At 62.6% G+C, this 57,671-nt stretch carries 52 protein-coding genes and 3 tRNA genes (1 of these 55 only partly in view); 32 read left to right on the top strand and 23 right to left on the bottom strand.

Translation table 11 applies throughout. The features are described from left to right. Window positions 1-99 carry the 3' portion of a hypothetical protein gene (locus B0G80_RS01715; protein WP_116116755.1) on the top strand. Its footprint begins 93 nt before the window's first position, so the window shows 99 of its 192 coding nt (coding positions 94-192); its start codon lies beyond the left edge, outside the window; its stop codon occupies window positions 97-99. A 74-nt stretch (window positions 100-173) separates the two neighbouring features. Further along, window positions 174-566 (top strand): hypothetical protein, encoded by a 393-nt coding sequence (locus B0G80_RS01710; RefSeq protein WP_116116754.1) that lies wholly within the window; start codon window positions 174-176, stop codon window positions 564-566. Between the two features lie 31 nt (window positions 567-597). On the opposite strand, the gene B0G80_RS01705 is transcribed toward B0G80_RS01710, so the two are convergent. Together B0G80_RS01705 and B0G80_RS01700 are read right to left on the bottom strand one after the other, a co-directional pair. Further along, window positions 598-930 carry an SMR family transporter gene (locus B0G80_RS01705; RefSeq protein WP_408967952.1) on the bottom strand — a complete coding sequence of 111 codons (333 nt, stop codon included), beginning with the start codon at window positions 928-930 and terminating at the stop codon, window positions 598-600. A 10-nt stretch (window positions 931-940) separates the two neighbouring features. Then, on the bottom strand, window positions 941-1,438 hold the full coding sequence (locus B0G80_RS01700; protein ID WP_116116752.1) for a heme-degrading domain-containing protein: 498 nt from the start codon (window positions 1,436-1,438) through the stop codon (window positions 941-943). Between the two features lie 235 nt (window positions 1,439-1,673). Here B0G80_RS01700 and B0G80_RS01695 point away from each other — a divergent pair. Then, window positions 1,674-1,750, top strand: a tRNA-Met gene (locus B0G80_RS01695). Here B0G80_RS01695 and B0G80_RS45630 read toward each other — a convergent pair. Further along, the gene (locus tag B0G80_RS45630) at window positions 1,729-1,893 is read right to left on the bottom strand and encodes a hypothetical protein (protein WP_181919890.1); all 165 of its coding nucleotides are present in this window, start codon (window positions 1,891-1,893) and stop codon (window positions 1,729-1,731) included. The two genes, B0G80_RS01695 and B0G80_RS45630, sit on opposite strands and share 22 nt — an antisense overlap. A gap of 243 nt (window positions 1,894-2,136) precedes the next feature. On the opposite strand from B0G80_RS45630, the gene B0G80_RS01690 reads away from it, so the two are divergent. From B0G80_RS01690 to B0G80_RS01665, 6 genes are all read left to right on the top strand, one after another. After that, entirely contained in the window at window positions 2,137-2,682 is a 546-nt protein-coding gene (locus tag B0G80_RS01690) for an NUDIX hydrolase (RefSeq protein ID WP_116116751.1), read from the top strand. A gap of 9 nt (window positions 2,683-2,691) precedes the next feature. Further along, the gene (gene aat, locus B0G80_RS01685; protein WP_116116750.1) at window positions 2,692-3,429 is read left to right on the top strand and encodes a leucyl/phenylalanyl-tRNA--protein transferase; all 738 of its coding nucleotides are present in this window, start codon (window positions 2,692-2,694) and stop codon (window positions 3,427-3,429) included. 116 nt (window positions 3,430-3,545) lie between these two features. After that, window positions 3,546-4,367 carry an arginyltransferase gene (locus B0G80_RS01680; RefSeq protein ID WP_116116749.1) on the top strand — a complete coding sequence of 274 codons (822 nt, stop codon included), beginning with the start codon at window positions 3,546-3,548 and terminating at the stop codon, window positions 4,365-4,367. 83 nt (window positions 4,368-4,450) lie between these two features. Then, window positions 4,451-5,512, top strand: coding sequence for a quinone-dependent dihydroorotate dehydrogenase (locus tag B0G80_RS01675; protein WP_181196626.1), 1,062 nt, complete (start codon window positions 4,451-4,453; stop codon window positions 5,510-5,512). Between the two features lie 225 nt (window positions 5,513-5,737). Continuing rightward, window positions 5,738-6,532 carry a cystine ABC transporter substrate-binding protein gene (locus B0G80_RS01670; RefSeq protein WP_116116748.1) on the top strand — a complete coding sequence of 265 codons (795 nt, stop codon included), beginning with the start codon at window positions 5,738-5,740 and terminating at the stop codon, window positions 6,530-6,532. Window positions 6,533-6,646: 114 nt separating this feature from the next. Then, entirely contained in the window at window positions 6,647-7,306 is a 660-nt protein-coding gene (locus B0G80_RS01665; RefSeq protein ID WP_116116747.1) for an amino acid ABC transporter permease, read from the top strand. An 18-nt stretch (window positions 7,307-7,324) separates the two neighbouring features. Here the strand turns inward: B0G80_RS01665 and lepB are convergent, their stop codons facing one another. From lepB to B0G80_RS01630, 7 genes are all read right to left on the bottom strand, one after another. Continuing rightward, on the bottom strand, window positions 7,325-8,023 hold the full coding sequence (gene lepB / locus B0G80_RS01660; protein WP_116116746.1) for a signal peptidase I: 699 nt from the start codon (window positions 8,021-8,023) through the stop codon (window positions 7,325-7,327). 120 nt (window positions 8,024-8,143) lie between these two features. After that, window positions 8,144-9,142 (bottom strand): Gfo/Idh/MocA family protein, encoded by a 999-nt coding sequence (locus B0G80_RS01655; protein ID WP_116119470.1) that lies wholly within the window; start codon window positions 9,140-9,142, stop codon window positions 8,144-8,146. Between the two features lie 146 nt (window positions 9,143-9,288). Then, window positions 9,289-10,014, bottom strand: a complete 726-nt coding sequence (locus B0G80_RS01650) for a FadR/GntR family transcriptional regulator (RefSeq protein WP_116116745.1) — start codon at window positions 10,012-10,014, stop codon at window positions 9,289-9,291. A 334-nt stretch (window positions 10,015-10,348) separates the two neighbouring features. Beyond that, on the bottom strand, window positions 10,349-10,939 hold the full coding sequence (locus B0G80_RS01645) for a flavin reductase family protein (RefSeq protein WP_116116744.1): 591 nt from the start codon (window positions 10,937-10,939) through the stop codon (window positions 10,349-10,351). After that, complete coding sequence (locus B0G80_RS01640; RefSeq protein ID WP_116116743.1) at window positions 10,914-12,119, bottom strand: sugar phosphate nucleotidyltransferase; 1,206 nt, start codon at window positions 12,117-12,119, stop codon at window positions 10,914-10,916. The genes B0G80_RS01645 and B0G80_RS01640 overlap by 26 nt, the downstream gene beginning before the upstream one ends. 104 nt (window positions 12,120-12,223) lie before the next feature. Continuing rightward, entirely contained in the window at window positions 12,224-13,057 is an 834-nt protein-coding gene (locus B0G80_RS01635) for a class I SAM-dependent methyltransferase (protein WP_116116742.1), read from the bottom strand. 216 nt (window positions 13,058-13,273) lie between these two features. Next, window positions 13,274-13,807, bottom strand: coding sequence for a GNAT family N-acetyltransferase (locus tag B0G80_RS01630; RefSeq protein WP_116116741.1), 534 nt, complete (start codon window positions 13,805-13,807; stop codon window positions 13,274-13,276). A 344-nt stretch (window positions 13,808-14,151) separates the two neighbouring features. Between B0G80_RS01630 and B0G80_RS01625 the strand changes: the two genes are divergently transcribed. From B0G80_RS01625 to B0G80_RS01595, 7 genes are all read left to right on the top strand, one after another. Then, a complete protein-coding gene (locus B0G80_RS01625; RefSeq protein ID WP_106283631.1) occupies window positions 14,152-14,403 on the top strand; it encodes an acyl carrier protein in 252 nt (83 codons plus the stop codon). Beyond that, on the top strand, window positions 14,400-15,686 hold the full coding sequence (locus tag B0G80_RS01620; protein ID WP_116116740.1) for an acyl-CoA dehydrogenase family protein: 1,287 nt from the start codon (window positions 14,400-14,402) through the stop codon (window positions 15,684-15,686). Before B0G80_RS01625 ends, B0G80_RS01620 begins: the two co-directional genes overlap by 4 nt. Before the next feature lies 1 nt (window position 15,687). Beyond that, window positions 15,688-16,752, top strand: a complete 1,065-nt coding sequence (locus tag B0G80_RS01615; RefSeq protein ID WP_116116739.1) for an amino acid--[acyl-carrier-protein] ligase — start codon at window positions 15,688-15,690, stop codon at window positions 16,750-16,752. Then, window positions 16,749-17,813 carry a DUF1839 family protein gene (locus B0G80_RS01610; RefSeq protein ID WP_116116738.1) on the top strand — a complete coding sequence of 355 codons (1,065 nt, stop codon included), beginning with the start codon at window positions 16,749-16,751 and terminating at the stop codon, window positions 17,811-17,813. Before B0G80_RS01615 ends, B0G80_RS01610 begins: the two co-directional genes overlap by 4 nt. Window positions 17,814-17,853: 40 nt before the next feature. Next, window positions 17,854-20,502, top strand: coding sequence for a glycoside hydrolase family 2 protein (locus B0G80_RS01605; protein WP_181919889.1), 2,649 nt, complete (start codon window positions 17,854-17,856; stop codon window positions 20,500-20,502). Between the two features lie 631 nt (window positions 20,503-21,133). Then, complete coding sequence (locus tag B0G80_RS01600) at window positions 21,134-21,868, top strand: Crp/Fnr family transcriptional regulator (RefSeq protein WP_006048767.1); 735 nt, start codon at window positions 21,134-21,136, stop codon at window positions 21,866-21,868. 36 nt (window positions 21,869-21,904) lie between these two features. Continuing rightward, entirely contained in the window at window positions 21,905-23,302 is a 1,398-nt protein-coding gene (locus B0G80_RS01595) for an undecaprenyl-phosphate glucose phosphotransferase (RefSeq protein ID WP_116116736.1), read from the top strand. A 203-nt stretch (window positions 23,303-23,505) separates the two neighbouring features. On the opposite strand, the gene B0G80_RS01590 is transcribed toward B0G80_RS01595, so the two are convergent. From B0G80_RS01590 to rnr, 6 genes are all read right to left on the bottom strand, one after another. After that, window positions 23,506-23,928, bottom strand: coding sequence for a type II toxin-antitoxin system HigA family antitoxin (locus B0G80_RS01590; protein ID WP_106283637.1), 423 nt, complete (start codon window positions 23,926-23,928; stop codon window positions 23,506-23,508). Beyond that, complete coding sequence (locus B0G80_RS01585) at window positions 23,925-24,365, bottom strand: type II toxin-antitoxin system HigB family toxin (protein ID WP_258878791.1); 441 nt, start codon at window positions 24,363-24,365, stop codon at window positions 23,925-23,927. The genes B0G80_RS01590 and B0G80_RS01585 overlap by 4 nt, the downstream gene beginning before the upstream one ends. Before the next feature lie 57 nt (window positions 24,366-24,422). Beyond that, window positions 24,423-25,619: a glycosyltransferase gene (locus tag B0G80_RS01580; RefSeq protein ID WP_116116734.1), complete on the bottom strand. Its 1,197-nt coding sequence runs from the start codon at window positions 25,617-25,619 to the stop codon at window positions 24,423-24,425. Between the two features lie 419 nt (window positions 25,620-26,038). Beyond that, window positions 26,039-26,734: a ribose-5-phosphate isomerase RpiA gene (rpiA, locus tag B0G80_RS01575; RefSeq protein WP_106283640.1), complete on the bottom strand. Its 696-nt coding sequence runs from the start codon at window positions 26,732-26,734 to the stop codon at window positions 26,039-26,041. A 70-nt stretch (window positions 26,735-26,804) separates the two neighbouring features. Continuing rightward, on the bottom strand, window positions 26,805-27,548 hold the full coding sequence (gene rlmB / locus B0G80_RS01570) for a 23S rRNA (guanosine(2251)-2'-O)-methyltransferase RlmB (protein WP_106283641.1): 744 nt from the start codon (window positions 27,546-27,548) through the stop codon (window positions 26,805-26,807). Window positions 27,549-27,734: 186 nt separating this feature from the next. Beyond that, on the bottom strand, window positions 27,735-30,236 hold the full coding sequence (gene rnr / locus B0G80_RS01565; RefSeq protein WP_116116733.1) for a ribonuclease R: 2,502 nt from the start codon (window positions 30,234-30,236) through the stop codon (window positions 27,735-27,737). A 338-nt stretch (window positions 30,237-30,574) separates the two neighbouring features. Between rnr and B0G80_RS01560 the strand changes: the two genes are divergently transcribed. From B0G80_RS01560 to B0G80_RS01535, 6 genes are all read left to right on the top strand, one after another. After that, window positions 30,575-30,661 (top strand) — tRNA-Leu (locus tag B0G80_RS01560). Between the two features lie 241 nt (window positions 30,662-30,902). Then, a tRNA-Leu gene (locus B0G80_RS01555) sits at window positions 30,903-30,989 on the top strand. 883 nt (window positions 30,990-31,872) lie between these two features. Continuing rightward, complete coding sequence (locus B0G80_RS01550) at window positions 31,873-32,145, top strand: hypothetical protein (RefSeq protein WP_243856677.1); 273 nt, start codon at window positions 31,873-31,875, stop codon at window positions 32,143-32,145. A 709-nt stretch (window positions 32,146-32,854) separates the two neighbouring features. Beyond that, on the top strand, window positions 32,855-34,177 hold the full coding sequence (locus B0G80_RS01545) for a DUF3300 domain-containing protein (protein ID WP_116116732.1): 1,323 nt from the start codon (window positions 32,855-32,857) through the stop codon (window positions 34,175-34,177). Window positions 34,178-34,200: 23 nt separating this feature from the next. Then, window positions 34,201-35,148, top strand: coding sequence for a DUF2950 domain-containing protein (locus B0G80_RS01540; RefSeq protein WP_116116731.1), 948 nt, complete (start codon window positions 34,201-34,203; stop codon window positions 35,146-35,148). A gap of 156 nt (window positions 35,149-35,304) precedes the next feature. Beyond that, window positions 35,305-36,924 carry an intermembrane transport protein PqiB gene (locus B0G80_RS01535; protein WP_116116730.1) on the top strand — a complete coding sequence of 540 codons (1,620 nt, stop codon included), beginning with the start codon at window positions 35,305-35,307 and terminating at the stop codon, window positions 36,922-36,924. Window positions 36,925-36,984: 60 nt separating this feature from the next. On the opposite strand, the gene ilvB is transcribed toward B0G80_RS01535, so the two are convergent. Beyond that, a complete protein-coding gene (gene ilvB, locus B0G80_RS01530; RefSeq protein WP_181919888.1) occupies window positions 36,985-38,850 on the bottom strand; it encodes a biosynthetic-type acetolactate synthase large subunit in 1,866 nt (621 codons plus the stop codon). Window positions 38,851-39,161: 311 nt separating this feature from the next. Beyond that, a complete protein-coding gene (locus B0G80_RS01525) occupies window positions 39,162-41,993 on the bottom strand; it encodes a 2-oxoglutarate dehydrogenase E1 component (protein ID WP_116119469.1) in 2,832 nt (943 codons plus the stop codon). A 497-nt stretch (window positions 41,994-42,490) separates the two neighbouring features. On the opposite strand from B0G80_RS01525, the gene B0G80_RS01520 reads away from it, so the two are divergent. Both B0G80_RS01520 and mug read left to right on the top strand, forming a co-directional pair. Continuing rightward, window positions 42,491-43,519 carry a GlxA family transcriptional regulator gene (locus B0G80_RS01520; RefSeq protein WP_116116728.1) on the top strand — a complete coding sequence of 343 codons (1,029 nt, stop codon included), beginning with the start codon at window positions 42,491-42,493 and terminating at the stop codon, window positions 43,517-43,519. 55 nt (window positions 43,520-43,574) lie between these two features. After that, window positions 43,575-44,141, top strand: a complete 567-nt coding sequence (mug, locus tag B0G80_RS01515; RefSeq protein ID WP_116116727.1) for a G/U mismatch-specific DNA glycosylase — start codon at window positions 43,575-43,577, stop codon at window positions 44,139-44,141. Between the two features lie 58 nt (window positions 44,142-44,199). On the opposite strand, the gene B0G80_RS01510 is transcribed toward mug, so the two are convergent. Further along, window positions 44,200-44,970: a LysR substrate-binding domain-containing protein gene (locus B0G80_RS01510; protein ID WP_258878943.1), complete on the bottom strand. Its 771-nt coding sequence runs from the start codon at window positions 44,968-44,970 to the stop codon at window positions 44,200-44,202. A 666-nt stretch (window positions 44,971-45,636) separates the two neighbouring features. Here B0G80_RS01510 and B0G80_RS01505 point away from each other — a divergent pair. From B0G80_RS01505 to B0G80_RS01490, 4 genes are all read left to right on the top strand, one after another. Continuing rightward, window positions 45,637-46,311, top strand: a complete 675-nt coding sequence (locus B0G80_RS01505) for an antibiotic biosynthesis monooxygenase (protein WP_116116726.1) — start codon at window positions 45,637-45,639, stop codon at window positions 46,309-46,311. A gap of 318 nt (window positions 46,312-46,629) precedes the next feature. Beyond that, a complete protein-coding gene (locus B0G80_RS01500; RefSeq protein WP_220377437.1) occupies window positions 46,630-48,243 on the top strand; it encodes an MFS transporter in 1,614 nt (537 codons plus the stop codon). 12 nt (window positions 48,244-48,255) lie between these two features. Next, entirely contained in the window at window positions 48,256-49,341 is a 1,086-nt protein-coding gene (locus tag B0G80_RS01495; RefSeq protein WP_116116725.1) for an HlyD family secretion protein, read from the top strand. Continuing rightward, window positions 49,338-50,876, top strand: a complete 1,539-nt coding sequence (locus B0G80_RS01490; protein WP_116116724.1) for an efflux transporter outer membrane subunit — start codon at window positions 49,338-49,340, stop codon at window positions 50,874-50,876. Before B0G80_RS01495 ends, B0G80_RS01490 begins: the two co-directional genes overlap by 4 nt. A 138-nt stretch (window positions 50,877-51,014) precedes the next feature. On the opposite strand, the gene B0G80_RS01485 is transcribed toward B0G80_RS01490, so the two are convergent. Then, on the bottom strand, window positions 51,015-52,340 hold the full coding sequence (locus B0G80_RS01485; RefSeq protein ID WP_116116723.1) for an epoxide hydrolase family protein: 1,326 nt from the start codon (window positions 52,338-52,340) through the stop codon (window positions 51,015-51,017). 416 nt (window positions 52,341-52,756) lie between these two features. On the opposite strand from B0G80_RS01485, the gene B0G80_RS01480 reads away from it, so the two are divergent. Continuing rightward, window positions 52,757-53,671 (top strand): enoyl-CoA hydratase/isomerase family protein, encoded by a 915-nt coding sequence (locus B0G80_RS01480; protein WP_116116722.1) that lies wholly within the window; start codon window positions 52,757-52,759, stop codon window positions 53,669-53,671. 114 nt (window positions 53,672-53,785) lie between these two features. On the opposite strand, the gene B0G80_RS01475 is transcribed toward B0G80_RS01480, so the two are convergent. From B0G80_RS01475 to B0G80_RS45140, 3 genes are all read right to left on the bottom strand, one after another. Next, complete coding sequence (locus tag B0G80_RS01475) at window positions 53,786-54,808, bottom strand: LysR family transcriptional regulator (RefSeq protein ID WP_116116721.1); 1,023 nt, start codon at window positions 54,806-54,808, stop codon at window positions 53,786-53,788. A 332-nt stretch (window positions 54,809-55,140) separates the two neighbouring features. Next, window positions 55,141-55,563 carry a DUF3331 domain-containing protein gene (locus tag B0G80_RS01470; protein ID WP_116116720.1) on the bottom strand — a complete coding sequence of 141 codons (423 nt, stop codon included), beginning with the start codon at window positions 55,561-55,563 and terminating at the stop codon, window positions 55,141-55,143. A 138-nt stretch (window positions 55,564-55,701) separates the two neighbouring features. After that, window positions 55,702-55,908 carry a hypothetical protein gene (locus tag B0G80_RS45140; protein WP_147309820.1) on the bottom strand — a complete coding sequence of 69 codons (207 nt, stop codon included), beginning with the start codon at window positions 55,906-55,908 and terminating at the stop codon, window positions 55,702-55,704. Between the two features lie 143 nt (window positions 55,909-56,051). On the opposite strand from B0G80_RS45140, the gene B0G80_RS01465 reads away from it, so the two are divergent. From B0G80_RS01465 to B0G80_RS01460, 3 genes are all read left to right on the top strand, one after another. Continuing rightward, window positions 56,052-56,510 (top strand): hypothetical protein, encoded by a 459-nt coding sequence (locus B0G80_RS01465; RefSeq protein ID WP_116116719.1) that lies wholly within the window; start codon window positions 56,052-56,054, stop codon window positions 56,508-56,510. 54 nt (window positions 56,511-56,564) lie between these two features. Continuing rightward, window positions 56,565-56,693 carry a hypothetical protein gene (locus tag B0G80_RS46595; protein ID WP_258193729.1) on the top strand — a complete coding sequence of 43 codons (129 nt, stop codon included), beginning with the start codon at window positions 56,565-56,567 and terminating at the stop codon, window positions 56,691-56,693. A gap of 226 nt (window positions 56,694-56,919) precedes the next feature. Beyond that, on the top strand, window positions 56,920-57,567 hold the full coding sequence (locus B0G80_RS01460) for a response regulator transcription factor (protein WP_116116718.1): 648 nt from the start codon (window positions 56,920-56,922) through the stop codon (window positions 57,565-57,567). The last annotated feature ends 104 nt before the right edge of the window (window positions 57,568-57,671 follow it).

Here is a 57,671-nt window from a genome sequence, read left to right as displayed (position 1 = left end):
CCAAAAGCCATCAGCATCTGGGAAGACGCGGCCACCAAAGAAGGCGAGCAAAGCCGCCGGATGGTCAGCGCGGCGGGCATTACGATCGAAACACCCTGAGCTTATCTCGAGCGTCGACAGGCGTTCCCGATCCACGTGGCGACCCGAATATCAATCTGAAAGGAAACATCACGATGCATTTCATGACGCAACTGCGCCGCGCCGGCCGCTTCAGCCGCTTTCGAACCGGCGCAGCGCCGGCTTTCGTTCGCCGCAGCCCGCTCGCGGCCGCCCTTCCCGCCGCCGTGCTGCTCGGCGCGGCGAGCCTTGCCGGCTGCGCATCGTCGAACACCACGTCGCTGATCAACCTGCCGAACGGCCAGACCGGCTTCGCTGTGAATTGCAGCGGCGCCGACGCCTCTTCCAGCTGGGCTTCGTGCTACGTGCAGGCCGGCAAGGCCTGCGGCGCGACGGGCTACGACATCGTCTCCAAAGACAATGACGAAGGCGGCACGGCGGGCGGCAGCGTCACGAACGTTGTCTCGGCCAACGTGAAAAACCGCTCGATGATCGTGCGCTGCAAATAAGCGCCTGCGGCGCCGGTGCCGATGCAGCGGCTCAGTGCGCCTGCATCTTCGAAAACATGTTCAGCACCGCAACGCCGGCAATGATCAGTCCGAGTCCGATGACGGCCGGCACGTCGGGCACCTGCCGGTACAGCAGCACCGCGACCAGCGTGATCAGCACGATGCCGGCGCCGGACCACACCGCGTAGACGATGCCGACTGGAATGCTCTTCAGCGTGAGCGACAGACAATAGAACGCCACGCCATAGCCGACTACGACCACTGCTGAAGGCAGGAACCGCGAGAAGCCCTCCGACGCCCGCATCGCGGAGGTCGCGATCACTTCGGCCACGATGGCAATGCCGAGCAAAGCATAAGGAGGCAGCCGCATCGGCTCAGGCCTTTGCTAGCGCGAGCTTGCTGTAGTCGTAGCCGAGATGCGCGCACAGCGCTTCCACCACCAGCTCGTGATCGGCGCGCTGCGGCAGACCCGACACTGTGATCGAACCGATCACGCCCGCGTGCGCCACCGTCAACGGAAACGCGCCGCCATGCGACGCATATTCCGCGGCAGCCAAAGCGTGCTTGTCCGCGAGCGTGCCGCCGGCCTGCTGCAACTTCAGGCCGATCGCGTACGAACTGCGGCGAAAATGCGCGACCGTGTTGCTCTTGCGGCGCACCCAATCGATATTGTCCGGCGTCGCGCCGTCGAGCAAGCTGAAGAACAGCGGCTGACCGAAGGTGCGCACGTCGATCGCGACGGGAATACCGCGCGCCTTGGCGACCTCGTGCAGATAGGCACCGACTTGCCACGCGCGGTCGGCGTCGAATTGTGGGAACACCAGCGTGTGTTCCTGAGCGGCAATCACCTGCAGGTCGTGAGCGATATCCATGGAGTTCAGAGCGTGGTAAGAGGTGGAGCGCGCCGCCGTGCGGGCAGGGCGGCGTCGCGAGAGGAATCTGAATTCTAGCGCAGCGCCTTACGGGCGCCTTCCGGCATGCGACGCAAGCCATGCGCGCAGCGACTTAGGCCCTCACGCGCCGACGCATGTCTCGCGGATTGAAGCCGGTTCTTAAATAGGTATTGCAACCCTACTGGCTTTGTTCTATAATCTTTTCTTCGACGGACGCGGGGTGGAGCAGTCTGGCAGCTCGTCGGGCTCATAACCCGAAGGTCGTAGGTTCAAATCCTACCCCCGCAACCAAGTTCATCAAGTTGGTTGGAGACGTCGAAAACAACATTCAAGGCTTGCCAAACCGGCAGGCCTTTTTTGTTTTCCCCAAACGGTTTGACAAGTTTTACACCGCGTAGCGCACCACCCGCGTTGTATTGCTGTTCTTTCAGCATCCATCCCAGCATCGGCTTGCAACACGGATCATTCGTCCGCGACACCATGCGCGCCCACGGATCGGCCCTCACGCGCAAGATGCTCGGGATTCCGAACCAAACGGTCGGGTCGTGCGCGATTTGCGCGCTCGTTCCTCCGCACCGGCCTCGTCGCCCACCTAACCCCGCTCGCCGCGATTTTGCGACCTGAGAAAAACTTCGCCCCGGTGATAAACTCCTGTCACCCTTTCTCGTCCCCTTCCTATGAAATTCTGTTCTGTCTGCGGCCAGGGTGTCAGCCTGAGCATTCCGCCGGGCGACAACCGCGAGCGCTTCGTATGCGGCAGTTGCGGCACGGTGCATTATCAGAATCCGCGCAACGTGGTCGGCACCGTTCCGGTGTGGGACGACAAGGTGCTGCTGTGCCGTCGCGCGATCGAGCCGCGCTACGGCTACTGGACGCTGCCCGCGGGCTTCATGGAAATGGGTGAAACGACCGCCGAAGCGGCATCGCGCGAAACGCTGGAAGAAGCCGGCGCGCGCGTCGAAGTGCAAAACCTCTTCTCGCTGCTGAACGTGCCCCACGTGCATCAGGTTCATCTGTTCTACATGGCGCGTCTGCTCGATCTCGACATTGCCGCCGGTGAAGAAAGCCTCGAAGTGAAACTCTTCGAAGAACAGGAAATTCCTTGGGACGAGATTGCCTTTCCCACCGTCGGCCAGACCCTGCGTTTCTTTTTCGCCGACCGCGCCGCCGGCAGCTTCGGCCTGCACACGGGCGACATCTTCCGCTCGCTGCGCGAAGGTTGAGCGGCGCGCATGGTTCCCTGGCTCGGCCCTGACGACCCGTTTCCGCCCGTCGAACGCGCCCTCGGCGCGACCAGCGGCGCGCCGGGCCTGCTCGCCGCCAGCGGCGACCTGCTGCCGTCACGGCTGATCGACGCCTATCGGCGCGGAATCTTTCCCTGGTATTCGGACGGCCAGCCGGTGTTGTGGTGGAGTCCCGACCCGCGCATGATCCTGCGCCCCGCCGAATTCAAGGTCGCGCCGTCCTTGCGCAAAACGCTCCGGCGCGTGCTGCTCGAAGACGCGTGGGAAATCCGCGTCGACCATGATTTCGCCGCCGTGATGCGCGCCTGCGCGCAGGCGCCGCGACGCGGACAGCGCGGCACCTGGATCACCGCGGATGTGGTCGAAGCGTACTCGTCGCTGCATCGTGTGGGCGATGCGCACAGCATCGAGACCTGGTTCGAAGGCAAGCGCGTGGGAGGTTTGTACGGCGTGTCGTTCGGCAAAATGTTCTTCGGCGAATCCATGTTCGCGGAGGTCACGGATGCGTCGAAAATGGCGCTGGCCGCGCTTGTCGGACACTTGCGCCGTCACGAAATAGAAATGATAGACTGCCAGCAGAACACGTCGCATCTGGCGTCGCTAGGCGGTCGCGAGATAGCGCGCAAGGCGTTCATCGCGCATGTTCGCGCGTCGGTCGCGGCGCCGCCGATTCCCTGGCGCTTCGACAAGACCGCGCTGCTCGAGGTCGTCGCGCCAGCGTCGTAGGAAGAATCAGGCCGAATCCGGATCCCTCGCCCACCGAGCCGCGGGTCGTGAGCCGCGGGTCGTCGACCGCAGGGCGCCGGGTTTGCATTACCAGAGACGCTTCGAGAGCTGCCAACGTGACTCATCCCAACGAGCTGCCTCTTTCCCCGCTTTCGGCGCTGCAATTTTATGCAACAGCGCCCTATCCCTGCAGTTACCTGGACGGCCGCATCGCGCGCTCGCAAGTCGCCACTCCCAGTCACCTGATCAACTCCGACGTCTACACCGACCTCGTCAAGGCGGGCTTCCGGCGCTCCGGCGTGTTCACGTACCGGCCGTATTGCGACGGCTGCCGCGCCTGCGTGCCGGTGCGCGTGCCGGTCGACCAGTTCGAGCCGAACCGCACGCAGCGCCGCGTCTGGAAGAAGCACGGCGAACTGGTCGCCACCGTCGCGCCGCTCCATTACGATGAAGAGCACTACGCGCTCTACATGCGCTATCAGTCGGCGCGGCATGCGGGCGGCGGCATGGATCGCGACAGCCGCGACCAATATGAACAGTTCCTGTTGCAGAGCCGGATCAACTCGCGGCTGGTCGAATTCCGCGAGCCGCTGCCGGACCGGCCGGATGCGCCGGGCATTCTGCGCATGATCAGCATGATCGATATCCTCGGTGACGGACTCTCTTCGGTCTACACGTTTTTTGAACCGGGGCTGCCAAACACGAGTTTCGGCACCTACAACATCTATTGGCAGATCGAGCAGGCGCGCAGTCTCAAGCTGCCCTACGTGTATCTCGGCTACTGGATTCGCGAGAGTCCGAAGATGGCGTACAAGGCGAATTTCCGTCCGCTCGAAGGTTTGATCGACGGCGCCTGGCGCGTGCTCGATCCCACCGGCATGGATCTGCCGCCGGTCGATCTCGCGATACACGGCAAGCGCCCGCCGCTCAAGCCGTAGCCTGGGCACGGCAAGCGGGCGATCCGCTCGGGCCGCCGCCCAATCCCGCCAGTCGGTCTCATCAAAAGCGCAAAGCCGGTAAAATGGCGGGTTCCCATTTTCCGGCCGCCCGGCTTCGTCCCGTGTTCAGTTCCCTCTACCCGCTTGTACGCGCCCAACTCTTTCGCATGGACGCGGAAGACGCTCACCATCTCACCTTGCGCATGCTCGGCGCGGCCGGCCGCACCGGTCTCGCCGGCGCCCTCGCGCCGCGCGTGCCGGATGCGCCGCGCACCGTGATGGGCCTGACGTTCCGCAACCCGGTGGGACTCGCCGCGGGCCTCGACAAGGACGGCGCCTGCATCGACGGCCTCGCCGCGCTCGGCTTCGGCTTTATCGAAGTGGGTACGGTGACGCCGCGCGCGCAACCGGGCAATCCGCGCCCGCGCATGTTCCGTCTGCCGCAGGCGAATGCCGTGATCAACCGGATGGGCTTCAATAACGCGGGCGTCGACCAGTTCGTGAAGAACGTGCAGGCGGCGCGCTATCGCGGCATTCTCGGCCTGAACATCGGCAAGAACGCCGACACGCCGATCGAACGCGCCGCCGAAGACTACCTGTACTGTCTTGAACGCGTCTATCCGTTCGCCAGCTATGTGACGGTGAACATCTCATCGCCGAACACGAAGAATCTGCGCCAGCTGCAAGGCGCGGGCGAACTCGACGCGCTGCTCGCGGCGCTCAAGGAGAAGCAGCAGCGTCTCGCCGACATGCACGGCAAGCTCGTGCCGCTCGCGCTGAAAATCGCGCCGGACCTCGACGACGAACAGATCAAGTCGATCGCCGACACGCTGTTGCGCCACCAGTTCGAAGGCGTGATCGCCACCAACACCACGCTCTCGCGCACGGCCGTCGCCGGCATGCAATACGGCGACGAAGCCGGTGGCCTGTCGGGCAAGCCGGTGTTCGACGCGTCGAATGAAGTGATCCGCAAGCTGCGCGCGGAAGTCGGCGAAGCGGTGCCGATCATCGGCGTCGGCGGGATTTTTTCCGGTGACGACGCGCGTGCAAAGCTCGCGGCCGGCGCGTCGCTGGTGCAGCTCTATACCGGGTTTATCTACCGCGGACCGGCGCTCGTCGCGGAATGCGCGCAAGCGCTGCGTTGAACCCGGTTGCGCTGAACGCCGCGCCGGTGCCCGCCGTACGGCGCCGCGCGGTGCCGCGCCCTCGGCGTGCTCCGTGCAACGTGCGGGCCGCGCCCGCGCCCCGCACCCCGCGCCCCGCGCCCCGCGCCCGGAATATAGACATAAACAAACGATATTTAGATTTCGATAGTCTGCTTTGCTATGCTTTCGTCTGCTAAAAGGCCGGACGAACAAAAAAGGAACTCGATGAAATTTGGCTTGTTTAAAAAGATTCTCGTCGCCGGTGTGATCGGCGCGTCGTTCACCGCGGTCGCCGCCCATGCCGACGACCTCCTCGATCAGGTCAAGCAGCGCGGCACACTGCGCATCGGTCTGGAAGGCACCTTCCCGCCGTTCAATTCGAAAGCGCCGTCGGGCGAGCTGGTCGGCTACGACGTCGACATCGCGAAGGCTGTCGCCGCCAAGCTCGGCGTGAAGCCGGAATTTGTGACCACGGAGTGGAGCGGCATCATCGCCGGTCTGCAGGCGAACAAGTTCGACGTGATCGTCAACCAGGTCGGCATCACCGACGCACGCAAGCAGGCGCTCGACTTCTCGCCGGCCTACACGTATTCGGCCGCGCAACTGATCCAGCGCAAGGACGACACGCGCCAGTTCAAGTCGCTTGACGACCTGAAGGGCAAGAAGCTCGGCGTCGGTCTGGGCACGAACTACATGGATATGGCGAAGTCGGTGCCGGGCATCGACGTGAAGACGTATCCGGGCGCGCCCGAGTACCTGCGTGATCTGGCCGCCGGCCGCCTCGACGCGGCGCTCAACGACCGCCTGATGCTCGCTTACCTGATGAAGAACTCGCAACTGCCGCTGCGCACGGGCGCGAATGTCGGCGCGGGCAATCCTTCCGGCATTCCGTTCAAAAAGGGCAACCCGAAGTTCGCCAAGGCGATCGACGACGCAATGACCCAGCTCGAAGCTGACGGCACGTTTGCGAAGATCTCGGACAAGTGGTTCGGCATCGACGTCAGCAAGCCAATCAAGTAATGCGCGCTGACTGAAAGGAAGGGCGGCATCGTCGACGATGCCGCCCTTCGCGCTTCTACAGCAACGTTTATGATGTGCGCTTTTTGCGCGCCTAACCCGTCCACCGCTCAGCTCATGTCCACCACTTCCCTGCTCGTTGAATCGCTGCCTGTGCTCGCGCAGGGCGCCGTCCTGACGGTCAAGTTCGCGGTTCTGTCGATGATCTTCGGCCTGATCGCCGGCGCCGTGCTGGCGTTGATGGGCGTCAGCCACAACCGCGTGCTGAACTGGATCGCGCGTATTTACGTGAGTGTGATGCGCGGCACGCCGCTGCTGGTGCAGATCTTCGTGATCTATTACGGCTTGCCGAGTTTCGGCATATCGCTCGATCCGACGCCGGCCGGCGTGATCGCGTTGTCCGCCAACGTGGCGGCGTATCTGTCGGAGAGCATGCGCGGCGCGATCCTGGGGATTCAGAACGGTCAATGGCTCGCTGCCTACAGTCTCGGACTCTCGCGACGCCAGACATTGCGCTACGTGATCGCGCCGCAAGCGTTGCGCATTGCCGTGCCGAGTCTGTCGAACAGTCTCATCAGCCTGATCAAGGACACCTCGCTGGTGTCGGTGATTACCGTCACGGAACTGCTGCGCAGCGCGCAGGAGATCATCGCGTCGACCTATCAGCCGCTGCCGTTGTATCTGGCCGCGGCCGCCGTTTATTGGGTGTTGTGTCAGGTGCTCCAGAGCGTGCAACGCTGGTACGAACGGCGCCTTGCGCTGCCGTCGCGCCACTGAGCACCCGGCGCTTCTGATTTAGCGGCGGGCGACAGAAGACGCCGGATCCAGCGGCGCGCCAAAGCGTTCGAAGCGCGGCGTGTAGTAGTGGTCCGGGTCGAGCGAAAACGCGACGCGGCGCGTACGGCCCATCAATTCCTTGCGCGGAAAGAAGCCGAAGTAACGCGAATCGGCGCTGTCGTCGCGATTGTCGCCGAGCATCAGATACTCGCCGGGCGGCACGACCACGGGCCCGAACGAATCACGCGGGCTCGGCGCCTGCGGCGCGAGCCGCACGGTATGCGTGACGCCGTCGAAGCGTTCGGTTAGATAATCGCCGGGCGACGCCGCGTCGCCGGGCAGCGGCTTGAGCTTGAGCGGCTGGTAATCGGCGCGCACGCCGTTCACGTACAGCACGTTCTCGCGCATCGCCACGCTGTCGCCGGGCAAGCCGATCAGACGCTTGACGATCAACTCACGCGCCGCCGATGAATCGATCGTCACAATATCGCCACGCTGCGGATCGTGCAGATGCGCGATCGCGATATGCGTGAGCGGCACGCGCAAATCGTAGGCCATCTTGTCGACGAAGATCCGGTCGCCCTCGCGGATCGTCGGCAGCATCGAGCCACTCGGCACGACGTTCCAGTCGGCAACGGCGCTGCGAAACAACACCATCAGGAAGAGAAACGCAACGACGCTCTTGTTGTCGCGCCACAGTTTTCCGAGCATGCGCATGGCAGGCGGCTCCATTGGAAGGAATTCGAAAGCGGCGGACACGTGGAGCGTTTTTTCTCTCCGCATGCCCGCGCGAATCCTACCACCGCTGCTGAGCGCAATGCGGCAACGCCGGCGACGCTACTCTCCGGCGAACTTCAAGCCGAGCGCCGCGCGCGCCGCGTCGGCCATCGCGATCATCTGCAGCGACTTGTCGTGCGGCATCACTGGACTTTCCATTTGCCCCGCCCGGATCAACTCGCAGAAGTGCGCGGTTTCGTAGTTCAGGCCGCCGCCTTCGAACGGCTCGTCGAGTTCGACCACGCGTCCGTCGGTATAACGGATCGTCGCGCGCGACGGATTCCACCACGGTTCGTGAATCGTGACGTGGCCCCCTTTGGCCATCAGCAGCGCGTCGCCCTTGCCATGCAGATCGAGCCCGCAAAACAACTGGGCGATGCCGCCCTCGTGCTGACTGTTCAGGCTCGCGAACGTATCGACGCCGGTTGCGCCGAGCCGCCCCAGCGTCTGCACCTCAAGCGGCGCGCCCAGCCAGTCGACGGCGAGAAACATCTCGTAGATGCCGATGTCGAGCAGCGCGCCGCCCGCGTGCTCGAACGACAGCGACGGGTGATCGTCCGGCACGCCCGGCACCGAACAGTCGGCCCGCACCAGACCGACCGCACCGATCGGATCGGCATCTAGATGCGCGCGCAACTTTCTGTAGAGCGGGTAAAAGGGCGGCTTCATGGCTTCCATGAATAGCCGTTGCGCGGCGCGCGCGGCATCGAGCACGCGTTCGAGCTGCGGCTGATTGATGGTGGCGGGTTTTTCGCACAGCACGTGCAGGCCGGCTTGCAGCGCGGCGATCGCGTAGTCGGCGTGACTGTCCTGGACGGTGGCGATATAGAGCGCGTGGATACCGCTGGCGAGCAGCGCGTCGAAACTCGCGCACACCTCGCCGCCGAATTCCCCGGCGAATGCCAAGGCCGGTTCCGCGCGGCGTGACCACAGCGCGGTCAGTTGCGCGTGCGGCACATGGGCGAGACCTTGCGCGAAGCGACGGGCAATGCGGCCCGTCCCGACGATTCCCCAGCGGATCGTGCCGTCCGAGGGGATTTCCTGCGTTGCGATTGTCATCGTTCCTTCGAGTCCATGCAGATCAGAACAGGCGCTATTGTCGCGCATGCCGCACGCTCTCGCGTGGGCGTGAACGCGCGCCTCTCGTATCGCACAGTCTCACAAGGAAAAATTAAAGACCCAGCGTGCCGCTGCAGCGGCGACGCTCAACTGTGTGCGGGCGGTTCCGGGGAAAACTGGCCGCTGATTTCTTCGGTGGTGTAGTCGATCATTGCAAGCGAGGCGAGTTCCGCTTCCTTCGGATCGCGCCGTTCGATCGCTTCGACCACACGTTGATGGGTTTTCACCGCCTTTTCCCATAGTCCCTCCCCGTCCCTTTCGGTCACGATGGGATTGACAGTGGATAGCGCGCCGCGAATGATCGCCGCCATCTGCTTGAAGAACTGATTGCCGCTCGCCACCACGATGCGGGTGTGGAACAGTTCGTCCGCTTCCTGATAGCCCGGCTCGCCCGGCCGGATCGCGCGGAATGCTTCGAACGCCTCGCGGATCGCGGCGATATCCGCCGCGCTGCCACGCGCGGCCGCCTGCGCCGAGGCGCGCGGTTCGATCAGGATACGAAACTCGATCACGTCGCGCAAAAACAGCGGATCGGGTTTCGCGCGAAAACGCCAGTTCACGACGTCTTCGTCGATCATGCGCCAATCGCTCATCGAGCGGATGCGCGTGCCGATTTTCGGCCGCACGTCCAGCATGTCGCGCGCGAGCAGCATCGACAGCGCCTCGCGCATGACGGTGCGGCTGACGTCGAACTCCTTCGACAGCACATCCTGCGGTGGCAGTATGGCGCCGTATTTCTCTTCGACGATGCCCGTGACCAGTCCGTCCATGACTTTGCTCACGAGCGATCGATCTTTGTTTGCCTGTTCCATGAAACTCTCCCCGAAGCGGTGTTTGCCCCCGCGTAGCCTGTTGATCGTGCGGCCCTTATGTCTCGTTTTATTGACGTCACTTAGTTCTTCTACGATACGTTGCTAGCTTCGAAACGCTTGCGCCAGTCGGGAAACGTCCTAACAGGGTTATCCCTCTGAAGAATTGTTTCTTTCTTGTAACGCCGCATATTTCCATGGGCCATAAGCTTGCGTCTCAAGCGTGCCTGCATTGCACTGTTTGCATAGTGCGAAGACGCACGTTGCGAGACGATTTGTCTGATCCACCACGCGTCGGCGGAAAGGAACTGGCGGGAAATGACGGCCGACGCGCGCATCAGGAGGCGCTCGCGGCGAGCGGCGGCGAGTCCTGCGCGGACACCGCCGTCGATCGCTGCATCGACTCAGGCGCCGCCACCGATCCGTAACGCCCGCCGAAAAAGATCAGCGGCGCGTGTTCATCGAGCGAGAACACCAGCACCTCGCCGACGAACAGCGTATGGTCGCCGCAAGGGTGCCGGTCCACCACGCGCGCGGCGAAACGCGCCGCCGCGTGTTCGAGCAGCACCACGTCCGGGAGCCCCTCGACCGCCGCAAAGCGCGGCGCGAGCCGGCTCTGCGGCTCGCCGGCAAAGTGGCGGCTATGCGGCTCCTGCGCCTCGGACAACACGCTCACGCCGAACAGCGCGCTGTCCATCAGACGCTCGTGCATGCGCGCCCGGTGCCCGACCGAGACGACGATCAGCGGCGGCTTGAGCGAACCCGACATGAAGGCGTTGGCGGTCATCGCATGCAGATCGTCGCCGCTGCCGGTCGAGATCACCACGACGCCGGTCGCGAAGCGTCCCAACGCGTGACGAAAACGCCGCTCGTCGAAACACGCCTGCACGAGGTGCGGCGTCTCAGCGTGATGCAGCTTTGCGTGCATGAGCGCTCTCCAGATTGCGACCGAACGGGTCTTCGACACGCACGATGTCGTCTTCACCCGGGTAGCCGCCTGATTGGACCTCGATCATTACTCGCGGCGTCATGCCCAGCTTCTCAAGCCGATGCGCGATGCCGGGAGGAACATACGCCGACGGGTTTTTCGCCGCGAGCATGAAGCATTCCTCGCCGCGCGCGAGCCGCATCACCGAATCCCGCGCGCTCGTTTCGGAGTGTCCCGCGACGAACGGCACGGCGACGCCTACGAGCCGCGCGTCGGTGCCGATTCGCTCCATTACCGCACAGTCGATCGAAGCGGACGGACACAGGGCCCACGCATTGCGGGACAGATGCAGCGTGCCGTCGCCATCCACCGTGGCATGCTCGAACGCGGCCGCGCAGGCCTCGGCGATTGCCGGCTGGCAGAGCGCGATGGCCGCGAGCCATACCGACGCGCGCGTCACGACCATGCCGCTGTTCCACCAGTAATTGCCTGAGGCGGCATACCGTTCGGCCAGTTCGGGATCGGGCTTTTCGGCCAACCGTTCGATGGCGCGCGCACCCCGCTTGCCGAGCGCCATTCCCGTACGGATATAGCTGTAGCCGGTTTCCGCGCGCTTGGGCGGCATGCCGAGCGTGACGATCGCGCCACGCGTCGCGTGCTCCAACGCCTCGGCGAGCGCCGCGCCGAACGCAACGTGATCGGCAATCAGGCAATCAGCAGGCAGCGCGACGATGAGCGGATCGTCGCCTTCCACAGCCGCCGCGCACGCGGCGAGCGCTGCAACGGTGAGCGCGGGCGCGGTATCGCGCGACATCGGTTCGAGCACCATGCGCACCGGCCGGCCCGGGCGTGCGAGCTGCTCCCCAGCTTCGTGCATTTTCTGATGCAGGTCTTCGCGGCAGATCACCAGCGGCGCCGCAAAGGATCGCGCGATGGATGACGGTGTAGTGTGTTGCGCGACGACGAACGACGCGTCGAGACGGCTCAGCGTAGTTTCGAGCCGCGACGCGTCGCCCGTGAGGTCCACCGAGCGTTTAGGATCGCGTTCGCGCGATAACGGCGACGATCGGGTGCCCGATCCCTCTGCGAAAATCACCGGCTGCACCGATAAACGCGTGGCCGCTTCGCCGACGCCCCCGACCGACGCAAGCGGATTGCCTGGTTCTACGATGCGATTCATGTGCGGGTCCCCTATCCGGTCCAACTGGCCCGGTTCATTGTTCTATGTTGTCGTGCGTACTGCCGTGCTCCGCCTACAGTCGTGCTTTCGTCCCGTGGCCGCCGTCAGTCGAAGCGGCAGGCGGCGAGCGGCTTGTGCGCGATGAAGTGAAACCACCACGCGTCGCTCTCTTCCACTTCGTCGGGAATGCGATCGCCCGCGCTACTGCCGAACACGGCGTCGATCTGCAAGCCGACCTGCGCCAGTTGCCGGCGCTGCTCCCGCAGCGTCGTGTAGACGATCACAATGCCGAAGTTGTGAGCCGCGGCGGTCTTCACCGCGTAGCCGCCGTAATCATGATTCAGCTTCACGTTGCGCAGATAGTTCAGCGTGCCGAGCTGGAAGCGCCGCATGGAGCGCAGCGTGCGCCAGCCGAGTCTCAGCGGATTGAACGAAAATTGCGGCAACAGCTGCCAGATATTCTCGCGGTAGCCGGGGCCGCCGCGGTTGTGCGACGAAAACAGCACATACCCGCCGGGCCGCACCACGCGATACATCTCTTCGAGAATCTTCACGCGATCGTCGTAGTCGACGCAGTCGATGCCATTCCAGCTGAACTCGGCGAGCGCGTAATGATCCGAAGGCAGCGCGGACATGTCGCGTGCGTCCATATGCCGAAGGTCGCGTTCGGGATAGCGCGCCTTCGCGAGATCGAGCAGTTTCTGGGTGTAGTCGACGCCGATGTAGTCGGCGGAGATGGCCGTCATCAGCGGAATCGTGCGGCCGGCGCCGATTCCGATATCGAGTAAGGGCTGGCCCGCGCAACGCGGTGCGAGCCAATTGAATGCGGCCTGCTCGCCGGGGTCGGAGTAGGTTTTACCGAACGTCATCACGCGTTCGGCATCAGACGAATTCCATGCGACTCGGTTGACACGATCCAATTTGGATTGACTGTTCACAAACGCTCCCCTTAAGCGTATGTGCGCTGGGACAATCCTTGCGCATGCATTACGCTTTCCCCGAATAAACGAAACCTGCGCGAACGCTTTCAAGCCATTACAACAAACGCTGCATGATCGATATGTACGTCCCGCCACATTGTCTCGGAGTCCGACGCAACGGCGAATGCACGCCGTACAGGTCGGCGCTGCCGGGCGTGAGGAGCATCCACCCGATCACAGCATTTCGAACGTATTGACAAGCACCGCGCTGTCGCGCTCACGGCGCCGTCCGCCGAAAAGCGGCTGGCTGCCGCGCACCTGGCGTGTAAGGCCAATGAAGGGCACGCCATGTTCGAGATATGGCCCTTCTGTCTTGCGAAAACCGAATTGCTCATAGAACCCGCGCAGACCGAGCGGCGCGCTGACACGCACGGCATGCCCCGGCCAACGGTCGGCAATCGCCTGCAGCACGCGTTCGAGCAATAGTTCGGCGGTGCCGTCGCCGCGCCGCAGCGGGCTCGTCAGTACCTTGTCGATGGTGATCTCCGGATCTTCCGCGTCGCCGGGTTGCAGGCGCGCGTAGGCCAGAATCGGCATGGGCCGCGACATGTCCTCCACCGCGAACACATGCACCGCGTTTTCATCCCGGCCATCGGCGTCGAGACAAACGTGCGACTGTTCGACCACGAACACCGCGCTGCGCGCACGCAAGACCAGATACAACTCGCGCGCCGAAAGCTGATCGAATTCCAGCGTTTTCCAGTTCATCGCCTTCCCCAGCAGTCAATAAGTTCAACGACGCCGAGCACCGCGCGCCGGCTTTGACGGCCTCGCTGCATGGGCTGGCCCGTTGTGATGGCTACACGGTACGTCCGTGAATCGCGCGTTTCCGTGCGCCATCGCACTGACGCTGGGCTTTGACAATTCTTAAATACGGACGTCGGGGCACGGCATCACGGCACGCCGCCAGTAACCGCAAGCGGTCAATCTGAACGCGCCGCGCCCGGCACAAGGACCACGCTGGCATGCGTTGTGACAATGGACAAAAAAACGATCACGTGCGATCGATGTCCGCACCATCCGAGAACGTTGAACAACTAGGGGACCACATCATGAAAAACGCCTTGCGCCGCATCCTTTCAGAATCCGCTCGCCTGGACGTCCCGGCGCAAACGCTGGCCGACGACGCCGACCTCTACGCCGCCGGCCTCTCCTCACTCGCGACCGTGCATCTGATGCTGGCAATCGAAGACGAATTCGGCATTGAGATTCCGGACCGTCTGTTGACGCGGCGCCTGTTCTCCAGCATCGATTCGATGGCCGCGGCAATCACCGAGCTGCAACAGGCGAAGGCGGCAGCATGAACGCCCCGCTGCTGGATGCGGCGGCAGAGCCCGCCTCTAGGCACGCGCACAATGCGGCGGAAGGCGCCGACACGTCGCTCGGCTTGACCGCTGTCGAAACCGAACCCGGCTGGCGCGCGGCCGCGCAACGCTGCGCGGCGGTGGCCGCGCAGTTCGCGGACTCCGTGGACCGCGAGGCGCGCTTTCCGAGCGAAGCGTTCGAGGCGCTCAAGCGCGAGTGCCTGCTCTCAGTGTTGGTGCCGGCCGAGTTCGGCGGCGCCGGCCTGTCGCTCGCCGACGTCGGCGCGATTTGCGAAACGCTCGCGCAAGGCTGCGCCTCCACCGCGATGGTGTACGCGATGCACCAGATCCAGGTGGCGTGTATCGAGGCGCATGGCAGCGATGCGGTATGGCATCGACAGTTGCTCGTGCAACTGGTCAAGCAGCAGTGGCTGCTGGCGTCGGCGACTTCCGAGGAAACCATCGGCGGCAATATGCGCACGAGCGCCTGCTCGGTCGAACTCGACGGCGCGCGCTTTCGCATCGAAAAGCTCGCACCGACGATTTCGTATGGCGCGCACGCCGACGGCATTCTCGTCACCGCCCGCCGCACCGCTGAATCGGCGGCCGCCGACCAGGTGCTGATCGTCGCGTTGCGCGCCGATACGCAACTGGAAAAGCGCGGCGGCTGGGACTCGATGGGGATGCGCGGCACCTGCAGCGAGGGCTTCCGGCTCATCGCCACAGGTCTGGCCGAACAGATCCTGCCAACGCCATTCGCCGAGATCGCCGATCAAACCATGCTGCCGGTCTCGCATACGCTGTGGGCCTCGGTCTGGACCGGCGTGGCCGCCGACGCGGTGAATCGCGCGAAAGCGTTCTTCCGTGCCCAGGCGCGTGCGAAGCCAGGCGTGGTTCCGCCAGCCGGTTTGCGCCTCGCTGAAGCGGTCGGTCTGCTGCAGATGATGCAGGCACGCCTCGCAGTCGCGCTGGAGGCGGCGCGCACCGCTCATCACGCGCGCAACGGCGGCTCACAAGCCGATGCGCCCCTCGCGGCCATGCTCGGTTTCGCCTCCGACATGAACACGCTGAAGACGAGCATCTCCACCACCGCGCTGCAGGTCGTGCACGAAGTGCTGATGATCTGCGGCATGGCGGGCTACAAGAACGGCACGCCGTACAGCGTCGGGCGCCATTTGCGCGACCTGCATTCGGCGCCGCTGATGATCAATAACGACCGCATCGCGCAGAACACCGCGAGCCTGTTGCTCGCGCAACGACCTGCCGCCCCGGGGAGAGCCTGATATGAACACGATGACCGATACCGCCGCCCTTGCCGCCGCTGCTCAGGCAGCCGAAGCGCCGAGCTTTCGCGATGAACTGCTGGCCGCGGGCCTGTTGATCGACACCGGCGAAAACGGCCTGTATGGCCGCAGCCAGATTTTCGAAGACGTGGTGGACCGGCTGAACGTGGCGATCACGCATCTGGGCGCGGACCAGCAGCCCGAACTGCTGCGCTTTCCGCCCGCCATGCGCCGCACGGACTTCGAAGACAGCGAGTATCTGAAGAGCTTCCCGAATCTGGCCGGCACGATCCACTCGTTCTGCGGCAACGACATGGGCCACCAGCGCCTGTTGCGCGCGCTCGACGATGCCATGACCGAACGCGACGACGACCGCGCCGACGACTGGATGGCGCAGCAGAAACCGACCCGTGTGGTGCTCACGCCGGCCGCCTGCTATCCGATCTATCCGGTGATGGCGCGGCGCGGTCCGTTGCCCGCCAACGGCCGCACCATCGATGTGCTGTCGTATTGCTTCCGTCACGAACCGTCGCTCGATCCGGGCCGCATGCAGATGTTCCGCCAGCGTGAATACGTGCGCCTCGGCAACGCGGAACAGGTCATGGCGTTCCGGCAGATGTGGATCGATCGCGGCTCGCTGCTCATCAATCTGTTGCAATTGCCGGTCGAAGTGGATCTCGCCAATGACCCGTTCTTCGGCCGCGGCGGCAAGATCGTCGCCGATAGCCAGCGCGCCCAGGCGCTCAAGTTCGAACTGTTGATCCCCGTAGCCGATCCACGCGGCAAGACCGCCTGCCTGTCATTCAACTATCACATGGAACACTTCGGCGCGATCTGGAAGATCCAGTGCGAAGACAGCACGATCGCGCATACGGGCTGCGTCGGTTTCGGCATGGAGCGGATCACGCTCGCGCTATTCCGTCATCATGGGCTCGACGTGAACGCGTGGCCGGACGACGTGCGCGCGCTGCTGTGGGGCGATACCGAAGCACGCGTGGCGCATGGCATGGAAACCATGCAAACGGTGTCCACCGAAACGCGGCAAGGTTCCGGAGAGCGCGTATGAACCCGTCTCTGACACCGGCGCCGAACGGCGCGAATGGCGCGTTTCCGCTGAACCGCCATGTCGATCTGCCCGCCACGGGGGGCGCGGTTTCCGGTCCCGCAACGCGTTTGCGCGAGCATGCACCGCATGCGCTGCATCAGGGCGAGCGCGTATGGCAGGAGACCAACTGCTACGTCGATCTGTGGATCGAACTGCTGCACGGCTTCGGACTCGAGCCGCGCGCGGCGCTCGGCTTTACCGTCACGCAGGATTTCGAAGGCGACCAGTTCACGTTCTTCAAGTTTCCGCTCGAAGACCTCGAACGGCTCTATGGCACCCAGGTGCAGGAACTGGCCATCTACGATTCCCTCGAAGCACGCGTGCTCGCGCAGACCTTGCGCGGCCATACCGTGCTGGTGGAAGTGGACGGCTACTACCTGCCGAATACGCGCGCCACGTCGTACCGGCGCGAGCATCCGAAGACCACGGTGGGCATCGACTTCATCGATCCGGACGCGCGCCGTCTCGGCTACTTCCATAACACCGGCTATCACCTGCTCGACGGTGAAGACTACGACGGCGTGTTCCGCAAGCTGCCGCAGTTCCAGCAGCAGGCCGATCTGCTGTTTCCGTATGTGGAGTTCGCCAAGCAGTCGCGGCCTGCACTCGAAGGCACCGCGCTCGCCGAAGCGTCGGCAGAATTGCTGCGCGCGCACTTGCACCGCCGGCCGCTCAGCAATCCGATTGCGCAGTGGCGTGTCGCCTTTCCCGCGCATCTCGAGACGTTGCTCGAGCGTGGCGAAAAGTTCTTCCACCCGTACTCGTTCAACCTGATGCGGCAGCTCGGCGCGAACTTCGAGTTTCTCTCGAAGTATCTGACGTGGCTCTCCGCGCAAGGCTTCGAGGTGCCGGCGTCGATTCCGGCAGCGGCGCAGAGCATCGCGTCGGAGTCGATGGTGATGCAGTTCCGGCTCGTGCGGGCGATTACCCGCGGGCGCCGCGATCTGTGCGAAGACTGCTTTGACGTGATCGAAAGCGCTTACGAAAAGACGCTGCCGCCGCTCGCCGCGCTCGTGCTGTAACAGGCCTTGCGCGGCATCGCGGACTTCTCGGGGACTTGCCGTGGATGTACTGACGATGGACCTGGTGCCTGATGAAGGCGGCGCAAGCGATCTGCTCGCGCCCGCGCCCGACGAGGCCGCGCAAACCGGTGCCGATGGCGCATTGCCAGCCGTATCGCACACGCTCTGGCCGTTGCGCCTCGACACCGGCTGGCAGTGCGTCAGCACGCCCGCAGGCGCGTGCGCGTCGCCCGCCGATTTGCCCGCGCACGGCTGGCTCGCCGCGCAAGTGCCCGGCACCGTCGCGAGCGCGCGTCGTGCCGCAGGTCTGCTGGACATCGCGCATCCACCACCGCTCGCCTTCGACGACCATTGGTATCGCGTGAGGCTCGAAGGCACCGGCCGCCGTCGTTTGCGTCTGCATGGCCTCGCCAGCATCGCCGAAGTCTGGCTCGACGGTGCGAAGCGTCTCGATTCCGATTCGATGTTCGTCGCGCACGATCTGGACATCGAACTAAACGGCAGCGCGACGCTCGCGCTGTGCTTCCGCTCGCTCACGCCGGCGTTGACGGCCAAACGTTCACGCGCGCGCTGGCGGCCACGGCTCGTGTCGCCGCCCACCTTGCGCAACGTGCGCACCACCCTGCTCGGCCACATGCCCGGCTGGTGTCCTTCGGTGCAGGCGGTCGGCCCATGGCGTCCTGTCGAACTGCTGAGCGACGCGCCCCACGCTTTCGATACCGTCGACGTGTCGAGCCGGCTCGATCCCGACGACGGCCTTGCTTCTGGCGTTGCTTCTGGTGTTGTTACGCTCACGCTACGTTTCGTTCATCCGCACGATGACACGGCCTGCCGCGCTTCGCTTAAATGCGGCGACGCTGTTTCGTCTTTGCAATGGAGCGATGCATATACACTGACCGGCAGCGTACGCGTGCCGGGCGCCGAGCGCTGGTGGCCGCATACGCACGGCGAGCCCACTTTATATCCATTGACGTTGCAGCTCGATGACGGGCACGCGACATCTCATGGATTGGGTTCGGTCGGTTTCCGCACGATTGAAGTGGACCACGGCGCGGACGGCATGGGCTTCATGTTGCGCGTTAATGGCTTGCCGGTGTTCTGCCGAGGCGCATGCTGGACCAGCGCGGACCTCGTCACGCTCGCCGGCAGCGACGCGCAGCTGCGCCACGCGTTCACGCTGGCCCGCGATGCGGGCATGAACATGCTGCGCGTGGGCGGTACGATGGTCTACGAGTCCGACGCGTTTTACGCGCTCGCCGACGAATACGGCATACTCATCTGGCAAGACTTCGCACTGGCGAATTTCGACTATCCGAACGATGCCGCATTCAGCGCGTCGATCGAGCGCGAAGCCACACAATTCTTAACGCGCACACGGCGTTTCGCTTCGCTCGCGGTGCTGTGCGGCGGCAGCGAGGTCGATCAGCAGGCGGCCATGTTCGGCCTGCCGCCTTCGATGCGCGCGCAACCACTCTTTACTGAACAACTTCCGGCCATCGTGGCGCGCGAACGGTCCGACGTGCCGTATGTCGCCAACTCGCCTTCGGGGGGCGTGTGGCCGTTTTCAACTAATGAGGGCATCACTCACTACTACGGCGTGGGCGCCTATCAGCGTCCGCTCGACGACGTGCGCCGCTCGCAGGTGCGCTTCGCCGCCGAATGCCTCGCCTTCGCCAACGTGCCCGACGACGCCACGCTGCACGGCGCGCTCGGCACGATTCATCTGCACGATCCGCGCTGGAAAGCCGCGGTGCCGCGCGACCCAGGTGCCGGCTGGGATTTCGACGACGTGCGCGACCATTATCTGCAGACGTTATACGGTGTCGAACCGGCACGCTTGCGCTACGAAGACCCTGAGCGTTATCTGGACTTGTCGCGCGCGGTGGTCGCCGAATTGATGGGCGACGTGTTCGCCGAATGGCGCCGCGCCGGTTCAACCTGCGGCGGCGCGCTGGTCTGGCAGCTTCAGGACTTGCGCCCCGGAGCGGGCTGGGGCTTGATCGACGCCACTGGACGGCCTAAAAGCGCCCTGCACGGGCTCGCGCAAGCGCTGCAACCCATTCAGGCCAGCATCACCGACGAAGGCCTCAACGGCCTCGATATCCATTTGCTGAACGAACGTGCGCAACCGCTGCGCGCACAACTGGAACTCGTTTGCCTGCGTGACGGCAGCGTCAAGGTGGCCTCCGCCAGTCGTGAAGTCGAACTGGCGCCGCACAGCGTGCAACGTCTCAGTGCGGCGGCATGCCTTGGCCAGTTTTTCGATTTCACCCACGCGTACCGCTTCGGACCGCGTGCGCACGACGTGACGATCGCCACGCTGCGCGAACAAACGAGCGGCCGGATCGTTGCGGAAGCGTTTCATCTGCCGGAGCGGCGCGTGAGCGAGCGCCACGATCTGGGCATGACGGTGACTCTCGAGCGCAACGGCGACAGCTGGCAACTCGTGATCGAAGGGAAGCGTTTTGTGCGCTTCGTTCATATCGTTGACACACACTATAGGGCCGCACGCGACTGGTTTCATCTGCCGCCGAACCGGCCATGCATCGTGCCGCTTATCCCGTTCACGCCGCAGGAGAGATTCGTTGCATCGGCATCGAATGGCGCGGTTAAAGCTGATGCAACATACGCGTCGCCCGCAGGGGAAGTCCGCGCGGTCAATGCGATATCCGCCATCTTCTACGGCTGATTGTCTCCCTGATCTAATTACTCCTTCGCGAGGCGCGTAAAACCTCGCGCAGCGCGCCCGCACCTGTCTGATCTGCAGAATCACTGTTGGTTTTTCTCAGACTTTTGGCTCGCCAAAATCATCATCCGTGCGGCACCGTACCAAGCCTGTTGAACACATCTGAATCAATTCCGGCACATCCCGGACGCCGCGTGAGAACGTACACCGACGGGCCGATTCAGCGCTGAGACGGGAGCCGTCCAGCCCCTCCCAGAACCCGCCAACCCAATTCCATCAAGGACTTGCGGAAAACAGGCAGCGCCTGCGGAGCGCTCGCTGGCGGCGAGGACGTTGTGCAGATATGAAACAAAAAGCTCCGTTTGCCTTCGCGCGGCGCTAAGCCTTAGTGCGTTACCCCGCACCAGTCCTCGGTTTGCCTCCCGCTGGCACGCTCCTCGCTAATAGAAGAGCGCAACACCGCGTCACCGCAGAGAGATTCACAACAACGGCGGCGGCACGACAAAGGCCAATACGGGGCCGATCCTGTTCATCCCGCGCTGCTAGCCAGGCAGCACGCTGTTCATAAGGGATGCGGGCATCGGATCAAAAACAGAAAGTCACGCGGAGCGCGACTTTCACGCGAGGACCGATCATGTTGACACTTCAATCCGATTTGCACGGTAACCATTTGCTCGGCGCATTGCCGTCCCATGAATGGCAGGCACTGGCTCCCCATCTCGAACTGGTTCATCTGCGCACCGAGCAATTGCTGTGCGACTCCGGTCAGCGGATTCATCACGTGTACTTCCCGACCACGGCCATCATCTCGATGCTCTCAACGATGGAAGATGGCAGCTCGGTCGAAATCGCCGCGGTCGGCCGCGAAGGCATGACCGGCGTGCCGGTGCTCACGGGCGGCGAGACCATGCCGAACCGCGTGCAGGTGCAGTGTGCCGGCTTCGCGTACCGCATGAGCGCACAGGCGCTCAAGCAGCAATTCGCCCGCTCTGACTTCCTTCGCCGTCTGATGCTGCTGTACATGCACGCCCTGCTCACGCAAGTCGCGCAGACGGCTGCCTGCAACCGCCATCACGCGCTCAACAAGCAACTGTGCCGGTGGCTGCTGATCGAAGTGGACCGTGTGGCATCGAATGATCTGACCGTGACCCAGCAGCTGATCGCCGACATGCTGGGCGTGCGCCGCGAAGGCATTACCGAAGCGGCCGGCAAGTTGCACGACGAAGGCCTGATCCATCACAGCCGCGGCCACATCAAGGTGCTCGACCGTAAAGGACTCGAAGCACGCGCCTGCGAATGCTACGGCCTCGTCAAGCGCGAATTCGACCGCCTTCTGCCGCGTCTGCGTCAGGCTGAGACCGTCGAGTAAAGTTCTGGTTCGTCTGACTAATGTATAGAGTCAAATATGTTCAGGAATACTGCGCGATTCCTCGACGTACTCTTCGTGATTGCGGGAGGGCTGCTCGCTCACAGGATGCGGTTCTCGACGCCGATCCCGCTGTCGGACACCGAACGGCTTCTGATTGCCTTTAACTGCGTCCTCCTGCTGTTGCTGTTCCCCGGCTTCGGGGTGTATGAAACCTGGCGCGGCAAACCGCTGCCCTCGATGCTGGCGAGAGTGGCGGCCGCGTGGATGGTGGTGGTCTTCACCGCGCTCGTGCTGGCGTTCACGCTGCATCGCATGGATGCGGTGTCGCGCTTGTGGTTCGGCTACTCGACGCTGATTTCCGGCGCATTGATCATCGTTACGAAGTGCCTCGTGCATGCGGTGCTGCGCGTGGTGCGGCGTCGCGGGATGAATTCCCGCACCGTCGCGATCGTCGGCGCACCGGGTTTCGCACGTACACTGCTCGCCCATCTCGAACATGCGCCGCAAGCGGGCTTCAAACCGGTCTGCATGCTCGATACGAGCTGCCACACCGGTTTGGAAACGGTTCAGACGTACGGCGCGCGTCTGAACCGCCTGCCGGTCCTGACCGATCTGAACGCCTTCGCCGCCAGGGTGCGCGAAGATCACGTGAACGAAGTGTGGCTTGCGTTGCCGCTGTCAGAAGAACATACGATCTACCGGTTCACACGCATGTTCCGGCATGACTTCGTGAATCTGCGCTTCATTCCCGATGTACGCAGCCTCTCGCTTTTCAATCACGCGCTGGTCGATGTCGTCGGTTTACCGACGCTTAATCTCAGCGCAACGCCGTTCTCATCGCCGCAGATGTGGCCCAAGCTGATCTTTGACCGCGTGTTCGCGGCGGCCGCGCTGCTCGCGCTCGCACCGCTCTTCGTGATACTTGCGATCGGCATCAAGCTCGGCTCGCCGGGACCGGTGTTCTTTCGTCAGACGCGCAAGGGCGTGGACGGCCAGCCGTTCGCGATCTACAAGTTCCGCTCGATGACCGTGCATCATGAAGCGCAGGGCCAGCTCACTCAGGCCTCGCGCAACGACGCGCGCGTCACGAAGCTCGGCGGCTTCATGCGCCGCACCAGTCTCGACGAACTGCCGCAGTTTCTCAACGTGCTGCTCGGGCAGATGTCCGTGGTCGGCCCGCGTCCACATGCAGTCGAGCACGACGACCTCTACAAGGATCAGGTGTACGGCTACATGCACCGCTACCGCATCAAGCCCGGTATCACCGGCTGGGCGCAGGTCAATGGCTATCGCGGCGCCACCACCAAGGTGGAAAAGATGGAAGCGCGCGTCAAGTTCGATCTCTTCTACATTCACAACTGGTCGTTCTGGTTCGACATGAAGATCGTGTTCATCACGATCTTCAAGGGCTTTGTCGGCCGTAACGCGTTCTGATTGCCCCAATCCGTCTCGACCTGCGACACGCGGCTGGGAGCTGATTTCTCGCGGCAAAAAGCAGCGACACCAATACGGCAAGCACCGAAGACGACGGCCTGAAACATGCCGCCGGCCCGCTGTCGAATGGACGAGGTGAGCAACGGGAAGCTTGCCGGCCAGCACCGCGTACCGCGCGGCGCCGGGCCGGCGCTGCGCGCCTTTTACAGAAACGCGCTGACGTCGGTATGAAAACGCACGGCCAGCGCCTTGGCCACCTTCTTGCTTATGGCGCGGCGGCCCGCGAGAATATCGCTCACCACCGTGGGTGACGCGATACCTATCAGGTCCTTCTGCTTCAGTCCGTGCGTTTCCAGCAGATGCCGCAATACCTCGCGGGGCTCCGCTTTTGGAATCGTCACGTTGTGCGCTTCCCAGCTTTCGATCAGGTCGGTCACGATCGCGAACAGATCCGAGAGCGGATCCTCTTCGTTGCCGTTCAGATGATCAGCGAGCGAGTTGGCGAGCCGCACCATGGTCTGGTAATCCTGCTCGTTGCGAATGGGCGTGATCGGCAACTGCGTTTGCAGCGCGGCCCACGTTTGAGCGATGTCGGGAAAAGCTCCCGGAAGGCGATCGGCATTCATGAGTTTAGATTCTTCCTCGTCCAAAGGTCGTATTCCGCGTGCGTCAGTACATGACGAACGAATAACGACTGCCTGTTGTAGTGAATCGCCGCAACGATCCGGAACCGGTTGCCGCCCACGTCGAAAACCGTGTATTGAGGCGGTACGTAGTCCATTCCGGCGAACGTCTGCTTCAGGTCGTTATAGCCATACGCGAGGCACGCCTGCGCCAGTGAGTACCACGTCAATAGCGCACTGCGCGCCCCCGGATGTCTCTTTATGAAGTCCAGCAACGCTTTCTTTGAAATGACCCGCATCGGATTTCCTCGCACGTGTTCGCGCGCTGAATGTGCGCGCTCTACGTGCAAGGCTAAACGGGACGGATCGACACCGATAGCCGGCCGGATGGCATAGTCCGAACGGCTATTTTGCTGCTTACCGCAGTACGACGAAAGCATTTTATTCACATCTTGCGAACTTCGCAATATGCGAATAATGAGACGCCCGCTTGCTGCCTAGCGTCGTCCCGTCAACATGCAAAGACCGCTGACGTGGTCACCTTCGACCATGTCAGCGGCCCCAACTGCTGTTCTGCGCCGGCTCGCCGCTGCGATCGTCCGCGTGACCTCGGCCATGAACGCGCGCCGGAATGCCGCCGGCGAAAAGCGTTCAGCGTTCGCGCGACATGCCGCCGGCGTGATCTGGTCGCGCTGCCGCTCGAAACGATCGATCGCGTCGAGCATCGACACCACCGTCTGGCGCTCGAAATACACGCCGGTTGGATGCGCCTCGCCGATCGGCACCACGGTTTCGAGCGCGCCGCCCTTGCCGAATGCGATGACCGGCGTGCCGCATGCCTGCGCTTCGAGCGCGACGATGCCGAAGTCCTCCTCGGCGGCGCACACGAAAGCTCGCGCGCGTTGCAGATGGTCCCTCAGCACCTCGAAGGGCTGATCGCCGAGGATCGTCACATTGGCACCGGCCTTGGCACGAATCGACGCCATCTCCGGACCGTCGCCGATCACGACCAGCCGACGGTGGGGTGTGGCATTGAAAGTTTCGACGATCAGATCGATGCGCTTGTACGGCACCATCGGCGAAGCAGTCAGATAGAAATCTTCCTTGCGCGCGCACAGCTCGAATTGGTGCACGTCGACGGGCGGCGCAATCACGGCCGCATCACGACGACAGGTTTTCATCAGGCGACGTGCAACGAAATGCGAGTCCGCGATCAAACGGTCGACGCCGTTCGCCGGTTGCGATTCCCGGCCGCGCAGATAGTGGAGTAAGATGCGCGCCGCCCACGACTTCGGCCCATGCGTTAGATGCGCTTCGCGTAGGGACTGATGTTGCAGATCCCACGCGAAGCGCGTCGATGAATGCACAAAGCTGACGAGCCTCTGATCCGGTCTAACCGGCACGCTGCTGGCGAGCGCAGGAGAACTCGTAATAATCAGATCGTAGACGGACAGATCGAGGCGTTCGACGGCGTGCGTCATTAACGGCAAATAAGCTCGATAGTGGCGTCGCGCGAACGGCAGTCGTTGAATGAATGAAGTCGTCACCGGCTTGCCGCGTAGCGGCTTACGGTCTGCGAGGAAGTCCACGAGACTGAATAGAACGGCGTCGGGAAAGCATTCGATGATCTGCTCGAGCGCCTTCTCCGCGCCGCCCGGCGCGACCAGCCAGTCGTGCACGATCGCCACTTTCATGATCCCCTCGTTTTTTAATTGACGCTTTTTGTGCCTAGCAACGAGTGTATGTGGCGCGACGTTTGCTGTGCGTGCGCGTGCCCACATTCGACGCGCGACAGCTCGCGAATAATAGGCATCGCCGTTCGCCTATTGCGAATCTGCGGATCCCGTGACTTCGCCTTCAAATGCGCCCGGCGATCGATGCTTCGGCACTCGTTCATTCCCTACAAACTGGGGGATGTCATGGCGTTAGCACAACGTCTTGCCGGACAGCGTCGGCCAATGCGCGAATGGAATTCTCAGTGAGGCGGTATAGACAGCGAATGCGGCGGGCAGTCAGCCAGGCCGCACGCTAGTGAGGTAGATGCGAGTCATGCATTCGAGGTTCGCGCGAGCCGGTCGATCCAGGGCCGCGCGCGATGTTCGGTCAGCGTTGTTCAGCCCTTGCTGTACTCGATCGTCTCGACGCCGGTGTCCGTGCCGAGCAGGCACAGATTGGCGCCACGTCCGGCGAACAGACCTACGGTGACCACGCCCGGCCATGCGTTGACGTGCATTTCCAGCGTGCGCGGGTCGCTGATACGCAAACCCTTGACGTCGATGATTTCGTTGCCGTTGTCGGTAATGAACGGCGCGCCTTCCTTCGTGACGCGCACCACGGGCACGCCGCCGAGCGCCGTGACGCGGCGGCCGATTGCCGTACGGGCCATCGGCACCACTTCGATCGGCAGCGGGAAATTGCCGAGCGTCTCCACCAGCTTGCTGGCGTCGGCGATGCACACGAACACGTCCGACACCGACGCGACGATTTTCTCGCGCGTCAGCGCGCCGCCGCCGCCCTTGATCATCGCGCCGCTGTGGTCGATCTCGTCGGCGCCGTCCACGTACACCGGCAGCGAATCGATTTCGTTGAGGTCGAACACCTTGATGCCGTGCGCTTGCAGGCGCGCGGTGGTGGCGAGCGAACTCGACACCGCGCCGCGATAGCGCGCCTTGTTGGCGGCCAGCGCGTCGATGAAACAGTTCGCGGTGGAGCCGGTGCCGACGCCGATCACCGCGCCTTCGGGCACGGTGGCGGTCACGTAGTCGGCGGCGGCCTGGCCGACCAGTTGCTTGAGTTCGTCTTGAGTCATGGAAAAGGCAGGCGAGCAGTAAAAAGCGCTAGTTTACCGGAGCGGCAGACTAGCGCGGGTGGTGTCGGGATTACTTCTTCACCGCCCGTTGGCGCACCGCTTCGAACAGACACACGCCGCTCGCCACGGACACGTTCAGGCTCTCCACCGTGCCCGCCATCGGAATCTGCATGACCACATCGCAGGTGTCGCGCGTGAGGCGGCGCATGCCCTCGCCTTCGGCGCCCATCACCAGTGCCACCGGACCGTCCAGCTCCGTGTCGTAGAGGCTCTTGGTGGCCTCGCCGGCCGTGCCGACGACCCACACCCCGGCGTCCTTCAACTCGCGCAGCGCGCGCGCCAGATTCGTCACGGTGATGTACGGCACGGTGTCGGCCGCGCCGCTTGCGACTTTGGCGGCCGTCGCGTTCAAGCCCACCGCGCGATCGCGCGGCGCGATCACCGCGTGCGCACCGGCGGCGTCGGCGACGCGCAAGCAGGCGCCGAGATTGTGCGGATCGGTCACGCCGTCGAGCACCAGAATCAGCGGCGAACCGTTGATGCCGTCGAGCAGTTCGGCCAGGTTCTGCGCGAGCGGCATGTCGCCCGCGCGCGCCACCACGCCCTGGTGACGCTCCGTATGCGCGAGGCCCCAGAGACGCGTTTCGTCGGCGGCGATCAGACGTACGCCGGCTTCTTTCGCCGCGTGCAGAAATTCGGTCATGCGACGGTCTTTGCGCGTGGCGTCGTAATAGACCTCTTCGACCGTCGACGCGTCATGCCGCATACGTGCGGTCACTGCGTGGAAACCGTATAAAACCTTGAGACGTGCCATGACTGATGCAACCTTTGATTGAGCGCGCGTTCGACGCGCGCTACTGTGATGAATACGAACCTGCGTGCTTCTATTCAGGTGCCGCGGCTGCCGTGTTCGAATGCCTGACGGCGATGAAACGCAGACCGCGCGCAACCGGCACGTTGCTATGTGCCCGATGCGCGCGGTTTGAGCAAGCAGGCCGCTTCAGCGCTTCTTGCGTGCCTGCGGCTTCTGTGCCGATTTGGTCGCGGCGCCGTGCTTCTTCGCCGCGCCGCGCGCCGCACGTGCTTCCTTGACCGCCGCGGTTTGCGCGGGCGCAGCCTTCTTGCGGCGCGCGCCCGGCGCTGCCGCGCCACCTTCCACCGGCGGCAACGCGCGCACACGCGCGCCACCGTTTTCACCGGATGACTTGTCGGCCGACGGCCCACGCACCAGAGGCGGCTTGATCGGCGTGTCGCGCACGAGCCGGAAGTCGATCTTGCGTGCATCCAGATCGACGCGGCTCACCTGCACGCGCACGCGATCCGACAGGCGATAACGGATCCCGGTGCGCTCGCCGCGCAACTCGTTCTTGATCTCGTCGTACTGGAAGTAGTCCGAGCCGAGTTCGGTGACGTGCACCAGGCCTTCGATAAAGAGCGAATCGAGTTGCACGAAGATGCCGAACGACGTCACGCCGTTCACCATGCCGCCGTACTCTTCGCCGAGCTTGTCGCGCATGAAGTAGCACTTCAGCCAGGCTTCGACGTCGCGCGAGGCTTCGTCGGCGCGGCGTTCGTTGGCCGAGCAATGCAGGCCGAGTTCTTCCCAGATCGCCACGTTGTTGCCACGCACGCGGCCGCGTTTTTCGTCGTCGGCCTGCTGCATGGCGCGAGCGCGCGGCGAGAGCGCCGTATTCAGCTCGACGCCTTGCGGCGGCTCGGGCTGATACTTGCGGCCCTGCAGGATCGCGTAGATCGCGCGGTGCGTGAGCAGATCGGGATAACGGCGAATCGGGCTCGTGAAGTGCGCATAAGCCTCGTACGCGAGACCGAAGTGGCCGATGTTGTCCGGGCTATAGACCGCCTGCTGCATGGAGCGCAGCAGCATGGTTTGCAGCATCTGCGCGTCGGGCCGCTCGCGGATCTGCGCCATCAATGCCGCGTAGTCGCTCGCGTGCGGTTTGTCGCCGCCGGCCAGCGTCAGGCCCATGCCGCGCAGGAACGTGCGCAGATTCTCGAGCTTTTCCGCAGTCGGTCCGGCGTGCACGCGGAACAGCCCCGGATGTTTGTTGCGCTTGAGGAAGTCGGCCGCGCAGACGTTCGCGGCCAGCATGCATTCCTCGATCAGCTTGTGCGCGTCGTTGCGGGTGCGCGGAATGATCTGTTCGATCTTGCCCTGCGCATTGCAGACGATGTACGTCTCGGTCGTATCGAAGTCGATCGCACCGCGTTTCTGGCGCGCGGCAAACAGCGATTTATAGACGCCGTACAGATTCTGCAATTGCGGCAGCAAGGCGGCGCGGCGCGTGGCCTCCGGACCCTTGGTGTTCTTCAGGACCGCGGCGACTTCCGTGTAGGTCAGACGCGCGGCCGAGTGCATCACGCCGGGATAGAACTGATAGGCCTTCACTTCGCCGCGCGCGGTGACGATCATGTCGCACACCAGCACGCAACGGTCGACGTGCGGGTTCAGCGAGCACAAGCCGTTCGACAGTTTCTCCGGCAGCATGGGAATCACGCGGCGCGGGAAATACACCGAGGTGCTGCGTTCGATCGCGTCGGCGTCGAGCCCGCTCTTCGGGTGCACGTAGTGCGAGACGTCCGCGATTGCGACGATCAGGCGGAAGCCCTCGCCACGGCCGACCTGCACCGGCTCGCAGTACACGGCGTCGTCGAAGTCGCGGGCGTCTTCGCCGTCGATCGTGACGAGCGGCACGTCGCGCAGATCGATGCGATGCCGCGCGTCGACCGGGCGCACTTCGTCGGGCAGGCGCGCGGCTTCGTCGAGCGCGGCCTGGCTGAACTCGTGCGGCACGCCGTACTTGCGCACCGCGATTTCGATTTCCATGCCGGGGTCGTCGATATCGCCGAGCACTTCCACCACGCGGCCGAGCGGCTGCGAATGACGGCTCGGGAAATCGGTCAGTTCGACCACCACCACCTGGCCGACCTTGGCCTTCTTGGTGTTCTGCTGGATCAGAATGTCGTGGCCGATGCGCTTGTCTTCGGGCGCGACGATCAGCGCGCCGTTCTCGTTGAGCAGGCGGCCGATCACGCGCTTGTTGGCGCGATCCGTGACCTCGACGATATGCCCTTCCGGACGGCCGCGCCGGTCATACCCGACAATGCGCGCGAGCACGCGGTCGTTGTGCATGACCTTCTGCATTTCGGCGGTGGGCAGGAATAGATCGTCCTGGCCGTCGTCGCGAATCAGAAAGCCGTAGCCGTCGCGATGGCCTTGCACACGGCCCGCGACGAAGTTCGACGGATGAGTCAGCTGATAGAGATTGCGCTGATCGAGCCGGATCTGGCCGTCGCGCTCCATCGCGCCGAGGCGCTTGAAAAATCCTTCGCGCTCCTGGCGCTTGATCGACAGGGCTTCGGCGATGTCGTTCGCGGCAAGCGGCGCTTCACTCGTGCGCAGGACGCCGAGGATTTCCTCGCGGCTTGGAATCGGGTACGGAAATTTGCTCAAGGGCTTGTCGATGATTTTTTCTCGTTGCATGGACGTCGATCGCGATGTGGCTCGGCTTGGGAAGCGATTACAGTGCGCTCCGGTTGCGCTTCAGCTGCGCTTGAATTGCACCTGCAAATGCACAGAAAAAAACTGCTCGGGTCCGGCTCGTTCAAGGCTGAGTCCGACGGGCGTGTGCACCGTGCCAACGAACTACTGCGAGGCATTCTAACACCCGTCTTGCGCGCCAAGCGGCCCTGTCAATAGTTGCCGGGCGGTTGCCCGCGGACGTGCGCAAGCTCGCCACGACGATGTTTAAGTGAGTTTTGAGAAACGCTTGACAGTCTCTAATCTGTCGCTATAATGGCGTTCTTTGCTGTTCATCACCTGCCCAGGTGGCGAAATTGGTAGACGCACTAGGTTCAGGTCCTAGCGGTGGCAACACTGTGGAGGTTCGAGTCCTCTCTTGGGCACCAGATTCAAAAGTAAAGCCGCTTACGAGCGGCTTTACTTTTTGTGTGAAGCCTGGTGATACGCCGCTGTTTAACAGCGCGGATTATTGGGTGGATTGAGTGGTTGGCAGGACGGTTGTCGAGTGGTGAAGGATCGCTTTATTGCAAGCGATATCCGGGCGGCTGATTGAAGCGGAGTTAGTTTGCAGGTGGGGATTGACACGCTAAATCACCACGCTAAAATAGCGGTCTAGCTTGAAGACGTGCCCAGGTGGCGGAATTGGTAGACGCACTAGGTTCAGGTCCTAGCGGTGGCAACACCGTGGAGGTTCGAGTCCTCTCCTGGGCACCATCAGTAGTTCCGGCGTAAGCCGAAGCAGTTCGAGAAACCCCGTAAGATCAACGTCTTACGGGGTTTTTTGTTTTCTATAGATTCTTTGCGTTCCACGGATCGACGATTTTTGCGCAGTCGAAGGCTGCCTTTCATCGCATGGCCCAGCGCTGGCTCGACTTCAAACGCGACGAATGGGCAGCGGAAACCGTTCGCTTGCAAGCAGTGGGTAATCCTGAGCCTTTAAGGGACGGTTCATATCGTTCGAAAAGTGATGCAGCGCGCGACAGTGCGCGTGGAAATCGACGGCCGCCTAATATCGGTTCAGCGGGCCCGCCAAGCTGTCCTCCTTTCCCTTGGTCCGCGTCCGATCCGCACTCCGGCGAGTACCGCGCGGGACGGCCGAAGTCGCCTGCTCTATCAATCCACGCATCCAAGGCCGGAATGGTCCGCCGCCACTCTCCTTCGCGCGCGGCCGCCGCGAGCTTGCGCCAGGTGAGCGTATCGCTGGCCAACCAGCGTTGCCACGCGCGAGTTAGCGCACGCTCGACACGCTGAACGTTCGAGATGCGCGCGCCATGATGCGCGGCGCGGGATCGGCCGGCGTGGATGCAGCCGCGAATAAAGCAACCAGCATTGCAACGCCGTACAAAATCGCTTCACGGCGCGCCTCCCGACTTCCCTGAGGATTCCTGTTCAAAACGCTGTTGCAGAAACACGGCGGCCGATGTGTTCAAGTTACGCAGCCATGCGTCCTCGCCCGGTTGTGACGCCGCTTCGATCACCTCGGTTGTGCCACGGCCCTTCTTCTTGTCGACCCGCACCCGGTCGGGCGCATGGTTCGATGCAACCGATCAAACTGGGTGGGCCGCGGATCGCGCCGCGCATCGAATATGCGGCGTGAGTGCGGCAGAACAGTTTTGCGGATACGTTGACGCATCTGCTCGCGCTGCGCGGCGAGCCGCCCTTGCTGCATGCCGATGAGACTTTCCGCGCGAGCCTGAATGCGCAACGCGGCGCGCTGCAAAGTTTCTATGCCGCTGGCCTCGACGCGTATCGCGGCAAACGTGAGGCGTGCTCTCGCGAGATTCGCGATGCTTTGCAGGCGCAGCCGCCCCCTATTGCGCTGGTTCGTCGGCGACGATCTGTAGCGCCGGAGCCGCGTCGCGGGTGGTGATATGCGGATGTCCAGAGAAGCCGGCGGCGGCGTCAATCAACCGGGCTGAGCGAGACGCCGCCGCATCACGCGTCAACGGAAGCGCCTTTTCAACTGGATCGAATGACTCTAGCCCGTTTCATTGTCCGGTCGCACGCACGCTTTTTTTTGAGAACGTTATGACCCAATGCATAACTAACTTATGCAACTTATGCAACTTATGTGCAAGACTTGATCCATGCGCCGCGACTGCAGCGATCCCAATGGATATTGCGCGCAAGGCAAGGAGCTTGTCAGAAGCGCCAAACGCCGAAAAAACCCAGCAAGCATCGCCCCATTAATCCATGAGCAAAAGAAATTCAACTAGAATTTATTTGAGCAAAAGTTTGCACATGTTCGCGGAAAAGGTTTATTAGTAGTCGCCATTGCGTAAGATGCGCGGTGTCTCGCACGCACGCATCACGCTCTCTGCGCGCGCGGGGCGCGGTTTAGTGTGTCGTCATGAACGTGCCACGAATGCATGGCCCGGACGATCAGCCACACGTTGCCCGCTACACAATTCGGAGTCCATTTGAAGTCCGTTTTTCGAGGGGCCTTGCATCACCGGTTGCCGCACGGGTGATCGACCCCGTCTCAAGCGACCGGCCGCTTCGCGGCACGGTCACGGCGTCGACGTCTCACACAGCGCAGCGCTGCGCCTCAAACAACTTCCAACAGGGGAGACCTGATCGTGAAACGCTCCAGGGCATACCAGAGAAGATCGCGAATTCTTCTGGCCGCATTGACCGCACTGGCCGGCTCGCCGCTTTTGCTCGAGGTCGCGGTGCCGGTCGCTCATGCACAAACTGCCGCGCAGACGCCGGCGAAGATCTCGAATCAGCAACTGGACTCGCTGACCGCGCCGATCGCGCTCTACCCCGACGCCCTCCTCGCACAAGTGCTGATGGCCTCCACCTTTCCGCAGGACGTGCCGGCGGCGGCGGCATGGTCGAAAGCCAATCCGAAACTCCAGGGCGACGACGCCGTGAAGGCGGTCGCGTCGGAACCGTGGGACCCGAGCGTGCAATCGCTGGTGGCGTTTCCGCAGGTGCTCGCCACCATGGCGTCCAAACCCGACTGGGTCACGCAACTCGGCAACGCCTTCCTCGCGCAGCCGGACGACGTGATGGACTCCGTGCAACGGCTGCGCAAACAGGCGCAGAAGGCCGGCAACCTGCAGACCAACCCGCAGCAGAAAGTGGTGGTCGAGCAGAGCACGATCCAGATCGTGCCGGTCAACCCGCAGGTCGTCTATGTGCCGACGTACAACCCCACGGTCGTCTACGGCGCGTGGCCCTATCCGGCCTACCCGCCCGTCTACGTGCCGCCTCCACCGGGCTATGCCGTGGCCAGCGGTCTCGCCGCGGGCCTCGCGTTCGGCGTCGGCGTCGCCATCACCAGTTCGCTGTGGAGCAACGTCAACTGGAACAATCACAGCGTCAACATCAACGTGAATCAATACAACAACATCAATGTGAACCGGCGGCTCGACGTGAATAGCAGCATGACCAACTGGAATCGGAATTCGACCTTCAACCGCAATACCTCGGCCGACGTGGGCAGCGCGCAACGCGATGCATATCGCGGGCGCGATACGTCGGCAACGGCAACGTCGCGCGCGCAGGCACAGCAGACCTTGCAGAACCGCACTGGCCAGAATCTGGGCGGCACCGCCAGCCAGCGTGTGGAGGGCATCCACCAGGGCGGCAACTCGCCCGCCAGCCTGCGCGACAGCGCGCAGCACGTGAACCGCGACAACGCCTTGCGTGGCGCGGGCAATGGCGGCGACGCGCAGCGGGACATGCAGCGTGGGCAAGCCAGCCGGCAGGCGCAGGCGAACAACCGCGGCGGCGGCCTCGGCGCGAATGGCGGCGCTCAGCAACGCGGTGGCAATCTGGGCGCGGGAGGCGCGGGCGAGCGTGGCGGCGGTTTCGGCGCGGGCGGCGGCGGGCAACGCGCCGGCGGTGGGCTGGGCGCGGGCGGCGGTCAGCGTCACTTCGGCCGGCAACGTTGAAACCGATCTCACAGGAGCCGCTCATGATCCGCATCCGCATGTTCCATACCGCCGGCGCACCTCATGCCGGCACCCCCGCGCTCAACCGGCGTCTCGTCGCTGCCGCGCTCGCGCTAGCCGTGCTTGTGTTCGGCGCATCCGCGGCGCATGCGCAAGCTGTCTACCCCACGCCCGAAGCCGCGGCCAACGCGTTTGTCGACGCGCTCGCCAGCAACGATCACGGCGCGATGCAGCACGTGCTCGGCAACGACTTCACCCGCTTTATCCCAACCAAAGACGTCGGCGAAGAGGACATCTACGACTTTCTCGGCGCGTGGTCGGCAGGACACCAGATCGTCGACGATCCCGCGCCGGTCGGCGGTCACGCGAGCAAGCATCTGACGGTCGGCACCAGCGGCTGGTCGCTGCCGATTCCGCTCGTGCAGACTTCCAAAGGCTGGCGCTTCGATCCCGTAACCGGCCGCGACGAAATCGCGACGCGCCGCATCGGCCGCAACGAGCGCGCGGCAATGCAGACCTCGCTCGCCTATCTCGACGCGCAACGCGCCTATCAAGGCTTGACCCAGCATTACGCGCAGCGCATTCTCAGCACACCGGGAAAGCGCGACGGCTTGTACTGGCCGAGCGCGCCGGGTGAAGCGGAGAGCCCGCTCGGCCCGCTCGCCGCGACGATGCCGCACACCGAGTCCGTCTCGAAAGACGGTTATCATGGCTATCACTTCCGCATCCTGACCGCGCAAGGACCGCATGCCAAAGGCGGTAGTCAGGACTACGTCGAGAACGGCACGCTGACGAAAGGCTATGGCCTCGTCGCGTGGCCCGCCGACTATGGCAAGACAGGCGTGATGAGCTTTATCGTCAATCAGGATGGGCAGATCTACCAGAAGAACCTCGGCCCGCAGTCGGCGCGCGCCGCTGCCGCGCTCAAATCGTTTGATCCGGACTCGTCGTGGGAGGCCGTGCAGCCCTGAGCGCGGCATCGGCACCATCGGTGCCACCCGCAGGCGGCACCAGGTGCACGGCGCCCGGGACTAGGCCAGGCATGACGAGGCGGTTCGATCCATGCCCGCCCCGCGCCCGCTCGCCGACCCGCGTGGCAAGCCGCAGCCATGCTTCGGAACCTCGCCATGAGTAGCCAACAAGGACCCGCCCTGCCGCCCGAGCTGCCCGATCCCGACATCACGCCACAGCGCAGCTGGCTGCCCTCGCTCGTCTGGGTCGTGCCGCTGATCGCGGCGTTGATCGGTCTCGCGCTCGTCATCAAGGCGGTCACCGAGCGCGGTCCGGCGATCACGATCGTCTTCGACAACGCCGAAGGCATCGAACCCGGCAAGACCCAGGTGAAGTACAAGGACGTCGAAATCGGTTCGGTGAAGTCGATCACACTGTCGCCGGATCGGACCCACGTGCAGATCGCCGTGCAACTCACCAAGCAGGCGGAGCGCTTCGCGGTCAAGGACACCCGCTTCTGGGTGGTTCGCCCCCGCGTGGGCGCCGCCGGCGTATCGGGCATCGGCACGCTGCTCTCGGGCGCGTATATCGGCGTGGACGTCGGCCGCTCCACGCAAACGCAAACCGAGTTCGTCGGACTGGAGGCGCCGCCGCCCATCACCGCAAACCAGAAAGGCCATCGCTTCACGCTGCATGGCGATTCGCTCGGCTCGATCGACATCGGCTCACCGATTTTCTACCGGCGCGTGCAGGTGGGCCAGGTCTACGGTATTTCGCTCGACAAGGGCGGCACGGGCGTGACGATGCAGGTGTTCGTCGCCGCGCCGTACGATCAGTACGTCGGCACCAATTCGCGCTGGTGGCATGCGAGCGGCGTCAATGTGCGGCTCGATTCGGACGGCTTCGTAGTCAACACGCAGTCGCTCGCGACGATTCTGGTCGGCGGCCTCGCATTCCAGACGCCGCCAGGCCAGCCGATGGGTACACTCGCCGCGGAGAAAACCGGCTTCCGGCTCGCCGCCGACGAAGTGGATGCCATGCGCGCGCCGGACGGCGCGCCGGTACGTGCGGTGATGATCTTCAATCAGTCGCTGCGTGGGCTGTCGGTTGGCGCGACGGTCGACTTCCGGGGCATCGTGCTGGGCCAGGTGACGGACATCGGCGTCGAATACGATCCGGACGCGCGCAGCTTCGTCATGCCGGTAACGCTGGATCTGTACCCCGACCGGCTGCGCCGGCGCTCCCGTGGCGCGACGATGCCCGAGGCGGGTAGCGCGGCCAGCCACGAACTATTGCGGCGCCTCGTCGAGCGCGGCCTGCGTGGGCAATTGCGCACCGGCAACCTGCTGACGGGCCAGTTGTATATCGCGCTCGACATCTTCCCCAACGCCGCGCCCGTCAAGTTCGACACCAACAGCGAGCCGATCCGGCTGCCGACCATTCCGAACACGCTCGACGCGTTGCAGACGCAGGTGGCCGACATTGCGAAGAAGCTCGACCGGATTCCATTCGATCAGATCGGCTCGAATCTGAACACGTCGCTGAAAAACGCCGACGCGCTGTTCAACCGGCTGAACAACGAGGTCCTGCCGCAGGCGCGCGACACACTCGCCGCCGCGCGGCAAACCTTCGGCTCGGCCGAGGCGACTTTGCAGCAGGACTCGCCAATGCAGTCGGATGTGCATCAGGCGCTGCAGGAGTTGACCCGCACGCTGCAATCGCTGAACGCGCTGGCGGACTATCTGGAACGCCATCCGGAGTCGCTGGTGCGCGGCAAACCTGGAGAGAAGCCATGACTTCCTCGCGGCCCTGCTCTGCCTGGCTTGCGTGACAGCGACGGAGTGCGTCTCGTATGGCTAGAACATATCCGCGGCCGCCTGACGCTCCGTGCCCTTCCCTTTGGCTTCCGGCTCTGCCCGGCACGGAATAAACGGCCCGGTGACCATGTTCGCGTAGCTTTGCCCCGGCCCCACCATCGGAAACACATCGGCGTTCTCGTCGACCATCACTTCGAGGAAAGCCGGTCCGTCGAATTCCACAAAGGCCTTAAGCTGCTCCTCGAGTTCGCTCATGGCTGCAACGCGACGCGCAAACTCAAACCCGTCCGCCCGTGCCGCCATGACAAAATCCTTGCGATGCAGCGACTTGTCGCTCACGCACAGGCGTCCCTCGTAAAAGAGACGCTGCCATTGCCGGATCATGCCGTCACCGAGATTGTTGAGCAACAGAACTTTGACTGGCACGCCATAAGTGGTGGCCGTTTCCAGGTCGCCAATATTCATGCGGATGCTGCCGTCACCGTCGATATCGATGACAAGCGCATCCGGCCGCGCCAATTGAGCGCCGATAGCCGCGGGCAGTCCGAAACCCATGGTCCCCATGCTGCCTGAAGTCAGGAAACTGCGTGGTTCCGCAAAGTCGAAAAACTGCGCCGCCCACATTTGATGCTGGCCGACGCCCGTGGTGACGATTGCTCGCCCGCCGGTCAGGTCGCTGAGCTTTTCGACGACGAATTGCGGCTGAATTGCCGGACTATTGCGGTCGTAGTTCATCCCGTAGACCCGCTTCAATTCCTTGATACGATCGGGCCATTCCATCGTCCGCGGCGCCGCTGGGCCATGGTTCATCAATGACAGCAAGGTATCCTTAGCGTCGCCGACGTGCGTCCAGTGCGCGCGTTTCACCTTGTCGATTTCCGCCTCGTCGATGTCGATGTGCGCGACATACCGCGCTCTGGGCGCAAAGGCATCAGGCCGGCCACCGGCGACCCGATCGTCGAAGCGGGCGCCCACCGCGATCAGGAAGTCACAGTCTTCCACCGCGTAGTTCGCACACGCTGCGCCGTGCATGCCCAGCATGCCGAGCCCCAGTTCGTGTTTCACGGATATGGCGCCAAGACCCATCAACGTGGTCACCACGGGGATGCCGAAACGTTCGGCAAACTGACGCAACTCAGCCGTCGCGCCGGCCGTGATAATGCCGCCGCCGGCATACAGCAGCGGCCGTCTGCTTTGCGCCAGCAGATCGAAGAAGCCGGCGCGCTTATCCTCGTCGAGGCGAGCGCCATTCGCCACCATTCGAAGACGGTCGGAATACCCTCTGAATTCCAGCGTACCTTGCCCACGGTAAGTGCCCGTCCAGTTCTGGATGTCCTTCGGCACATCCACGACGACCGGACCTGGACGGCCGGTGCGCGCGACTTCGAAGGCAGTCCGCAGCGTCTGTTCGAGCTTCGCCGGGTCGGTCACCAGAAACACCTGTTTCGCGCACGCCGACATAATGTTGAAGACAGGCGCTTCCTGAAATGCATCCGTGCCGATCATGGCACGAGGCACCTGTCCGCATATGAGGACGACGGGGATCGAATCGCCGTTGCAGTCGGCGATCGGCGTTACCGCGTTCGTCGCGCCGGGGCCGGACGTCACCATGAATACGCCGACCTTTCCACTCGCGCGCGCGTAGCCGGCAGCCATGAAGCCGGCGGCCTGTTCATTGGCGGGCACGACGAGTTTGATCTGGCGCTCGGGCGTTTGCGCGTGCATTTCGTTGAAGCGAAACACGGCGTCGTACGTCGGCAAAATTGCGCCGCCGCTATAGCCGAATACGGTATCGACGCCCTGTTCGCTAAGTACGCGCAGGATGATGTCGGCACCCGACATCGAGTCGCCGGCAGTTGGCGGTTTCAGAAGAGCGTCTAAAGCAACGTTTGGGTTTTGGGTCATGGCTGACTCGCATGGAAACGGGCGCTGAAAATATCAGCGGCCAAATTAAAGACGATTTCCCTTCCAACTCGAGAACAGCGTATGTTCCTTACCAGCTTATGGGCGATTGCTTCGACGGGTTCTCCGTACAAAGCGCAACCCATCTAGCACTTTTATGATGTGCGTCTGGAAGTATCGTGAGAAACGGCTTTATTCATTCTGACAACGATCGAGGCTGCCCACACGCATAAAAGAGCTTGTATCCGGGTCAGGATAGGCCGGATTTGAGCCATTGCGGCGATGCACCGGCATCACCGCAATACGCATGCCCGTCAGCCCGCGAACGCACTCGAAACCAGCGCTGCCTGCCGCGCCGCGTGGACCGCGTGATAACCGGGCGCGGTCGATGCGGAAGCCGCCGGCCCTGCATACCGCAGTTGCGCGGCCGAAGGCAGGATCTCACGCAACTGCGGTTCGACGAAGCTCCACGCGCCCTGGTTGCGCGACTCCTCCTGACACCAGACCACCGTCTTCGGATTCGGATAACGCGCGAGTTCCGCGGCGAGTTGCCGGGACGGAAACGGATAGAGTTGTTCGACGCGAATGAGCGGCGTATCGGCAACACCCGACGTGCGGCGATGTTCCAGCAGATCGAAATAGACCTTGCCTGAAGACACGATCACGCGCTCCACACTCGACGCCCGCGACGCCTCAGCCTGCGTATCCGCCAGGATCTCGCGGAACCCACCCCTGGCGAGATCGTCGAGCGTGCTGACGGCTTCCGGATGACGCAACAGCGACTTGGGCGTCATCACGACGAGCGGCGGGCGATCGAAGACAGCCGCTTGCATTCTCAGCAAGTGGAACAGCTGGGCAGGCGTGGTTGGCTGGACGACCCGCATGTTGTCCTGCGCGCAAAGTTGCAGATATCGCTCGAGCCTCGCCGACGCGTGTTCCGGTCCCTGCCCGTCCTGTCCGTGTGGCAGGAACAGCGTCAACCCGCTGAGTTGCCCCCACTTTGCGGCGCCCGCCGCGATGAACTGATCGATCACGACCTGCGCACCATTCGCGAAGTCCCCGAACTGCGCTTCCCACACGACGAGCGCATTGCGGTTCACGGTCGAGTAGCCATACTCGAAAGCCAGCACGGCCGCCTCCGACAGAATGGAGTTCGTCACGGTGAACCGGCCTTGCCCCTCGCCGATATGCTCCAGCGGAATGTAGACGCCCTCCGAGCGGCTCGTGCGCGTCTGATTGTGCAGAACCGCATGTCGATGATTGAACGTGCCTCGCGCGCTATCCTGCCCGCTCAGGCGGACATCGATTCCGGCGTCCAGCAACGAGGCGAATGCCATATGCTCGCCCATGCCCCAATCGAGCGGCTTGTTTCCCGCCGCCATCTCGCGGCGTGCGGCAATCATCTTGCTGACCAGCGGATGCAACTCATAGCCGTGCGGAACGGTCGAGACCTGCTGCGCCAGCGCACGCACCTGCTCAGGCAACGGCGGGCCATACTGCACCGGGCCGGCATAGTCTTCGAGAAACGTCGGCCATGCGGGTATGTCGTCCGGCTGAACGGCCACCTCGACCGCGTTGCTCTCTCTCGCGTGTTCGAGACTTTCGCGCTGCGCTTCGAAGTAGTCCTTGACCTGATCCGGCGTCACCACGCCTTCCTTGATCAACCGCTGGGCATACACGGTCCTCACACCCGGATGGCTGGCAATTGCGCGGTACATGAGAGGCTGCGTGATGGCGGGCGTGTCCTGTTCCTGATGTCCGTACTTGCGAAAGCAGACGAGATCGATCACCACGCTGCGCCTGAAGGCCGTGCGATAGTCGAGCGCGAGGCGCACCGTCATGGCCACCGCTTCCGGGTCGTCCGCGTTGACATGCAGAACCGGCGCCTCGATCATCTTCGCGATGTCGGTGGTGTAGAACGACGAGCGCGTATCGCGCGGATCCGAGGTCGTAAAGCCGATCTGGTTGTTGACGACCACGTGGACGGTTCCGCCCGTGCCGTGTCCGCGTGTGTAAGTCAGGCTTAACGTCTCCATCACGACGCCCTGCCCGGACATTGCCGCGTCGCCGTGAATTTCGACGGGCAGCACGCCGCTGCTGTCGCCGTCGTCCGAGGCGTCTGCCTTCGCGCGAGCCATGCCTTGCACGACCGGGTTGACGATTTCCAGGTGCGAGGGATTGAACGCAAGCACGACGTCGACCGGCCCTTCGTCCGTCTGCGTGACACTGCTGTAGCCTTTGTGATACTTGACGTCGCCGGCCGGCAAAGGGTCGCCGCTCCTGCCCTCGAACTCGTCGAAGAGCGCGCGCAAAGGCTTGCCGACAATGTTCACCAGCACGTTCAAACGCCCGCGGTGCGCCATGCCCATCACCACCGTGTTGACCTTCTTCGATGCGCCATAGCGGACGAGTTCATCCAGCAACACGATCAACGATTCACCGCCTTCCAGCGAGAAGCGCTTTTGCCCGACATAGCGCGTGTGCAAGTACTTCTCGAGTCCTTCAGCAGCCGTCAGACGTTCGAGAAAGCGGTTTTTCTCCGCTACCGAAAACGAAGGTTTTGCGCGGGTCGACTCGAGTTGCATCTGCCACCAACGGCGTTCGCCCGCATCCGTCAAATGCATGAACTCGGCGCCGAGTGTGCCCGTATAGGTCTGTTCCAGTGCCGTGACGATGTCTTGCAACGTGGCGTCTTCGTCGAATAGAAACGTGTCGGCGGTGCTGAATCGCGTGGACATATCGGCTGCCGACAAACCGTAGAACGCCGGCGTCAGTTCGACCGAAGCCCGTGGCGGCGTCCACAGCAGCGGGTCCAGTTTCGCCTTGCGGGTGCCGACCAAGCGGAACGCGGCAATCAGCGACTGCACGGCCACCTGTTTTCTGGCGATCGCCAGGCCGTCGTCGAGCCTGATCTCGGTGGCGCGCGAGCGCTTGCCCAGATCGACGAAGGTGGAAACCACGGGCGCGTGCGGCTCGTCGTCGCGGTCGCTGCCGTCGATGGCGGGTGTTTCGCGCAACGCATCGAAATACGCGCGCCACTCGTGCGCGACCGATGCCGGGTCGGCCAGGTAGAGTTCATATTGCTCCTCGACGTAGGGCGCATTGCCCCCGAACAGAAAAGAGCTTTGAATTTTTTCCGTCAGCATGATCAATCTGTCCTCCGTTCGCGTCAGGTCCCAACTTCGACCGTGACATGTGTGAGGCGGCTGTTGCCCCATCGTGGCCAGCCCGGCGCGCAACCAGGGGCTAGGGACGGACGTGCATTTCGCCGGCGACAGATTCTCTGGCGCGCCCGGGCTTCACGTTCCCAGCCGCATTGATGAGAACAAGCATAGGTAGTCGGCGCAGCGACTGAGTGCATGGTTAGCGCAGTCGCTGGCCAATAGAGGCGAGGTTTGGGCCACGTAGCCGGTGGCGCCATGCGCGACGGCCAACGAACGTGTCTGCGCGCTGCCTGGCAGTATTCCGTGGGCTACATACCCTCACGTGGTGTAACAAGTGAATTTCGGGCCAGCGCATTTATCCCGTGGCGCTTCGCTCTTATAGTAGGTGCAGCGAAGAGACACCTGTGTCGCGAACCGGCGGGTAAACCGCTCACCGGACGCGCGCATGAACGCCGGCAACGAGGAACGAGGGTCACGTCATGAAAGTCGCCATTGTTATATTCGATGATGTGCAGGCGCTGGATGTCGCTGGCCCGCTGGACGTATTCGCGGAAGCAAACACATTTTTGCCCGAGCACCAGAAATACGAGGTCGTTCTCGTAGCAAACGAGGCCGGCACCGTGGCCTGCTCGAACGGGATGCGACTCACGGTTCCCCACGCCTATGCGGACTTCGACACGCCATTCGATTTGCTGCTGGTGGCAGGCGGACCACGCTTGCCGGATGTCGAGCCACGGCCCGAATTTCTGAAGTGGCTGCAAGACCAGGCAGGCGGCGCAAGCCGGTTCGGTTCCGTTTGCAACGGAGCATTCGTGCTCGCGCGCGCCGGGCTGCTCGACGGCAAGGAAGTGACCACGCACTGGGCCGATGCAAGCCGGCTCGCCGACGAGTTTCCGCAGGCCTCCGTGCAGCCCGACCGGATCTTCATCCGCGATGGACGCCTGTTCACCTCGGCCGGCGTGACGGCGGGCATCGACCTGTGTCTTTCGCTCGTGGCCGAAGACTGGGGGCACGAACTGGCGGTGCGGGTTGCGAAACGTCTGGTGGTCTACATCCAGCGGGAAGGCGGACAGTCTCAGTACAGTCCTTACGTGGGAGTGCGCAAGGACCAGGATCCGATAGTCGGCAAGGTGCTGCGCTACGTGACCGAGCACATAACCGATGCGCTGTCGATTGAACAGCTTGCCAGCGCTGTGTCCGTCAGCCGCCGTACCTTCTCGCGCCTGTTCGCGAAGTATGCGAAGGTGACGCCGTCGGCGTTTGTCGAACAGGTTCGCGTCGACACCGCGAGGAAACTGCTCGAAGAGACCGATGCCCCTCTGAAGACCGTGGCGTTCAATTGTGGTTTTCACAGCGCCACGCATATGCGAGCCACTTTCTTCCGACGCCTCAACGTCACGCCCAGACAGTATCGCCAACGATTCCGTGGTACGGTGGCCAGGCAGCAGCGGGTAGCGAGCGACGCGAAAGAGCAGATCGAAACAGCGGAACTGGAAACGGTCGACTAGATCGCGGATCCACGCAGGTTTGTGGCCGCCCGGTGCCTCGAATTTACTTCATGTAATGAACAGACTTACACCCTCCGTGACTCGCGCCGATCTGCATCAATCTCTTCCTGATCTCCTTGAGCCGGGTTTATCCATTGTGTTTTGCGGTATCAATCCCGGCATGCAAGCGGCGTCGACCGGCCGTCATTTTGCGGGCCGAGGCAATCGGTTCTGGCGGACCCTTCATCTGGCGGGTTTCACTCCCGAACAGATCGGGCCCGACGACGACTACACGCTTCTCCAGCACGGTTGTGGTCTCACCACGGTGGTCTCGCGTCCGACCGCGCGAGCGGACCAATTGACCTCATGGGAATTCAAGGCGGCCGCGACGGAGTTCGAGCGGAAGATTGAAGGCTATGCGCCGCAATGCGTGGCCTTCCTCGGCAAGATGGCGCTCAGCGCAATGTCGGGCAGCCGCGACATCGAGTGGGGGCAGCAGCCCACTGCATTCGGCGGCGCCCGCGCGTGGGTGCTGCCCAATCCCAGCGGCCTGAACCGGACATTCAGCCTCGATGCGCTGGTGACTGCCTACCGCGAGCTTCGTCTTGCCGTCGCGCCGGCAGGGTCGGTCAGGTCGGCTTGAACGACTCGCAGTATCGACGAGCCCGCACAAAAAATATTCGTGCCCCCGGCACACCCTATTACACCGAACGCAAAATTCCAGAAGTTTCATTCAGAGCCGTCGCGGTCTCCATGTGTTGTTGAAGATGCACGTTTCTGCGCAGGGTCTCGGTCACGAACTCCACGAAGGCCCGAATCTTACCGCTCGCGCCGCGCCGCTCCACATGCAGCAAGTTGACAGGTGTCGACTCGGGTTCGAATGCCGTCAAGACCGGCAGCAATCTTCCGTTGAGTACCTCGGGCGCCGCCTGGTAGGAAAACAGTTGCGTTATTCCCACCCGATCGACGGCGGCCATCACGGCCGCGGGCGCCAGATTGACGGTCATTCGCGGCTGAACCCGCACCGATAGCCGCGAGCCATTCTCGTAAAACGTCCATTCCAGCGGATTCGTCACGCCCGTGAGGGACACGCAGTGGTGATCCGCAAGCTCCCTGGGATGAACCGGTTCGCCATGCGCTGCGAGATAAGCCGGAGCCGCGTAGGTTCGACGTCGTACAAAACCCAGCGGAATGGCATAGATCGACGAATCGCCCAGGTGGCCGATGCGGATGGCGACATCCACGCCCTCCTCGAGAAGTCGCGTGGTGCGATCGACGTACACCGCGTTGATGCTGACGTCCGGATAACGCTGGGCGTACGCATCGATTAACGGAGCGATAAAGCGCTGGCCGAACAGCACCGGCGCGGAAATAGTCAGTGTGCCCACCGGGTTGTCCTGACAGGCCGCGACATCCGCTTCCGCGTCCGTGACGGCATCCAACACTTTACGGCAGGCATCGAGGTACGACATACCCGCCTCGGTCGGCCTGACTGAACGGGTTGTTCGCGCAAGCAGTTGCGCACCCAAACGGGCTTCGAGCGACGTGAGCGCCCGCGACACCGCGGGGGGCGGACATGCCAAGTTTGTCCGCCGCGCTGGTAAAACTGCCTCCGTCGACGATGGCTACGAACACCTCCATCTCACGTAATCTGTCCATCCTGATTCCAACTTCAATGTGTTTGCAGCTTGCCGCTAGACCTGCGCCCTCGTTATAGGGACGTCGCGTCATCGGACGCCAGGGAGATGCCGCGATATTAAGCGCCATGCCTTGCATGGAGACGCGCTCTTTGCGTGGTTGGCACGAAGAAGACCACAAATGGCCCAATTTCGAACTCTTTAAACCAGCAAACGAAAACGGCCTTTGCGATATTCCTTCCCGCTGGCATTGGCTTTGTTGAGCAAACGGAAAGTGACTGTTTCCCGACCGGCTCGGCGCCTGGTTATCCACGACAGCCTGGCAGAATTCGCGCATGGAATGGCCCAATACGCGGCCTGCTGGCGCTTCAAGAAACCCTCTGCTTCTCCGACAATCAGCTCACCCATCGCGCGACAGTCACATGGTGATGAATCGACTGCATCGCTGCGACTCCATGTCCTGCCACACGGCCAGGCGTCCTCAACCAGACCAAGGAATCCATGTTTTCTGCAATGCTCGAAGTCAATCCGTTATCCGAACAATTCGACGCCTATCTCGGCATGGCCAGGATGCTGCGCCCGGAACTCGATGCGATCGAGGGTTTCGTCGACAACACCCGCTACGCGAGCCTGACACGCCAGGGATGGCTGCTCTCGCTATCGAGCTGGCGCGATGAGAAGTCGCTGGTTCGCTGGCGAGTGACGACGAACCATCACAAGGTGCAGCAGGCGGCGCGCGACCGCGTGTTTGCCGACTATCGGCTGCGCATTGGCCAGACCGTCGCGGATACGTGCGTGCCGGCCGGGCAGACGTTGGTCGAGCAACGCCTCGATGCAACCGAAACGGGACTTGGCAAGGCGGTTACGCTACTCGATGCGCAACACGCGTCGGACTGGGTCAAGCAGGCGGGCGCGGAGGCGGTTGCTCAGGCGCTCGGACTCGATACGAAGGCGCCCGGCCTCGTCGCCTGGGACGCTTTCGACGCGCTGATAACGCCGGGCGACGTCATCGCGGTAGCGACGTGGGACGACCTCGCGGCCGCTGAAGCCTTCGAGCGCAATACGACGCTGCCGAAGTCCGTACGCTTGCGGCACATTCGCGTTGTCCGGGAGTACGGAATGTTCGATCGCCGCGAGGCGCCTCAATACTTCGCAGAGGTGCAGCCCAAGGCATGAGCCGGACGTAGGCCAATACCGGCATCTCGTCACGAGGCAACTGCTCGCGCTGCCCCAGGTTGATGAAATCTGTTCTGTCTAAAGAGCAGATTCATCAACTCGGGTGAGTGTGTTGTCCTGGTCTTTTCAGCGACGCTGACATTGGCCAGATTTGCGCATCAAATGGCCTGATACGCGACCTGTATCGGCTGTTAGAAAGCCGGGCCTCCTCCTAGAATTCATAAACCCAATGCGCGGCAGCAATGCTTTGCGAGCGCCGGGCGCAACACGGAGATTTCCCAACGACATGCCGCAATGAACACTGGTAGCCGGACCCTTATGAACATCGCCAACCCACCGATAACTGGAACAGGAGAAACGAAGCTCGCGCCATCGACGACGCCGGCCTCGGGGACTTCAGTACAGCAAGCGCCGACCCATGCGACATTGCCCCTACGCCTCGCGATCGGCCTGCTCGGCATGTTGCTGGCCTCTCTGCTGGCGATATTGAACGAACAGGTCACCGCTGTCGCGCTCACGGATATTCGCGGCGCGTTCTCGATCGGACGGGACGACGGGACCTGGCTGACCACCCTGTTCGAAGCAACCAACGTCGCCACCATGGTATTCGCGCCATGGTTCGGCGTGACGTTCACGCTCAAGCGCTTCACGATCGGCGCCGTGCTCGCCGTGATGGTCCTTGGATTGCTCTGCCCGTTTGCACCGAACCTGCTGACGCTCTATGTATTGCGCGCGCTGCAGGGCGTCGCCGGCGGATGTCTGCCGCCGATGCTGATCATCGTCGCGCTGCGTTATCTGCCACCGAAGGTCAAGTTATACGGGCTCGCGGGCTATGCGCTGACCGCGACCTTCGGACCGGCGCTCGGCACGCCGCTCGCCGCGTTGTGGACGGAATATGTCGGCTGGCAAATGGCCTTCTGGCAGATCGTGCCGCTTGGACTCGTCAGCTGCGTGGCAATCTATCAGGGACTGCCGGCGGATCCCGCCAGACTCGAACGGCTGCGCTCATTCAACTGGACCGGCTTCCTGCTCGGGTATCCCGCCATCGCCATGCTCGTGATCGGCCTGCTGCAGGGTGATCGCCTCGACTGGCTGCACTCCACCTTCATCTCCACGATGTTTTGCGGCGGGACGCTGTTGCTCGCGGCGTTTCTCGTCAACGAGTGGTTTCATCCTCTGCCGTTTTTCAGGCTTCAGCTGCTTGCGCGCAGGAACTTCGCGCATGGGCTGCTGACCCTGGTGGGTGCGGTGATCCTGCTGGTGGGCGTGGCCGCCATACCCAGTCAGTATCTCGCGCAGATTCACGGTTACAGGCCGCTGCAAACCACGCCGCTGTTTTTGCTGGTGGCCATTCCCCTTCTGATTGCGCTGCCCGCGACCGCCGCGCTGCTCAATCTCCAGCAGATCGACCATCGCTGGGTCATGGCCGCCGGACTTTGCCTGATGGCCGTCTCGTGCTTTCTGGGAAGCTTCGTCACCTCCGACTGGATTCGCAATAATTTCTACTGGCTTCAGTCGTTACAGATCCTCGCGCAACCGATGATCATCATGGGAATCCTGATGGGCGTCACCACCGGTTTGCCGCCAACGGAAGGACCGTTTGCCTCGGCCATGTTCAACACAGTCAAGACATTTTCCGGCGCCGCGGCAAGCGGTCTCATTGAAGGTCTCGGCACCGCGCGCGAGCATTTTCATTCGGGCATGCTGGTCGACCACCTGGGCAACAACGCGCTGGTCACGAGCCAGAGCCTCGATGCCGCTCACGGTCTCGGTGAACTCGCACACCGGATCCACGAGCAGGCCGTCGTGCTCACGTCGGCGGATCTCTATCGCGTGATGGCGGGCATCGCCGTCGCCTTTCTTTTCGTTATCCCGGTGTTGCCCGTGCGGGTCTATCCGCCCTGGAGCACGACGCAGCCCTCCTCCCGTTAAGCGACGCTATCCATGTCATCCGCTACCCGACTTTCTCCCGGAACGATTCGTCTTGCCGCGTTCGCGGTCATACTCGGCGCTGCCGTACTGGCCTGTATAGGGCTATTTTCCAGTTCATCTACCGAGACCACGAACGATGCGTACGTGACGGCCGATTTCACGCTGGTCGCGCCGCGTGTCGCGGGTCAGGTTTCGGAGGTGCTCGTCGAAGATAACCAGCAGGTCAAGGCCAGTCAATTGCTGGTTCGCATCGACGATCGCGACTTTCGCGCCGCGTTGATGAGTGCCGAGGCGGACGTGGTGGCCGCCAAAGCATCGGTGGCGAACTATGAAGCCGAAATCGCGCGGCAGCCCGCGCTCGTCGATCAGGCTCGCGCCACGCTGCGCGCGGATGACGCGACGCTCGAATTCGCGCGCGCGAATGCCGCGCGCTACCGCAATCTCTCGGAGACCGGTGCGGGAACGACCCAGGAGCAGCAGCATGCCGCGAGCGCGCTGGCCGAGGAACTCGCGCAGCAGGCGCGCAACCGCGCCGCGCTCGTGGCGACCGGGCAGAACCTCGACGTTCTGAAGACACAGCGCGACAAGGCGGCGGGCGCGTTGGCGCATGCCGAAGCCATGCTCGAACAGGCGAAACTCAACCTGTCGTACACGGAGATTCATGCGCCCATCGACGGCAAGGTCGGTCGGCGTTCGGCACGCGTCGGCGCATTCGTGACGACCGGTGCGCCGCTGCTTGCGATCGTCCCGCTGTCGGACGCCTATATCGTCGCCAACTACCAGGAGAACCAGCTCGCCCGGATGCGACCCGGCGACAGCGTGCGCATCAAGGTCGACAGCATGCCTGATGTGACGATCCGCGGACACGTCGATAGTCTTGCGCCTGCTACAGGTGTCAGCTTCGCGCCTATCGCACCCGACAACGCAACGGGCAACTTCACCAAGATCGTGCAGCGCGTGCCGGTCAGGATCACCATCGATCACGGACAGCAGGCCGCGTCCGCACTGAGCGTCGGGTTGTCGGTGGAAACGGAGGTCGCCGTCGGCAAGCATGCCGATACGCGGATCGCGCGGGTCGCGGGAGCGGACGCGAAATGAACGCGAGCGACTTCTCCCTGCGCACGCCGGCGCTCGCGTTGCTGCTGTGCTCCCTGCTCACGGGCTGCCTGGTCGGTCCGAACTTCGAAGCTCCGCAGACGGCCACGCCCGATGTGTTCAGCCGCACCCGGAGCGCGCAGGCCGCGAGCAGGGCCGTCGAATCCGGATTCACGCCGCAATGGTGGACGCTGTTCAACGATCCGGTACTGGACTCGCTCGAACAGCAGCTGACCGATGCAAACCTGGATGTCGCGGCAGCCTCGGCGCGTCTGCGGCAAAGCCGGGCGCAGCAGCGCATTGCCGGTGCCGACCAATATCCGACGCTGACCGGCGCCGCCTCCTACAACCGCGAGCGCGGCAGTCCGAACGGCATCCTGTCGCTGCTTGGCGTCACGCCGACGGGAAGTCAGACGCAGTCGGCCTCGGGCAGCGCGCCGCTCGGTGTCGCGCCGTTGCCGGGCGCCAAGGGCTCGCCCGCTTACGATCTGTACCAGTTCGGCTTCGACGCGTCATGGGAGCTTGACTTCTGGGGCCGCGTGCGACGCGGTGTCGAGGCCGCCTCGGCGCTCTCCGATGCCTCTTACGAGGACCGTAACGCGATCCTGCTGTCCGCCCGCGCCGAACTCGCGCGCGACTACATCCAGTTGCGCGACACACAGGCGCTGCTGCAGATCGCGAAACAGAACCTCGACATCGCCCACGATGCCACGAAGCTCACGCAGAACCGCGTGCATGAAGGCGTCACGACGGACCTGGACGTGGCCAACGCGATGGCCCAGGCGGAGTCGATCGAAAGCCTGATCCCGACACTCGAATCACGCAGCACGACCACGATCAATGCGATAGGCGTGCTGCTGGCGAAGGAACCGGGCGCGTTGCAAGCGGTGCTCGCCGAGCCGCGCGATGTGCCGGCATTGCCCGATCAGGTGCCGATCGGCGTGCCGTCGGAACTGGTGCAGCGCCGGCCCGACATCCGCAAAGCCGAGGCCCAGCTGCATGCGGCCACCGCGACGATCGGCATGGCGAAGGCCGACTTCTATCCGCGCATCTCGCTGAACGGCAGCGCCGGATTCCAGAGTCTGCAACTGTCGAATCTGGCCGACTGGGCGTCCGGCCAGTTTGTCGTGGGACCGTCGATCACGCTGCCGATCTTCGAAGGCGGACGTCTCAAGGGCACGCTTCATCTGCGCGAGGCACAACAGCAGGAGGCGGCGATCGTCTACCAGCATACCGTGCTTCAGGCATGGCGCGAGGTGGACGACGCGCTGGTCGTCTATGACGCCGAACAGCGCCGGCGCGACCGGTTGAAAACGGTTGTCGGTCTGAACCAGCGTGCGCTGTCGATTGCGCAGCAACGGTACAAGGCGGGTGCGGTCGATTTCCTCGACGTGCTGAATGTGCAGAGACAGCTGCTTGAAGCGCAGAGCAATCTGGAGCAAAGCAGGGCTGAAGCCGACGCGAACCTCATCACGCTGTGCAAGGTGCTGGGTGGCGGATGGGAATCGACGTATGCCGGGCAGGATAGTCGTCATTGAAACCGTGCCCTGCCGCGTACAACAAGATGTGTCTATGAAGACTATGCTCCCGTCGCCGGCCTCCCGCCAACAGGAGGCCGACGAACATGTATCTTTACGACCCCGCCAACCGTTGCAGCATCACCTATATTCCTGTTTTCAGCGCAGCGACCGGAAACTCACGCGAACCTCTTCCGAGAAAACTTGCGGCTGCTCCCAAGCCGCAAAATGTCCGCCTTTGGGAAGGCGATTATAGTGAATCAGCTTCGGATACGCGTTCGCTGCCCAGCTCTGCGGCGCAGCGTAGATTTCATCCGGAAAGACGCTGACGGCAACCGGGATGGCAACGTGTTTGGGAGCGAAGAAGTTGAGCTTGTTTTCCCAATACAACCGGCCTGACGAGATTGCCGTGTTCGTGAGCCAATAGAGCGTCACGTTGTCGAGCACGTCGTCTCGCGTGAGCCCTTCGGGCTGGCCGTCGAACACGCGCGCGATCAGCGCCTGGCTGGCCGAGTCGTGGTCGAGCATCCACGCGGCGAGACCGACCGGCGAATCCTCGATGCCGTACAGCGTCTGCGGGCGGTTCGCCATCTCCAATGCGTACCCCAAGCCGTGTTTGTAGAAATAGTCGAGCTGATCGAACGCGTGCTTTTCATCGGGCGAGAGACCTGCTGGCGCCGGCTCTCCGAGCTTGAGTGCCTGTGCGACGTTGTCCGGCACAGTTGCCGGCATATTGGTGTGAATGCCGAGCAGTTCCGGCGGTGCCAGCAGAGCCATCTGCTCCGTGACAGCATTGCCCCAATCGCCGCCTTGCGCCACATATCGCGTGTAGCCGAGCCGTTTCATCAGTACGACCCAGGCGCGTGCAATCCGAACGGGATCCCAGCCGGTCGCCGTCGGTTTGCCCGAGAACCCGTAACCGGGGAGCGACGGAATCACCACATCGAATGCGTCCGACGCCGCTCCGCCATGGGCGGCCGGATTGGTCAGCGGACCGATGATCTTCAACTGCTCGATGATCGAACCGGGCCACCCGTGCGTGACGATAATCGGCAACGCATTGGCATCCTTCGAACGAACGTGGATGAAATGAATGTCGACCCCATCGATCTCGGTGACGAACTGCGGCAGCGCGTTCAGCCTCGCTTCGACTTTGCGCCAGTCATAGTCGGTCGCCCAATACCGCGCGAGCTTCTGCATTGTTGCAAGCTGCACGCCTTGTGACGCATCAGTTACCGTCTCGCGGTCGGGCCACCTGGTTGCCTTGATGCGCCGCTTCAATTCGATGAGTTGCGATTCCGGCGCGTGCACACGAAGTGGACGAATGGCGGCCTTGTCACCCCCACTCGACTTCGTGACTTCCGTGATTGGTTGACTCGTCTGCGCGAACGCGAGTCGACTCAACGAGCCCGCAACAGCGGCCGCCGCGGCCACGCCGATAAACCGCCGGCGCGACGGGGTCTGGGGAAGAATATTGTCTGCCATACAAGCTCCTGTTGGCAAAGAGTCCAATGAGGCGAAGCGATGAGTACGGCACCAACGCAATATTTTGGGCAAGCACCTTCACGATTGTCCAATTGAGCCGCCTGTAGAGGCAGCCGGTTGGCAGGCCTCGCATCGTTATCGCTTCGACCGACCGCAAACCGTAGTTCGCGGTAGTTGTTCCGATTGTGTGGAAGCCCGGCCGCCGGGTAAACGGTCAGGTTAGAACAACAGTTGTGTCGGCCGCGAACAAATCCAGCATTCCTTCGCATCGCTCAATATCTCGCCCTGATTCTTGATTGACAGTGCGGTCATGCTCATTGGTATCTGCCGAACGCTTGCCTACACTAATTCGTGTGGACCGGATGCCCCGTGCATTCTCTCTTCCGCGACTTTCCTCAGCCTTAAAAGGAAGCAACATGAAACAGACCCAATCGACAATAGCGCAGAGCGACCAGGCAAGCGCCGCTGCGAATCGACATGCGCAACCGGAAGCCGGCACGGAGCCGGAGTTCACAATCAAGCGCGTGACGCCGGCATACTGGCGCGTCACCATCGACCACCCTCCTTTCAATATCTTTGGTCCGGAATCCATACCGCAGCTGAATAGCGTGATCACGCAGATAGAGAACGATCCCGAACTGAAGGTCGTGGTGTTCGATAGCGCAGTACCCGGCTTCTTCCTGACTCACTACGACTTCGTACCGCCTCTCGAAGTCACGACGCGCATGCCGCCCGGTCCCACAGGCATGCCCCCGCTACCCGATATGCTCACGCGTCTGAGCCGCTCATCCGTGGTGTCGATCGTGTCTATCCGGGGCAGGGCTACGGGCGTTGGCAGTGAGTTGTCCCTTGCGTCCGACATGCGCTTCGCCAGCCGTGAGAAAGCCGTGCTCTCGCAATTCGAAGTGGGCGCCGGATTCGTTCCCGGCGGCGGACCGATGTCCCGCCTTCCCCGTCTGATGGGGCGAGGCCGCGCACTCGAAATTCTGCTGAGCGGTAACGACATCAACGGCGAACTTGCCGAACGCTACGGCTATGTCAACCGCTCCTTTCCAGATGCCGAACTGGATGAGTTCGTCGATGCGCTGGCTCGCCGCATCGCATCCTTCGACAAGCAAACCATCGGGGAGATCAAGCACTTCGTGAACGTTGCCACTCTCCCTCCCGATAGCGAGGTTGGGCCACAGTGGGAAGCGTTCATTACCTCCGTACAACGTCCTGCTGCACAGCGGGATATCACCAAGCTAATGGAACTCGGACTGCAGAAGAACCCTGACGTGGAGATTCATCTCGGCCGGTACACCGGCCAGGTCAATCAACCGGACAGATAATTCCACGCGCCTCGTAGCTGGTGGTGCCATCAGCCGCCTGGTTCTATTTCGGCGGCTGCGTGCTTACGTCGATCCGGTCAGCGCAGAAGAACCTTCATTCCGACGCTGCCTGGGTCACCGGCCTACCGATTCGAACGGTGATGGCCGCGCATGCCGAGCCTCAGCCGGCCGCCGGCTGTAATCTTCCCGGTAGTCATTCAACGGCAAAACAGTCGCTGCATCCTTGACGTCGTATCTAGCCGATGACCTGAAAAACTGCGTGCAATAATCGACGAATGTCCTGAGCCGCGCCGGAAGCAGTTCCCTGTGCGAGTAGAACAGACAGATTTCAACCTTGCTGTCGAATGTCGTGCACAGCGGCAAGATATGCGTAAGCCGCTCGGCTTCGATATCCTCTCGCACCATCGTTTCAGGCAATGCGGCAATGCCTGTCCCCATGAGGGCCGCCGCCCTGAGCAAGATTTCGTTCCCGTCCATCGACGACATGGGAGACACGCTCACCCGTGTGTCGTTCTCGAGCAGTTCCACGACGTCCACGCCCTTCTTCCGTGAATCCATGTCCAGCAGCAGAAAGTGGCGGCTCAACTCGGCGGCAACTTTGGGAGTTCCATACTGCTCCAGATAGGCAGGCGCTGCGACGAAGATGCGCAGCGACTTCGACAACGTACGGCGAATCACGGCAGACTGCTCGACAAGATGCGGCGGAAGAATCGCCATATCGAACCGGCCGTCGTACAGGTTGGCGGCCCCCTCCTGAACGGAGACGATCAGATTCACATTGGGGGCAATGGCGTGATAGCCGCGCACCAGGCGCGAAAACGTTTCGCTCATCAGCATCGGATGCACGATCAGTCGCAGCTTTCCGCTGTCGACTTCACGCGAGCGTGTAATGCGACGATTCGCTTCGTCGAGTTCTTCGAGCAAGCGGCAGCAACTCTGATAGTAGGGTTGCGCCGCTTCAGTCAAGGAAACGGACCTTGTCGTCCTGAGCAAGACCCTCGTCTGAATGCACCCTTCGAGCTTGGCGATCGCTTTCGAGACCGACCCCGTGGTCACGTTCAGCGACTCCGCAGCCTTGCTGAAGCTTTGATACCGCGCGGCCGCAACGAATGCACGCAACATGTAAAGCTGGTCCATCTCGCACCTCACTAGTCAATGTAGAGATGTAGAGCAGAGAATCCAGATGCCGCGAATCGTCACCGGGGAGACAATTCAAACAACCGGAGAACGAATGAAGCGTAAGCGCGAACGCTGCGGGGCACCATCGTTCGATATGGTGTAACGCATCGTGCACTCGCGTGCCCGCCTAATACGTTCGGATGCGCGCACCTATCCGGCCTGAATGCTCGTCCGGTAACTGTTGCGCGGTCTCAGGACGCGGCGATCGCAACGCTTCATGTGGTGGCGAGATGTCGTGGTGCTTCGGGAGGGCGAAAATACAGGAGCGAATCGACTAGCAATGAAAGAATCTAGATCGGGCTTATCTGCAACGGCTCTAGCGCATTGAGGGCCGATTCGAGGATCATCGCGCGGGCATTGACCGGCGAGGGTTTCGAGCGCTGCGGATGGAATATGCGGTCCCCGCGCCTGATCCGTTGCCCGCTCAACACGCATGTCCCTGACACCTTGGCGTTCGCGACCCGCCAGACTTGTGCGCCGTAAAAGCAACTCGTGGAATCGCGCCACGCAATAGTCACGGTGAGCGAGGTGGTCCGCTCGATCAGACTCACCTTCAGATGAGGTAAGTGACTCGTACCTGGCGTCGTCTCGAAACCATGGGATGTCCCGCCTTCCGGCACGCACTGCGTATCAGCGTCCACATTGGCGCGTCGAAATCCGGACGACAATAGTCGTATCGTTTGACTCCACGGGTCGATTCGACTAACCAGCATGGCCGCGCTCCTTATGAATCGAAACGTAATGTTTCACTTTCGTTGAATGGGACGCCACCGCCGGCAACAACACGCTAAGCACCCGAACAGACGGTCAGTGACTCAAACGCCCAAGGACGGTTACCGCTTTTCCATCTTTCAATCCATGCGTCTGCGTGTTTGCTCTGAAGCCATGATACGGCCATTGAAGCCTGGACAGAACGCGCGTTCAGGAAAAGGGCTTTTTTCTTTTTCCTCGGCAATGTTTCCGGCATTGGCCCGATTCTTTCCCAGCTTTCGTTGTTGCGCAGGGATGGCGCGCGGTCTGCTCGTGTCGATATCCGCGAGACCAGATTTCGCTCCCATCGGATATACGGCCGTATGAGTTCACCACGCTTTTTCAGAGGCAACTCCACCCTTTCGCACAATGGTTTTCACCTGCAAGGCCGTGTACCTTAATTTCATGGCAAGCACGGCTGTCTCGCGCGCTGTCACCTGGAGGGCGAGTCGTGAATGCAAGAGAAACAGCAGATTCAGGAATCGGCTTGCACGGCGATGCACTCCAGTCGACAGCGCTCCAAATACATAGCGACAGCGCCACAGTGAATGCGCTCTCCGAGCGGGTATTCAAAATACTCGTGCTTGTCGTCTGTGGATGGTCCCTCATTGAAGCGCCGCTGGAGCTAAACGGTGCCGACGCTCACGCCGGGCTGCTTGCCCTGCTCCTGTCGAAGCTCCTCGTGGTCGGCACCGGTCTCGCTGCCGTTGCCAAAGCACGCTTCGCTCGCGGAACGTTTGCGTTTCTCTGCGGTGCGAGCGTGTTGGCCATCGCACCCGCACTACCGATGGAATTCAACCATGCCTTCGCGATAGCAATCTTTTCTTCGATCGAATGCTTCAGCAAGGCCGCGTGCGTGTTGGCATTCGCCGTCGCATCGTCGCGAGACAAACTTTCACGCGAGCGATAGCGTCCTCGACAGGAATGCGGTTGCGCGTCGACGCACTTGATTGAGGAGGTGAATATGTCTCGCGTATTGCACAACTGGATTTATGTCGGCAGCAACGCCTACGACGAGTACACCTTCGTGCCATGGCTCAACAAGAACGTGTACCGGCGCACAGTGGATCTGAGCCGCGTCTGCCTGCAGTGATTCAATCCGCCAATCCGGGGTGTTTCTTTCACGAGCATCACTCGATTCATCAGAAGAAACAGCATCGTTGCGGATGACCGCCCAGGCTTCCCGGCAACGAAATAACAGCGACGGAATGAAACCAGCGAAGACCATGCGCAACAGGTAGCGATAAGCGCGAGCATTGCTTACTATACGAAAAGTATCGGCGTCAGCTTAGCGTGACGAACTTTTCGAAGATCGAGCGATGAAACATGACAATGTTGGGGCGGGAAGAGAATCATTGCCGGACTCGCTTGTTTATGTGGTCGACGACGACGAGTCCATTCGCGGCGCCCTAACTTCCCTGCTCATGTCGGTTGGCATTCACGTGAGAGCATTCGAATCGGCCGACGATTTTCTCGCCGCGGACATGCCGGACGTGCCGAGTTGTCTCATTCTCGATGTACGTCTGCGCGGCACGAGCGGCCTGACGTTGCAGCAGGATCCCTTCAAGGAAAGTATTCGATTTCCGGTCATATTTCTGACCGGGCATGGCGACATCGAGATGTCCGTCAAGGCAATGAAAGCAGGCGCTTTCGATTTCATGACCAAGCCATTCAGGGATCAGGATCTGATCGACACGATTGCCGCAGCGCTCAAAAGGGATGGCGAATTGAAACGCCAGGAGAGGATCGTGGCGGGCATCCGTCAAACCTATGACTCGCTGACAGCGCGCGAGCGGGAAGTCATCAGGTTGGTCGCCGACGGACTGTTGAACAAGCAGATTGCCGACCTCCTGTGCCTGAGCGAAGTGACGGTCAAGATCCATCGCGCGCAAGCGATGCATAAGCTGCAGGCGCGCTCAGTGCCTGATGTCGTCAGGAAGTTGCAACAGGTTCTGCCGTTGCACTGAGGCGTCGGCAACATGCGGATTCACCGCGCGCTTTCCGCGCCAGGTCGAGCCGCGTCTAATACGAACTGTCACTAAAACCATTCTAAGGTCTTATTGTCGCCGGT

This window comes from Paraburkholderia sp. BL6669N2, from assembly GCF_003387275.1.
GTDB lineage: Bacteria > Pseudomonadota > Gammaproteobacteria > Burkholderiales > Burkholderiaceae > Paraburkholderia.
This window is presented reverse-complemented; position numbering and strand designations above follow the sequence as displayed.

Coding starts and splice junctions, on each gene's coding strand:
- B0G80_RS01710 (WP_116116754.1), top strand. CDS start 174: ATGCATTTCATGACGCAACTGCGCCGCGCCGGCCGCTTCAGCCGCTTT.
- B0G80_RS01700 (WP_116116752.1), bottom strand. CDS start 1,438: ATGGATATCGCTCACGACCTGCAGGTGATTGCCGCTCAGGAACACACG.
- B0G80_RS45630 (WP_181919890.1), bottom strand. CDS start 1,893: ATGCTGAAAGAACAGCAATACAACGCGGGTGGTGCGCTACGCGGTGTA.
- B0G80_RS01690 (WP_116116751.1), top strand. CDS start 2,137: ATGAAATTCTGTTCTGTCTGCGGCCAGGGTGTCAGCCTGAGCATTCCG.
- aat (WP_116116750.1), top strand. CDS start 2,692: ATGGTTCCCTGGCTCGGCCCTGACGACCCGTTTCCGCCCGTCGAACGC.
- B0G80_RS01675 (WP_181196626.1), top strand. CDS start 4,451: ATGGCGGGTTCCCATTTTCCGGCCGCCCGGCTTCGTCCCGTGTTCAGT.
- B0G80_RS01670 (WP_116116748.1), top strand. CDS start 5,738: ATGAAATTTGGCTTGTTTAAAAAGATTCTCGTCGCCGGTGTGATCGGC.
- B0G80_RS01665 (WP_116116747.1), top strand. CDS start 6,647: ATGTCCACCACTTCCCTGCTCGTTGAATCGCTGCCTGTGCTCGCGCAG.
- lepB (WP_116116746.1), bottom strand. CDS start 8,023: ATGCGCATGCTCGGAAAACTGTGGCGCGACAACAAGAGCGTCGTTGCG.
- B0G80_RS01655 (WP_116119470.1), bottom strand. CDS start 9,142: ATGACAATCGCAACGCAGGAAATCCCCTCGGACGGCACGATCCGCTGG.
- B0G80_RS01650 (WP_116116745.1), bottom strand. CDS start 10,014: ATGGAACAGGCAAACAAAGATCGATCGCTCGTGAGCAAAGTCATGGAC.
- B0G80_RS01645 (WP_116116744.1), bottom strand. CDS start 10,939: ATGCACGCAAAGCTGCATCACGCTGAGACGCCGCACCTCGTGCAGGCG.
- B0G80_RS01640 (WP_116116743.1), bottom strand. CDS start 12,119: ATGAATCGCATCGTAGAACCAGGCAATCCGCTTGCGTCGGTCGGGGGC.
- B0G80_RS01630 (WP_116116741.1), bottom strand. CDS start 13,807: ATGAACTGGAAAACGCTGGAATTCGATCAGCTTTCGGCGCGCGAGTTG.
- B0G80_RS01625 (WP_106283631.1), top strand. CDS start 14,152: ATGAAAAACGCCTTGCGCCGCATCCTTTCAGAATCCGCTCGCCTGGAC.
- B0G80_RS01620 (WP_116116740.1), top strand. CDS start 14,400: ATGAACGCCCCGCTGCTGGATGCGGCGGCAGAGCCCGCCTCTAGGCAC.
- B0G80_RS01615 (WP_116116739.1), top strand. CDS start 15,688: ATGAACACGATGACCGATACCGCCGCCCTTGCCGCCGCTGCTCAGGCA.
- B0G80_RS01610 (WP_116116738.1), top strand. CDS start 16,749: ATGAACCCGTCTCTGACACCGGCGCCGAACGGCGCGAATGGCGCGTTT.
- B0G80_RS01600 (WP_006048767.1), top strand. CDS start 21,134: ATGTTGACACTTCAATCCGATTTGCACGGTAACCATTTGCTCGGCGCA.
- B0G80_RS01595 (WP_116116736.1), top strand. CDS start 21,905: ATGTTCAGGAATACTGCGCGATTCCTCGACGTACTCTTCGTGATTGCG.
- B0G80_RS01590 (WP_106283637.1), bottom strand. CDS start 23,928: ATGAATGCCGATCGCCTTCCGGGAGCTTTTCCCGACATCGCTCAAACG.
- B0G80_RS01585 (WP_258878791.1), bottom strand. CDS start 24,365: ATGCTTTCGTCGTACTGCGGTAAGCAGCAAAATAGCCGTTCGGACTAT.
- B0G80_RS01580 (WP_116116734.1), bottom strand. CDS start 25,619: ATGAAAGTGGCGATCGTGCACGACTGGCTGGTCGCGCCGGGCGGCGCG.
- rpiA (WP_106283640.1), bottom strand. CDS start 26,734: ATGACTCAAGACGAACTCAAGCAACTGGTCGGCCAGGCCGCCGCCGAC.
- rlmB (WP_106283641.1), bottom strand. CDS start 27,548: ATGGCACGTCTCAAGGTTTTATACGGTTTCCACGCAGTGACCGCACGT.
- rnr (WP_116116733.1), bottom strand. CDS start 30,236: ATGCAACGAGAAAAAATCATCGACAAGCCCTTGAGCAAATTTCCGTAC.
- B0G80_RS01540 (WP_116116731.1), top strand. CDS start 34,201: ATGATCCGCATCCGCATGTTCCATACCGCCGGCGCACCTCATGCCGGC.
- B0G80_RS01535 (WP_116116730.1), top strand. CDS start 35,305: ATGAGTAGCCAACAAGGACCCGCCCTGCCGCCCGAGCTGCCCGATCCC.
- ilvB (WP_181919888.1), bottom strand. CDS start 38,850: ATGACCCAAAACCCAAACGTTGCTTTAGACGCTCTTCTGAAACCGCCA.
- B0G80_RS01525 (WP_116119469.1), bottom strand. CDS start 41,993: ATGCTGACGGAAAAAATTCAAAGCTCTTTTCTGTTCGGGGGCAATGCG.
- B0G80_RS01520 (WP_116116728.1), top strand. CDS start 42,491: ATGAAAGTCGCCATTGTTATATTCGATGATGTGCAGGCGCTGGATGTC.
- mug (WP_116116727.1), top strand. CDS start 43,575: ATGAACAGACTTACACCCTCCGTGACTCGCGCCGATCTGCATCAATCT.
- B0G80_RS01510 (WP_258878943.1), bottom strand. CDS start 44,970: ATGTCGTACCTCGATGCCTGCCGTAAAGTGTTGGATGCCGTCACGGAC.
- B0G80_RS01505 (WP_116116726.1), top strand. CDS start 45,637: ATGTTTTCTGCAATGCTCGAAGTCAATCCGTTATCCGAACAATTCGAC.
- B0G80_RS01500 (WP_220377437.1), top strand. CDS start 46,630: ATGAACATCGCCAACCCACCGATAACTGGAACAGGAGAAACGAAGCTC.
- B0G80_RS01495 (WP_116116725.1), top strand. CDS start 48,256: ATGTCATCCGCTACCCGACTTTCTCCCGGAACGATTCGTCTTGCCGCG.
- B0G80_RS01490 (WP_116116724.1), top strand. CDS start 49,338: ATGAACGCGAGCGACTTCTCCCTGCGCACGCCGGCGCTCGCGTTGCTG.
- B0G80_RS01485 (WP_116116723.1), bottom strand. CDS start 52,340: ATGGCAGACAATATTCTTCCCCAGACCCCGTCGCGCCGGCGGTTTATC.
- B0G80_RS01480 (WP_116116722.1), top strand. CDS start 52,757: ATGAAACAGACCCAATCGACAATAGCGCAGAGCGACCAGGCAAGCGCC.
- B0G80_RS01475 (WP_116116721.1), bottom strand. CDS start 54,808: ATGGACCAGCTTTACATGTTGCGTGCATTCGTTGCGGCCGCGCGGTAT.
- B0G80_RS01470 (WP_116116720.1), bottom strand. CDS start 55,563: ATGCTGGTTAGTCGAATCGACCCGTGGAGTCAAACGATACGACTATTG.
- B0G80_RS45140 (WP_147309820.1), bottom strand. CDS start 55,908: ATGGGAGCGAAATCTGGTCTCGCGGATATCGACACGAGCAGACCGCGC.
- B0G80_RS46595 (WP_258193729.1), top strand. CDS start 56,565: ATGTCTCGCGTATTGCACAACTGGATTTATGTCGGCAGCAACGCCTAC.
- B0G80_RS01460 (WP_116116718.1), top strand. CDS start 56,920: ATGAAACATGACAATGTTGGGGCGGGAAGAGAATCATTGCCGGACTCG.